This window comes from Arthrobacter sp. 05T410, from assembly GCF_056396505.1.
The window spans coordinates 55,095-112,765 of record NZ_JBFTLP010000009.1; the positions used below are offsets into that span (position 1 = coordinate 55,095).

40 protein-coding genes (1 of these 40 only partly in view) are annotated in these 57,671 nt (G+C 62.9%); 14 read left to right on the plus strand and 26 right to left on the minus strand.

The features are described from left to right. The 4 genes in view from AC1DFR_RS13360 to AC1DFR_RS13375 are tightly spaced (at most 3 nt apart) and all read right to left on the minus strand, a layout consistent with a single transcriptional unit that may run on beyond the window. Positions 1 to 715, minus strand: partial view of an ABC transporter ATP-binding protein gene (locus tag AC1DFR_RS13360; protein WP_476873578.1) — the 5' portion only. It extends 161 nt beyond the left edge of the window; the window shows 715 of its 876 coding nt (coding positions 1–715); it begins with the start codon at positions 713 to 715; its stop codon lies off the left edge, out of view. A 1-nt stretch (position 716) separates the two neighbouring features. Beyond that, complete coding sequence (locus AC1DFR_RS13365) at positions 717 to 1,679, minus strand: ABC transporter permease (protein ID WP_476873579.1); 963 nt, start codon at positions 1,677 to 1,679, stop codon at positions 717 to 719. Continuing rightward, complete coding sequence (locus AC1DFR_RS13370; protein ID WP_459384046.1) at positions 1,676 to 2,611, minus strand: ABC transporter permease; 936 nt, start codon at positions 2,609 to 2,611, stop codon at positions 1,676 to 1,678. Before AC1DFR_RS13370 ends, AC1DFR_RS13365 begins: the two co-directional genes overlap by 4 nt. Positions 2,612 to 2,614: 3 nt before the next feature. Beyond that, a complete protein-coding gene (locus tag AC1DFR_RS13375) occupies positions 2,615 to 4,189 on the minus strand; it encodes an ABC transporter substrate-binding protein (protein ID WP_476873580.1) in 1,575 nt (524 codons plus the stop codon). Positions 4,190 to 4,440: 251 nt separating this feature from the next. On the opposite strand from AC1DFR_RS13375, the gene pdxA reads away from it, so the two are divergent. Then, on the plus strand, positions 4,441 to 6,876 hold the full coding sequence (gene pdxA, locus AC1DFR_RS13380) for a 4-hydroxythreonine-4-phosphate dehydrogenase PdxA (protein ID WP_476873581.1): 2,436 nt from the start codon (positions 4,441 to 4,443) through the stop codon (positions 6,874 to 6,876). 96 nt (positions 6,877 to 6,972) lie between these two features. Here pdxA and AC1DFR_RS13385 read toward each other — a convergent pair whose 3' ends face one another. From AC1DFR_RS13385 to AC1DFR_RS13395, 3 genes are all read right to left on the minus strand, one after another. Continuing rightward, positions 6,973 to 8,217, minus strand: coding sequence for a flavin-containing monooxygenase (locus AC1DFR_RS13385; protein WP_476873582.1), 1,245 nt, complete (start codon positions 8,215 to 8,217; stop codon positions 6,973 to 6,975). A 169-nt stretch (positions 8,218 to 8,386) separates the two neighbouring features. Beyond that, positions 8,387 to 9,466 (minus strand): glycerophosphodiester phosphodiesterase family protein, encoded by a 1,080-nt coding sequence (locus tag AC1DFR_RS13390; protein ID WP_476873583.1) that lies wholly within the window; start codon positions 9,464 to 9,466, stop codon positions 8,387 to 8,389. Between the two features lie 209 nt (positions 9,467 to 9,675). Beyond that, positions 9,676 to 10,158 (minus strand): SRPBCC family protein, encoded by a 483-nt coding sequence (locus AC1DFR_RS13395; protein ID WP_476873584.1) that lies wholly within the window; start codon positions 10,156 to 10,158, stop codon positions 9,676 to 9,678. Positions 10,159 to 10,532: 374 nt separating this feature from the next. On the opposite strand from AC1DFR_RS13395, the gene AC1DFR_RS13400 reads away from it, so the two are divergent. Then, positions 10,533 to 10,913 carry a VOC family protein gene (locus AC1DFR_RS13400; protein WP_476873585.1) on the plus strand — a complete coding sequence of 127 codons (381 nt, stop codon included), beginning with the start codon at positions 10,533 to 10,535 and terminating at the stop codon, positions 10,911 to 10,913. Between the two features lie 195 nt (positions 10,914 to 11,108). On the opposite strand, the gene AC1DFR_RS13405 is transcribed toward AC1DFR_RS13400, so the two are convergent. Then, complete coding sequence (locus tag AC1DFR_RS13405; RefSeq protein WP_476873586.1) at positions 11,109 to 12,002, minus strand: potassium channel family protein; 894 nt, start codon at positions 12,000 to 12,002, stop codon at positions 11,109 to 11,111. Positions 12,003 to 12,191: 189 nt separating this feature from the next. After that, positions 12,192 to 13,574 (minus strand): hypothetical protein, encoded by a 1,383-nt coding sequence (locus tag AC1DFR_RS13410; RefSeq protein ID WP_476873587.1) that lies wholly within the window; start codon positions 13,572 to 13,574, stop codon positions 12,192 to 12,194. Positions 13,575 to 15,718: 2,144 nt separating this feature from the next. On the opposite strand from AC1DFR_RS13410, the gene AC1DFR_RS13415 reads away from it, so the two are divergent. After that, positions 15,719 to 17,452, plus strand: coding sequence for a hypothetical protein (locus AC1DFR_RS13415; protein ID WP_476873588.1), 1,734 nt, complete (start codon positions 15,719 to 15,721; stop codon positions 17,450 to 17,452). Positions 17,453 to 17,804: 352 nt separating this feature from the next. Here the strand turns inward: AC1DFR_RS13415 and AC1DFR_RS13420 are convergent, their stop codons facing one another. The 5 genes from AC1DFR_RS13420 to AC1DFR_RS13440 form a co-directional block, all read right to left on the minus strand. Further along, positions 17,805 to 19,457 (minus strand): alpha-amylase family glycosyl hydrolase, encoded by a 1,653-nt coding sequence (locus AC1DFR_RS13420; RefSeq protein ID WP_476873589.1) that lies wholly within the window; start codon positions 19,455 to 19,457, stop codon positions 17,805 to 17,807. Beyond that, positions 19,454 to 20,386, minus strand: coding sequence for a carbohydrate ABC transporter permease (locus AC1DFR_RS13425; RefSeq protein ID WP_476873590.1), 933 nt, complete (start codon positions 20,384 to 20,386; stop codon positions 19,454 to 19,456). The genes AC1DFR_RS13420 and AC1DFR_RS13425 overlap by 4 nt, the downstream gene beginning before the upstream one ends. Beyond that, positions 20,383 to 21,456 carry a carbohydrate ABC transporter permease gene (locus AC1DFR_RS13430; RefSeq protein ID WP_476873591.1) on the minus strand — a complete coding sequence of 358 codons (1,074 nt, stop codon included), beginning with the start codon at positions 21,454 to 21,456 and terminating at the stop codon, positions 20,383 to 20,385. The genes AC1DFR_RS13425 and AC1DFR_RS13430 overlap by 4 nt, the downstream gene beginning before the upstream one ends. Positions 21,457 to 21,535: 79 nt before the next feature. Continuing rightward, positions 21,536 to 22,855 (minus strand): ABC transporter substrate-binding protein, encoded by a 1,320-nt coding sequence (locus AC1DFR_RS13435; RefSeq protein WP_476873592.1) that lies wholly within the window; start codon positions 22,853 to 22,855, stop codon positions 21,536 to 21,538. A gap of 134 nt (positions 22,856 to 22,989) precedes the next feature. After that, positions 22,990 to 24,024, minus strand: coding sequence for a LacI family DNA-binding transcriptional regulator (locus AC1DFR_RS13440; RefSeq protein WP_476873593.1), 1,035 nt, complete (start codon positions 24,022 to 24,024; stop codon positions 22,990 to 22,992). A gap of 467 nt (positions 24,025 to 24,491) precedes the next feature. On the opposite strand from AC1DFR_RS13440, the gene AC1DFR_RS13445 reads away from it, so the two are divergent. The 3 genes from AC1DFR_RS13445 (at position 24,492) to AC1DFR_RS13455 (ending at position 27,242) form a co-directional block, all read left to right on the plus strand. Then, complete coding sequence (locus AC1DFR_RS13445; protein WP_476873594.1) at positions 24,492 to 25,793, plus strand: hypothetical protein; 1,302 nt, start codon at positions 24,492 to 24,494, stop codon at positions 25,791 to 25,793. Between the two features lie 384 nt (positions 25,794 to 26,177). Further along, positions 26,178 to 26,804, plus strand: a complete 627-nt coding sequence (locus tag AC1DFR_RS13450; protein WP_476873595.1) for a hypothetical protein — start codon at positions 26,178 to 26,180, stop codon at positions 26,802 to 26,804. Between the two features lie 174 nt (positions 26,805 to 26,978). After that, the gene (locus AC1DFR_RS13455) at positions 26,979 to 27,242 is read left to right on the plus strand and encodes a hypothetical protein (protein WP_476873596.1); all 264 of its coding nucleotides are present in this window, start codon (positions 26,979 to 26,981) and stop codon (positions 27,240 to 27,242) included. Between the two features lie 3 nt (positions 27,243 to 27,245). Here AC1DFR_RS13455 and AC1DFR_RS13460 read toward each other — a convergent pair whose 3' ends face one another. The 5 genes from AC1DFR_RS13460 to AC1DFR_RS13480 form a co-directional block, all read right to left on the minus strand. Next, the gene (locus AC1DFR_RS13460) at positions 27,246 to 30,395 is read right to left on the minus strand and encodes a UvrD-helicase domain-containing protein (protein ID WP_476873597.1); all 3,150 of its coding nucleotides are present in this window, start codon (positions 30,393 to 30,395) and stop codon (positions 27,246 to 27,248) included. Then, positions 30,392 to 33,112, minus strand: a complete 2,721-nt coding sequence (locus AC1DFR_RS13465) for a PD-(D/E)XK nuclease family protein (RefSeq protein WP_476873598.1) — start codon at positions 33,110 to 33,112, stop codon at positions 30,392 to 30,394. Before AC1DFR_RS13465 ends, AC1DFR_RS13460 begins: the two co-directional genes overlap by 4 nt. Before the next feature lie 66 nt (positions 33,113 to 33,178). Beyond that, positions 33,179 to 33,769 carry a hypothetical protein gene (locus AC1DFR_RS13470; RefSeq protein ID WP_476873599.1) on the minus strand — a complete coding sequence of 197 codons (591 nt, stop codon included), beginning with the start codon at positions 33,767 to 33,769 and terminating at the stop codon, positions 33,179 to 33,181. An 8-nt stretch (positions 33,770 to 33,777) separates the two neighbouring features. Next, a complete protein-coding gene (locus tag AC1DFR_RS13475) occupies positions 33,778 to 34,335 on the minus strand; it encodes a hypothetical protein (RefSeq protein WP_476873600.1) in 558 nt (185 codons plus the stop codon). 88 nt (positions 34,336 to 34,423) lie between these two features. Next, on the minus strand, positions 34,424 to 36,106 hold the full coding sequence (locus AC1DFR_RS13480) for a nuclease-related domain-containing DEAD/DEAH box helicase (RefSeq protein ID WP_476873601.1): 1,683 nt from the start codon (positions 36,104 to 36,106) through the stop codon (positions 34,424 to 34,426). Positions 36,107 to 36,450: 344 nt separating this feature from the next. On the opposite strand from AC1DFR_RS13480, the gene AC1DFR_RS13485 reads away from it, so the two are divergent. Continuing rightward, a complete protein-coding gene (locus AC1DFR_RS13485; protein WP_476873602.1) occupies positions 36,451 to 37,812 on the plus strand; it encodes a hypothetical protein in 1,362 nt (453 codons plus the stop codon). A 48-nt stretch (positions 37,813 to 37,860) separates the two neighbouring features. Here the strand turns inward: AC1DFR_RS13485 and AC1DFR_RS13490 are convergent, their stop codons facing one another. From AC1DFR_RS13490 to AC1DFR_RS13505, 4 genes are read right to left on the minus strand one after another with little or no spacing between them, the layout of a single operon-like run. Further along, a complete protein-coding gene (locus AC1DFR_RS13490) occupies positions 37,861 to 39,435 on the minus strand; it encodes a TY-Chap domain-containing protein (protein WP_476873603.1) in 1,575 nt (524 codons plus the stop codon). After that, positions 39,436 to 40,437, minus strand: a complete 1,002-nt coding sequence (locus AC1DFR_RS13495) for a sigma factor-like helix-turn-helix DNA-binding protein (protein WP_476873604.1) — start codon at positions 40,435 to 40,437, stop codon at positions 39,436 to 39,438. Between the two features lie 13 nt (positions 40,438 to 40,450). Beyond that, positions 40,451 to 41,998, minus strand: a complete 1,548-nt coding sequence (locus AC1DFR_RS13500) for an ADP-ribosylglycohydrolase family protein (RefSeq protein ID WP_476873605.1) — start codon at positions 41,996 to 41,998, stop codon at positions 40,451 to 40,453. Beyond that, the gene (locus tag AC1DFR_RS13505) at positions 41,995 to 42,957 is read right to left on the minus strand and encodes an ARPP-1 family domain-containing protein (protein WP_476873606.1); all 963 of its coding nucleotides are present in this window, start codon (positions 42,955 to 42,957) and stop codon (positions 41,995 to 41,997) included. The genes AC1DFR_RS13500 and AC1DFR_RS13505 overlap by 4 nt, the downstream gene beginning before the upstream one ends. Before the next feature lie 95 nt (positions 42,958 to 43,052). On the opposite strand from AC1DFR_RS13505, the gene AC1DFR_RS13510 reads away from it, so the two are divergent. After that, positions 43,053 to 43,751, plus strand: coding sequence for an NUDIX hydrolase (locus AC1DFR_RS13510; RefSeq protein ID WP_476873607.1), 699 nt, complete (start codon positions 43,053 to 43,055; stop codon positions 43,749 to 43,751). Positions 43,752 to 43,824: 73 nt separating this feature from the next. Beyond that, positions 43,825 to 44,472: a TY-Chap2 family putative peptide chaperone gene (locus AC1DFR_RS13515; RefSeq protein WP_476873608.1), complete on the plus strand. Its 648-nt coding sequence runs from the start codon at positions 43,825 to 43,827 to the stop codon at positions 44,470 to 44,472. 48 nt (positions 44,473 to 44,520) lie between these two features. Here AC1DFR_RS13515 and AC1DFR_RS13520 read toward each other — a convergent pair whose 3' ends face one another. Then, positions 44,521 to 45,288 (minus strand): SIR2 family NAD-dependent protein deacylase, encoded by a 768-nt coding sequence (locus tag AC1DFR_RS13520; RefSeq protein ID WP_476873609.1) that lies wholly within the window; start codon positions 45,286 to 45,288, stop codon positions 44,521 to 44,523. Between AC1DFR_RS13520 and AC1DFR_RS13525 the strand changes: the two genes are divergently transcribed. From AC1DFR_RS13525 to AC1DFR_RS13545, 5 genes are all read left to right on the plus strand, one after another. After that, positions 45,233 to 45,511 carry a hypothetical protein gene (locus AC1DFR_RS13525; RefSeq protein ID WP_476873631.1) on the plus strand — a complete coding sequence of 93 codons (279 nt, stop codon included), beginning with the start codon at positions 45,233 to 45,235 and terminating at the stop codon, positions 45,509 to 45,511. The genes AC1DFR_RS13520 and AC1DFR_RS13525 overlap by 56 nt on opposite strands. 482 nt (positions 45,512 to 45,993) lie before the next feature. Beyond that, on the plus strand, positions 45,994 to 47,463 hold the full coding sequence (locus AC1DFR_RS13530; RefSeq protein ID WP_476873610.1) for an ATP-binding protein: 1,470 nt from the start codon (positions 45,994 to 45,996) through the stop codon (positions 47,461 to 47,463). 12 nt (positions 47,464 to 47,475) lie between these two features. Next, complete coding sequence (locus tag AC1DFR_RS13535; RefSeq protein ID WP_476873611.1) at positions 47,476 to 50,187, plus strand: Z1 domain-containing protein; 2,712 nt, start codon at positions 47,476 to 47,478, stop codon at positions 50,185 to 50,187. Further along, positions 50,180 to 51,178 (plus strand): PD-(D/E)XK motif protein, encoded by a 999-nt coding sequence (locus AC1DFR_RS13540; RefSeq protein WP_476873612.1) that lies wholly within the window; start codon positions 50,180 to 50,182, stop codon positions 51,176 to 51,178. The genes AC1DFR_RS13535 and AC1DFR_RS13540 overlap by 8 nt, the downstream gene beginning before the upstream one ends. Further along, positions 51,175 to 53,265, plus strand: coding sequence for an AIPR family protein (locus AC1DFR_RS13545; protein WP_476873613.1), 2,091 nt, complete (start codon positions 51,175 to 51,177; stop codon positions 53,263 to 53,265). Before AC1DFR_RS13540 ends, AC1DFR_RS13545 begins: the two co-directional genes overlap by 4 nt. A 1,573-nt stretch (positions 53,266 to 54,838) precedes the next feature. On the opposite strand, the gene dcm is transcribed toward AC1DFR_RS13545, so the two are convergent. Further along, positions 54,839 to 56,098, minus strand: coding sequence for a DNA (cytosine-5-)-methyltransferase (dcm, locus tag AC1DFR_RS13550; protein ID WP_476873614.1), 1,260 nt, complete (start codon positions 56,096 to 56,098; stop codon positions 54,839 to 54,841). A 383-nt stretch (positions 56,099 to 56,481) separates the two neighbouring features. Then, on the minus strand, positions 56,482 to 57,207 hold the full coding sequence (locus tag AC1DFR_RS13555) for a YDG/SRA domain-containing protein (RefSeq protein WP_476873615.1): 726 nt from the start codon (positions 57,205 to 57,207) through the stop codon (positions 56,482 to 56,484). Positions 57,208 to 57,671 lie beyond the last annotated feature (464 nt).

Consider the following 57,671-nt stretch of genomic DNA (forward strand, 5'->3'; position numbering starts at 1 on the left):
CCTTCATGACGTGGATCCGGTCCGAGATCAGCCGGGCCACCCCGAGGTCGTGCGTGATCATCAGGATGCCGATGCCGCGTTGTTCCTGCAGCTCGAGCAGCAGGTCCAGGATGCCGGCCTGCACGGTGACATCCAGCGCGGACGTGGGCTCGTCGGCGACCAGCAGCTGCGGTTCGCTGGCCAGCGCGATGGCGATCAGGACGCGCTGGAGCATGCCGCCGGAGAGCTGGTGCGGGTATTTCTTCAACTGCGCATCCGGGGTGGGGATGTGGACCTGCTCCAGCAGCCGGATGGCGCGGGCACGGACGGCGCCCTTGTCCTTCGAGGCCGCGCCGGCGATCCGGATGGCTTCGAACAGCTGGTTGCCGATGGAGTGCACGGGGCTCAGCGCCGTCATGGGGTCCTGCGGGATCAGCGCGAGCGTCCTGCCGCGGACCTTGTCGATCGCCTTGGAATCGGCGATCACATCCACGCCGTCGATCCGGACCGACCCGGAGATCACGGCGAGGTCGTCCGGCAGGAGCCGGAGGAGGCCCATCGCCGTCGTCGATTTTCCGGAGCCGGACTCACCGATGATCGTGACGGTCTCGCCGCGGTGGATGGTGAAGCTGACGCAATCCACCGCGCGGACAATTCCGGCGTCGGTGATCAGTTCCACCTGGAAGTCGCAGACCTCCAGCAGCGGCTGTTCTGTCACTTTTGAATGGGAGGTCATCTCAGGCACCCTTCTTCTTGCGGCGGGGACGGTCGCGGAGGCCGTCGCCGAACAGGTTCACGCCCACCACCATGAGCACAATCACCAGGCCGGGCAGCGTCACGAGCCACCAGGCGGTGGTGATGTAGTCCTGGCCGTCGGAGATGATGCGGCCCCACGTGGCGAACGGACGCTGCGGGCCGGCGCCCAGGAAGCTCAGGGCGCTTTCCAGCAGCACGGCCTGGGCCAGGAGGAGCAGGACCACCAGCGTGGCCTGCTTGATGACGTTCGGGATGATGTGCTGGATCAGGATCTGCACGCGGTGCAGGCCCAGGATCCGGGCGGCCGAGATGTATGGCTTTTCGCGTTCCACGAGCACCATGGACCGGGTCAGCCGCGCTACCTCGGGCCATTGGGCGATGGCGATCACGAAGGTGATGACGGGGATGGACGCGCCGAACAGCGCCACCACCAGCAGCAGCATCATCAGCAGCGGCAGGGACATCTGCGCCTCAATCAGGCGGGAGACCACGGTGTCCAGACGGCCGCCGAAGTAACCGGCGGCCGCGCCGGCAATGACGCCGAGGACGCCGGAGACCACCACGGCCAGGACGCCGATGGTGAGCGAAACCTGCCCGCCGTGCAGGACCCGGGAAAGCAGGTCGCGGCCCAGTTGGTCGGTGCCGAACAGGTGGCCTTCGGTGAGCGGGGGCAGCAGGCGCTGGGCGAGGTCCTGGTGGTTGGGGTCCGGCAGCGGCAGGAACCCGGCCAGCATGATGGGAATGACCACCAGCAGGGTGCAGACAATGCCGACCCGGATCTTCAGCCGGGAGGAGATCCGGCGGCGGGTGGCCGCGGCCTTGGCGATCAGGTCCTTGGTGACGGCGCTCGGGGAGGGCTTCCGGGCGGGTGTCTCGGTCTGAAGGCCAGAGGGGATTCCAGGTGAACTTCCTGCGGAAGGAGTTGCGGTGTCGCTGAGGCTCATGCTGTGGCCGCCTTTCCAAGACGAACGCGGGGATCAAGCAGGGGGTAGGCGAGGTCGATAATCAGCTGGACTCCAACCGCCAGCAGTGCGGTGACCAGGACGGTGGCCACGATCAGCGGGTAATCGCGGGTTTCGAGGGCACGGACGATCAGGGAGCCGACGCCGGGCCACGCGAACACCACTTCCACCACCACCACACCGTTGAGCATGGCCGCGAAGCGGGTGCCCAAGGCCGTGAAGACCGGGATGGCCGAGTTGCCCATGGCGTAGCGCCAAGTCAGCAGAGAATTCCGGACGCCGCGGGAACGGGCCACGGTCAGGTAGGGGGCGGCGAAGTTCGTGGTCATTTCACGCCGGACCATCCGCGAGATCAGGGCGATCTGCAAGATGGCGATGGTGACGGTCGGCAGGACCAGGCCGCCCCAGGTGGCGAAGCCGGAGGCCGGGAAGATCGGGATCAGGACTGCGAAGAAGGTCAGCAGCATGATGCCGGTCCAGAAGTCCGGCATGGACTGCCCGGCGATGGTCAGGACGTTGACGCCGAATTCCTTCTTGGTGTCCGGGCGGCGGGACATCCAGACGCCCAGCGGGATGGCCACCACCGCGGTGAGCAGGATCGAGGCGGTGGCCAAGGTCAATGTGTACGGCATCCGCTCCAGCACCACCTGGATGGCCGGGGCCTGGAAGGAGTACGAGGTGCCGAGGTCTCCGGTGAAAAGCTGCTGCAGGAAGATCCAGTACTGCTGAATCAGGGGCAGGTCCAGGCCGAACTGCTCCCGGACCTTGGCGAGCTCTTCCGTGGTGGCCAGCGGGCCGGCGTAGGCCACGGCAGGGTCGCCCGGGGCCAGCCGGACCAGGATGAATACGGTGGAGACCGTGAGGAACACGGTCAACAGGCCCTGCCCGAGCCGCTTGAGGATGTACTTCGTCATGATCTAGGCCTCCAGCCGGACGTCAACAAGCGGGTAGGAGTTGGTGGGGGCCAACGACAGGCCGCCCACACGATCCCGGTGGGCCAGCACGGACTTGGGCACGAACGCCCACGCGCACGGCCAGGTATCCCAGATGGCCTTTTGTGCCACTGCGAGCAGCTGCTGCCGGCGCATGGGATCAACCTCGGTCGCTGCGGCCTGGATCTTGGCCTGCACTGCGGGATTTACGTACCCCTGGTAGGTGTCGCGGGTCTTTTCCTTCTCCGCGGTGCCGGCGTACATGCCCTGCATCATGGTGATGGCCAGGCCCGTGGGGCTGCTGAAGCCGTTGCCCAGCAGGTCCCAGTCGCCTTCCTTGCCCTGGCGCCAGGCCAGGATGTTGCCGCCGGGCTCGAACTGCTGGAGCTGGGCCTTGACGCCGATGTTGCCGAACATTTCCACCAAGGCCTCCATCACGGAGGTGTCGGACGCGAATTCGCCGGTTTCCCAGATGATCTTCAGGGTCAGGTCGGTGACGCCGAGCTCCTTGAGCCGGGCCTTGGCCTTCTCCGGATCGTAGATGTAGGTGCCGGTCTTGGCGAAGCCGGTCAGGCTGGACGGGGTGACGCCCTCGGCCTGGCTGACGGAGTTCACCAGCACGTTCTTGACCAGGGCTTCGCCGTCGATGGCCCAGCTGAGGGCCTCGCGGACCCGGACGTCGGCCAGCGGGTGCCCGGCCGGCTTGCGGAAGTTGTAGAAGATCTGGTTCAGCCGGAGGCTGGAGGCTTCTTTAAGTACGACGCCGGGAAGTCCGGCCAGCTGTTCGCGCGAGTCGGGCGTGATGGAGTCGATGACATCCACCTCGCCGCTGCGCAGCGCAATGACGCGGCTGGATTCCTCCGGGAGGAACCTGACCTCGACGTTGTCCACCTTGGGGGCCGGGCCCCAGTAGTTCTCGTTCCGCTTGAGGCTGTAGGTGCCGGCGCCGCGGTTGAACTTGGTCACGACGTACGGGCCGGTTCCCACGCCTTCCTGCAGCTCTTGGGGCTTGTTCTTGGCCGCGGGGCTGATCAGGATCATGCTCATGAGCGAGTCCAGGATGGGAATGGGCTTCTTGGATTCCATCCGGAACGTCCGGTCGTCCACGGGTACAACGGTGGGGAATTCGGGGAAGAAGCCGGCCACGAAGGAGCCTTGGACCTGCTGGTACATCTTCAGGGCCGTGGCGACGTCCTCGATTTTCAGGGGCGTGCCGTCGGAGTATTTGATGCCTTCGCGGAGCCGGACCGTCCATACCGTGGGGGAGGTCATGACGAAGCTTTCGGCCAGGACCAGCACGGGCTTGGTTTCGGGGCCGATGGCGGTGAGTCCCTGGCGTACGGCGCGCTGGACCGTGACGGCGGCGTCGAACTGGTTGAGTTTGTTGTCCAGGCTGACCAGGGACCGGTTGAGCGCCAGGGTCAGGGTGCTGGGGCCCGGCAGGCCGGTGGGGCCGGCACATCCGGCGACGGCGCCTGTGCCCAGGAGAAGTCCGGCCAAGCCGCCGAATTGCAACAGGCGGCGCCGGGAAATCTCACTTCCTTGAGGAAGAACGGTCATCGTTGACCTCTCGGTAGAACGGGGAACGGCTGGGGACCGGATGGCCTGCGCCGTGTTACATGGATCACCTTGCCATGAATGCGCGTTATGCGCAACAGTGATAGCGCGATTCGCGCAGTTGTGTCATGATGAGGACATCGCAAGCTTGATGATGAGCTCGATAACCAGCTTCATTACTGGCCCAGTGGCCAGTTCAAGTGCCAGCTGAATCGCCAATTCAAGTGCCAGCTCAATCCAAGGAAGGAGGGAACATGGCAACAGTGCTCATACAGGCCGATGACTTTTCCGGCGCCGCTGAAGTAGGGGAGTGCTTTGCCCGGCAGGGGTTCGACACGCGGATCCTGCTCGAACCATCTTCCGCGACTTCCGACGTGGTCGTCGTTGACACCCATTCCAGGTCATCCTCCACGGAGGAAGCGGCAGCCGCCGTGGCACGCGTCTTTGGAAGCCGGGAGGCGGCGCGTACACCCGTGCTGTTCAAGAAGATCGATTCGCTGTGGCGCGGCAACGTGGGCGCCGAAGTGGCGGCCCTGACGGACCTCGGCTGCCACGTGCTGGTTGCCGGCGCCCTCCCGCAGCTGCGGCGGACCGTGGTGGACGGACGTCCCTATGCCGACGGCGTGCCGCTGGCCGGCACCGGACTCTGGCACGCGGAATCGGCGTCGCCGCCTTCCCGCGTGGCAGACGTCCTGGCGCAAAGCTCTGCACAGGCGCTGGATCTGGACGCGGTGCGCTCGCCGGACCTGGCCGAACGGCTCCGCCAGTTGTTCTCCGGCGATGACGCAGTGACCGTGGTGGCCGACGGCGAGACTGAGGCAGACCTGGAAGCCGTGGTCGATGCCCTGTCGCGGCTGGAGTATTCCGCCGGCGGCCGGGGGATCGTCCTGGTGGGCACGGGCGGAATCGCTGCCGTGCTCGCGCAGACCTTACGACCCGGAGCGCGCGCTGGGGCGAGCATAGGGATCCCGGTTCCTGCGCGAAACGCGCAGACGTCCGCGGAGGGCTCAGGTGCCTCACAACTCCCAGAAGGCCATGCCGCCCGGCCGGTGCTCGCCGTCGTCGGCTCCGCGTCCGGGGCCGCACGCAGGCAACTGCGGGAGCTGCAGGCCGGGGGATTTGTCCTCGTCGGGCTGAGCCCGGAGGAATTGCGGCAGCCCGGGACAGCCGCGAAGCTACGAACGGTCCGCGAGGCCCTGGGCGCCGGAGAGGCGGTGGCCCTGACCGTCGTCGCCGAGCAAGTGGATCCCCACGAAGCCGGCGCGATCGTCAGGAACCTGGGGCGCTTCGTTTCCAGAGTCTTGGACCCGCAGTCTCCGGACGCGCAATCGCCGGGCCCTGCCGCCGTCGTCGGGCCCGATCTGATCCTGACCGGCGGCGAGACCGCCCGCGAGGTCCTGGAGCGCCTCGGCATCCGTGCGCTGGAACCGCTCGGCGCCGAACAGCACGGTGCCGTGGTCAGTCTTGCCGACGACGGCAGGCTGGTGGGCACCAAGCCCGGCAGCTTCGGCGACGACCTCGCCCTCCTTCAGCTCTACCACTCCATCCAAAGCCGCCGGGCCAGCGAACCGGCCGGCACCGCATCCCAAAAACCACTCGACCCTTCCGCAAAATCTGGAGAAACCATGAATTCAGTCTTGAAAGCCGCCGAGTTGACTGCCACCGATTTGAAGGCAACAGCACAGGACACCCGCCCCGTCATCGCCGTCACCATGGGCGACGGCGCCGGCGTCGGCCCCGAAGTCACGGTGGGCGCGCTGCTGGCCGAAAACGCCTACCGGGACTGCCGCCCCGTCGTCATCGGCGACGTGTACCGGCTGGAACTCGGTGCGAAGGCCCTCGGCGTCCAGGCCGACATCGTGGAGATCCAGGACGTGGCCGAGGCCGTCTTTGAACCGGGCCGCATCAACGTGATTGATCCGAAACTGCTCTCGCACGACCTGCCCTGGGGTGTGGAATCCGCCGAGGCCGGCAACGCCGCGTACCACTACATCCGCATTGCCTGCGAGCTCGGGATGAAGGGCGAGGTGCAGGGGATCTGCACCGCCCCACTGAACAAGGCCGCGCTGCACAAGGCCGGGCACATCTACCCGGGCCACACGGAGCTGCTGGCGCACTTCATGGGGATTGAGGAAGTGTCCATGATGCTCTCCACGCCCAAGGTCAAGGTCATCCATGTCACCACGCACATCGGCCTGATCGACGCGATCAACAAGATCGAACCCGGCCTGGTGGAACGCACCGTCCGCCGCGGGCACAGCGCCATGCAACGCGCCGGCATCGCGAACCCCAAGATTGGCGTGTGCGCGATCAACCCGCACGCGGGGGAGAACGGCCTCTTCGGCTACGGCGAGGAAGCGGAGAAGATCACCCCGGCCATCGAGAAGCTCCAGGCCGATGGCATCGACGCCCGCGGCCCGCTCCCGGCGGACACCGCGTTTTTCCTGGCCGGCCGCGGCGACTTCGACCTGATCGTGGCGATGTACCACGACCAGGGCCACGGCCCTGTGAAGGTCCTGGGCATCGAGGCCGGCGTCAACATCACCGTGGGTCTGCCCGTGATCCGCACCTCCGTGGACCACGGCACGGCCTTCGACATCGCCGGCAAGGGCATCGTGGACGTGCGCAGCATGATCGAGGCCCTGCGCCAGGCCGCGGAGATGTCGCCGAGCCCGGTGCTGCAGGCCTAAGTTTTGTCACAGGCGGGGCGTACACGTTCGAGTTGCGACTGTCGGTCCGCCAGATAGAACTGGTCTTTTCTCGTTTGATGTTGGACTTGGGTGCTGTCAGCGCCCGGCGATGTGCCCGGCAATGTACTCGGCATCGCGTCCCACACCGGCCACGACCGCCGAGCTGTGCCCGGTGAGCCACGGCAGGCCCACGGCGTAGAGGCCCGGGTAGTCGGTGACGCCGCGGCTGTGGCGGGGGTAGTTCCATTCGTCCAGTACGGGGATGTCGAGGATGCCGAAGTCGAGCCGGTATCCGGTGGCCCACAGGACCGACGTCACGCCCTCCGCTGCCAGGTTCAGCCGCGCCGGCTCTGAGGGAACCCAGTCGTCGGCCGGCCGGGGTTCAGCCTCCGGCGCTTCGATCCCGGCAGCGGCAATGTGCGCATCGAGCATCGGTCGGAGGCGCTGGCTGAAGCCGGCCTCAATGGTGGCGAGGCGTTCGGCGAGGTCATCGCTGAAGACGAGGTCGCCGTCGTCGGCTGCGTCCAGGTGGCCGTGCAGCCGGATGCCGCGGCGGCCCAAATCCCGTAGGTGGATGTCATGGCCGCCGTCGGCGCCGGACAACAGCGGGTTGCAGGCAAACCGAGCCGCCGGTGAGGGCAGCCGTTCCACGGAAAGTCCGTTCAGCCCGTGCTCGGGGCCGTGCAGTCCGAGCTGCATCATCCAGTAGAAGGTGTCCCTGCCGCGGTACCGGCGCGGGGCCTCCGGGCAGGTGGACACCGCCAGATGGACCTCGCGGCCGGCCGCCAGCAGCTCCTCGGCGATCTGGCCGCCCGACTGGCCGGTGCCCACAATCAGCACAGCGCCGTCCGGCAGTTGGCCCGGGTTGCGGTACTCGTCGGTGTGAAGTTGCACGATGTGCCCCGGCAACCGTGCGGACAACGCGGGGATTTTCGCTTTCTGGAAGCCGCCGGTGGCCAGCACCACGTTGCGCGCCCGCCAGCTGCCCTGGGTTGTTTCCACGTCGAAGGCATCGCTGTCCGCGGCGGCGATGCGCGTGACGTCCGTGCCGGTGCGGACCGGCGCGCCGATGGCCTCCGCGTAGTGCCGGAAATAGTCCACCACGGCATCGCGCGGCATAAAGGCGTCCGGGTCCGGACCGGAGAAGGGCATGCCCGGCAGCGACAGCGAGAAATTCGGGGTGTTCAGGTAGAACCCATCCCACCGGTCCTGCCAGGCACCGCCCAGGGCGGCGCGCCGTTCCAGTACCTGATGCGCGACGCCGGCCAGGTCGAGCCAGTAGCTCACGGCCAGACCCGCTTGGCCTCCGCCCACAACGAGCGTGTCCACTTCAGCGTCCATTTCCGCCCACCACCTCGATCAGTGAACATGCGCGAGGAGCACGATCCCGGGAGAATCCTGGCCCGCGGAGGCCTCCATGCGAGGAGCTTACGCCGGGTCTGGGTCCAGGCGTAGGGGTTAAGACGACGGCGGGGCGGCCACTTCAGTGGCCGCCCCGTCTATCGAGGTGCTAGCTCATAGCCGGGTAGGCCTTGGGGAGTTTTAGGCCGCGCTCGTCCAGAACGGTGCGCAGGCGCGTGGGGTAGTCGGTGATGATGCCGTCCACGCCGAGGTCCATCAGGCGTGTCATGTCCGCCGTGGTGTTGACGGTCCAAGGGATGACCGGCAGGCCGAGCTCGTGGGCTTCCTTGATCATGCCCGGGGTGACGGAGCTGAAGGTGGGGGAGATGACGTCGTAGCCCTGGGCTGCCGCGGCTTTGGCGAGCGAGCCGCCATAGGTGTCGATGTCGATGCCGCCGAGGTTGGGGCTGGCGCCGGGCTTGCCGACCTCAAGCCAGGCGTCGCCGCTGGACAGGGCGACGAGCGGCAGCTGCGGGGCGATCTTCTTGGTCAGGTTCAGCGAGGACCAGTCGAACGACTGCACGGTGCTGCGCCCGGCCATGCCGGCGGTGTAGATCTCGGTGACCACGGCCTTGGTCAGGGCCACCATGCCCTCGCCGCCGGACTTCCCGTCCTCCACCTTGGTTTCGATGTTGAAGCGAACCTTCTTGGCGTCGGCGTCGCGGACCAGCTGGAAGACGTCCTTGAGCTCGGCGATCCGGTTGCCCTTCACCACGTCCTGCTCCGGGAACCCCTTGAGCTGGGTGAACCCGCAGTCCAGGGTCTTGATCTGCGCGAGCGACAGCTCGGCCACCCGGTCACCGACGTAAGGGTACTGCGCGTCGCCGGGAGTCGCCGGCGCGGTGTCGCGGCACTTGTCCGCCTGGATGGTGTCGTCATGCCAGACGATCACCTTGCCGTCGGTGGTCAGGTGGGTGTCCAGCTCCAGCGTGGTGACGCCGAGCTTCAGCGAGTTGGCGAACGCGGCCAGCGATTCCTCGGTCCATTCGCCGCGGCCGCCGCGGTGCGCCTGCAGGTCAAAGGAGCCGTTGCTCTCGTTGGTCTTGATTGCCGTTGTTGCCTCTGCGGCCTTTGTTGTGGCGGCGTTCGACGACGGTGAGCCGGCTTCGGGGTTTGAAGCGGCGACGGCGGGGCTCGCCAGCGAGGCGATAAGCGCGGCGGCGGCCACGGCAGTCAGGGGTGTGCGCATGGTGATGGTTCCTCCCGGGTGACGTTACCGGCGTCGTGCCGGCGACCCGACCACCCTAGGGAGGTGAGATGGACTGTTGTGTGCGGAGATCTGGACCGGGAGTGAACACGAGGAAACCGGGCAGGGCGACGGGCCTGGAGACGCGAAAAACCCTTCGTGTTTAGGACGGATCATCACCCTGCAGGAACTCCGCGGCGGCTCAGGCTTCCTTAGGTGCCGCCACCCAGGACCGCCTGCAATTTCTCGAACGACTCGGTCCACCCGTTGCGGTGCAGTTCGAGGCGTTCGTCCGTCAGGAACGGTCCCTGCGAAAGCACCAGGCGCGTGCCTTCGCCCGTACCCCCGAGTGAAAGGTCGACGACGGTCTCCCGGTCGTCCGGCGCCGGTTCCTCCCAGCGGAAGGTGTACACCAGTCGCCAAGGAGGATCGATCTCCAGGAACTCGCCGGAGAGGTGGAACTGTTCACCGTCCGGTGGGGTCATGCTGAATCGGTAGCGGCCGCCTTCGGCGAGGTTGACTTCCGCTATAGGGATGATGAAGCCGTGCGGACCCCACCACTTCACCAGCTGGGCCGGTTCCGTCAGCATCCTGAAGACTTCATCCGGGGGAGCAGCGAGCGTGCACTCCAGGTTCAGGACCAGGCCGCCAGTTTCCTCATTCCCCGTTGCCTCATTAACGGACTCCGCATTCATCCTTCAACTCTGGCATCGTGGGGCCACTGCCGGAAGTGGACCGGCGGCCGCCGCCCGTCACGCCGCAAGCGTCAGCAGCTTCCTTTCCGTCACGGCCTGTTGGAACGGCGCATTGCAGCTCCCTGTTCGAAGAGCGCCCCTCAGCCCAATGCCGGTCACCCCTACTTCCGCAAGTCCAAATCGGTCCATAATGACCACATAAGCTTCGGGGGCCCTTCGCGCTGGTGATGGGTGGCGCGGCGTTGAAGAGTCCCAGGTGGCTGCCCCGGCTCGGCGCAAGGGGCGGTCACGGGCTCCGGACAAGTATTCCGGGGACCGAAACCGGGGGGAGCTACGCCATCGCTGCGGTCATCAACGCACTGAAGGGAATCATCATGATCAAGGATTCAAACATCATCGCTGTCCTCCCCGCGAAGGACATCAACAGGGCGAAGGAGTACTACCGGGACAAGCTGGGAATCGAACCCTCCGAGTCCATGGAAGAGGGCAGTGTCATGTACAGCTGCGGGCAGGGAACCCGCTTCCTTGTCTACCAGACAGAGAATGCCGGAACCGCGAAGAACACCCAGATCGGCTGGGAAACGGACAATCTGGAACGCGAGATGGAAGAACTGCGGAGCCGCGGCGTCGTCTTTGAAGACTACGATTTTCCCGGCCTGAAGACGGAGAACGGCGTCGCCACTGCAACCTGGGGGAAGGCAGCCTGGTTCCTGGACAGCGAGGACAACATCTTCAACATCTCGCAGCGCGCGTAGGCCGGAGTCTGGCCCCGATCAAGGACGCATTGCATCGCTGCCTCCGGCTACGAAGCCGGAGAGAACCGGACCCCGCCACCAAAGCGGGATCCGGTTTCAGCGTGGGGCTGGCCGGCCTCGAGTCAGACGTCGCCGCTGGACAGGGCGAAGAGCGCGGTCAGAACGGCCGGGTACGCAGTAGCGGCTATCGGCACGCTAGTTCGGGTGCCGATCCCCCGGCCGCCGGTGCCGGTGGTGCAGCTCGTAGCTGTCGAACACGTCGGAAGATGTGGCTCCGGAATGGCCGAATTTGCCTCGGAGGACCTCCGCGAGTCCGTCCAGCGCCGCGTGGAGCATCCGTCCGGCGAACTGCAGTTCAGGGTTCTCGCTGCGCTGGGCCTGGGATGCCAGCTCCTGGGCGTAAGCCACCGTGGCGGGGAGGGAGCCGCGCTGCTCAATTTCACGGAAGTAGTAGGTTTCGTGGAACGCAAGCAGGTCGATGCTCACCGTGGCCACGTTTCCGGCAATTGCCTCCAACAGCCCGGCAGCGTGACTGGGATCCATGGCCAAGACACCTGCCGGACCTGCAGCCTCCCGGAACAGGGTCAGTTGGTGGGCCAGGGCCCGGCGGCGGTTCAGGGCCGGGAAAGTCTGCAGGATCCAAGTGACCGTTGCTGTCAGCAAGCCGAATCCGGTGACGGCCTCGAGGGCGACAACCAGCCGGAGCAGTGGTTGCGTTGCCACGATATCGCCAAACCCCACGGTGGAAAGAGTGACCAGGGAGATGTAGAGGGCTTCGGCGAAGTCGGCCCGCACTGGAACCCCGGCTCCGTAAACAAAACCGTCCGTCAGATGGGGCAGGTATAGCAGAGCCCAGCCGATGGCCGCCAAGGCCGCCCAGGCGCCAATGACAGCGGCCATCGCCAAGGGTGCTGCGATGAAGGAGCCCCGGCCCCGCAGTTTTCTCGATACAAGCCAGAATCCGCGCATGATCGCCCGCCCCAGAGGACCGGAACCGTGCGGATAAAGCAGCGTACGAAAGACGTCAACGAGCATCAGCAGAACCAGCCCGGCCCCCAGAACCGTCCAGAGCGTGTCCTCGAAGTCCATGCCTCATCTTAGAGGCGGCATTATTTGAGGAGCAGCCACACGGTCCGGGCAACGGGCCCGCAGGTTAGTCCCCGACGGGCGGCCCGGCATCTGGCCGCTTCAATCTATACACGGAAACCCCGCCAGTACCTTTTGGCTGGCGGGGTTTCCTTGCGATCGCGGTGGTCGTAGTCGGGCGAATATGACGCGCTAATTAGCCACGGCGGCAGTCGGAACGGACGTTCGGGAGAACGTTGTGTAGCCCGGCTTGGACCCCGTCACCTTGACGGTGAGGGTCTTCGCTACGTCTGTTGTGGTGGGTTTGTAAGTAGCGGCGTTGGCGCCGGTGATTGCAACGCCGGCTCGGTACCACTGGTAACGGAGCGTGACTGGTACTGGTCCCCAAACGCCGGAGTTAGCGGTGAGGGTGGACCCCACCTTGGCGGTCCCGGTGACGGTGGGCGTGGCCCTGACCAGTGATCCCTTGACCACAGCAGCCGTGGCGGCTGAGGTCCGGGAGAAGGTGGTGAAGCCGGTCTTGGACCCGGTGACCTTGACCGTGAGGACCGTGCCCAGGTCCTCCGCCACGGGAGTGTAGGTGGCGGCGTTGGCACCGATGATTACGGCACCGGAGCGGTACCACTGGTATCGGAGTGTAACTGCGCCCGGTCCCCAAGTTCCGGGGGCGGCCGTGAGGGCGCTCCCGACCATCGGGGTCCCTGTGACCGTAGGAGTGGACCGGGTGAGCGAACCCTTGGCCACGGCCGTCGTCGGGGCGGACGTTTTGGAAAGGGTGCTGTAGCCGGACTTGGACGCCGTCACCATGACACTTAGGGTCGCCGCGACGTCGGAAGCGGTGGGAGTGTACGTGGCGGCGGTGGCCCCCTCGATGGTTACGCCGGCGCGGTACCACTGGAACCGGAAGGATGCCGGCGACGGTGCCCAATTGCCCAGAGTCGTCGTGAGCGGCTGTGCGACCCGGGGCGTGCCGGCGATTGTAGGTACCGGCGCGGTGAAGGAGCCCGGGGCAATTGCTGCGGTGGGTGCCGAATTTTTGGTGACCGTCGAATAGCCCCCCTTGGAGCCGGTGACGCCTACGGTGATGGTGCGTCCGGCGTCGGCCGCGGCCAGGGTGTATGTGCCCACGTTAGCGCCGGCGATGGCAACGCCCGCGCGGTACCACTGGTATCCGAGGGTGACAGGAGAAGGGCTCCAGCTGCCGGTGTTGGCCGTTAGGGTGGAGCCGACTTGGCCGGCGCCGGAGATAGTCGGCGTTGCCCCGACCAGAAGGCCCTTGAACGTCCACGTCCATGAGGAGGAGGTATTCGGGGTCAGCACATAGCCCGTCCGCGCCTTTGCGGTCACCGTCACTTTGCCCGTTCCCGGGTACGTACCGGCAGAGAGGACTTTGCCGTCGATGAGGTAGTCGACGCCGGACTTGGACGGGATCGCGAACGTATCCCCAGTAGTGCCTTCCTTTTCATTGAACGTCACTGCGGCCGGGGTTACTGGGGTCGGAGGGGCTTCATCGGTTACCCTGACAGTTTTCAGCGTCTGGAACCACGGGGATCCGTTGCCCCAGGTGTCAGTCAAAGGGTAGAGTTTCACATCCCATTGCCCGGTCGCAGCCCCCTGCGGAATGGTTATGGTGTGTTTCCAAATACCGTCCTTGATCGTTCCGGAAACCAGGGTCATCGGGCCAAAGCCCTGCCTCTGACCAATGTCCCACGACAACGGGTCCGGGTTGACCCAGCTGGCAATCATGGTAGGCGTATCCACACCCGTCGCATCGACTGCATGGATAGTGATATTGATCGTGGCTGGCCCAATGAAGAGATTTAGGTTGGGCGTTGTAACTGACTGGCTTACAAGCACTGGCCCTGTCATGTCCGATGCTCGTGCCGGAGCTGCGGATATGAGTCCCAGCGTTCCGAACAGAAAGGCAGCGACCATTAGTATCACCAAGGTCCGGGCCCGATCGAAGACGCGCATGAGTTCCCCCAGAGTGTTGCCGCAAAGAGCTGTGTGATGCCTGCAAGAAGGCAGACACGTGAATCATACACATGAACCTTCAACTGTCAGGCCTGCGGCCAGCGGACTTGGCACTTACTGTTCGTTTGGGCGGCGAAGGCCATCAACAATATTGAACCCGGGCTGGTGGAACTGACCGTGCGGCGTGGGCACAGCGCCGTCAACGCGCACGAGAGAGAGAACGGCTGCGGCGATTAGGACCTCATCGTCGCGAAGTTCCACGACCAGGGCCAAGGCCCTAAATGAACTCATCCACGGTGCCGGTGCACTCAGGAGGGTCCAACTGCCTTTTCGCTATCCCGTTGCCCGCGCTGCCCACCGTCTTCCGTCAGGGACGGGGCTGTCCGGCGGGTCGTCAGCCGGCGGTCGTTGCCGCGGTTCTCGCCATGGCATAGTTCTCTCAGCTGAACGTTGAATGTTGAAGTTGTTTCACTAAATCTGGGGGTCATATGTCCAAGTCCTGCTGTGCTGCAACCTGCTCACGGTGGACGCGGCGTCTGGCCGCAGCCATCGCGGCCACCATGGCGTTTGCTTCTGCCGGCGTCATGCCTGCGGACGCTGCCGTCCAGGACACCGAAGGCCCTCTGATTCTCAATACGTGGATTTCGCCCGATCATGTTGACGTTATTGATGGGCCTCAGCAGGTCACCGTCCGGCTCGAAGTTGAGGACCAAGGTTCCGGGCTGGCAATTGGATCCCCCTCGTTGGAGCCTGCGTCGGCCAACCGGGGAGGGGCAGATCCTGTCTCCGGTCAATCGATGACTTTGGTTTCGGGTGACCGATTCAAGGGGATCTACGAAACTACCTTCACTTTTTCGGAGGGAATCTACCCCGGCGATTGGGTCTTCTGGCCACGCATCGTCGATAGTGCGGGCAACCGATATCAACCAGATGACGCTTTCAACAGCATCGGGACCTACCTGAACGTTGTCTCTGTTGCAGACAACACTCCACCAACGGTGAAGTCCTCACTGAATAGAACGATCGTGGACATAACTGATGGACCGGGGAGAGCGACCGTTACTGTGAATGCGGAGGATCCGGGAGTGGGCATTCCAGCCGACGCCACAATAAGGATCGGGGATCTCTACAACGGCCCGGCTTTCCCAAATGCGTCCATCCACCCCAACTTGGGAATCTTTGTTGGGAACTTCGAGTACCCAAAGTACAGCCCTGATAACGATTGGCGAGGCACCAAGACGTATTGGATCCGTGAACTCGCCGATGCAAATGGAAACAGCTCCGGTCTCTCCTACGGCGGCACTTATATGGTGGCAACCCGCCCGCTGCGAGGGAAGCGACCCGACCTGCGTTCAAGCGAAGGAACCCTCACGGCTGTCTGGGCGGCGCACTACGACATGCTCGGGGTCTTGGAATATGAAGCCGAGATCTCCGGATCCGCTGGCGTGCGCACAATCCGTACGTCCACCACGGAAGCATCACTAAACGATCTTCCCGCCGGCACCTACACAGTTCGTGTGCGGGCACGGAATCAGCTCGGCTGGGGCGAATGGACCACTCCTTCGGATCCTTTGATCCACACACTAGTTACGCTGACCGGCAGCACGCCGGCGATTTCCGGCGCGCCCATGGTCGGCCGGACGCTCAGCGCTACAACCGGGATCTGGACCACGGGCAGCACTTTTACATATCAGTGGTTAGCCGACGGCATTGCGGTGTCTGGTGCTACAGGAGCCACATTAGTCTTGGCTCCCGACCATGTGGGCGAAACGATGACGGTCCAGATCACCGGATCCAAGCCTGGCTACACGATCTTGTCTAAGAAATCCGCCGCAACGGCAGCTGTGACGGCAGGCCCATTCAGCGCCGCTCCAACTCCAAAGATCACGGGCACAGCCATGGTCGGTTCCATTCTCACAGCGAATCCCGGCACTTGGTCCCCGACCCCGGCGACGCTTCAATACCAGTGGTATCGTGACGGCGTACCCATCGCCGGAGCCACCACGGCGACGCGTACGCTCACGGCCACCGACGCCGGCGCCCCTCTCACCGTAAAGGTCACCGGTACCAAGCCCGGCTACACCACAGCCGCCATGACCTCCACCCCAACAGCGGCAGTGGCCAAGGCTTCCTTGATTACGGCTGCCCCGACGATCACCGGCACTGCCAGGGTCGGATCCACACTCACCGCTAACCCCGGCTCGTGGACACCAACCCCGGGTGCACTCACATACCAGTGGTATCGCTCCGGGATGCCCGTCACCGGGGCGAGAGCAGCGACGCGCTTGCTCACCGCTGACGATGCAGGGTCCACCCTTACTGTCCAGGTCACCGGGTCAAGGCCCGGATACACCACCGCCGTCATGAGCTCCGTCCCAACCGGGCCGGTGGCCAAGGCGTCCCTGGTTACGGCCCTTCCCACGATCATTGGGACCGCCAAGGTTGGGTCCACACTCACGGCCAACCCCGGAACCTGGGCCCCAGCCCCGGTGACTCTCAAGTATCAGTGGTACCGCTCGGGTGTAGCCATCATCGGAGCTACCACAGCGACGCGCATGCTTGCCCTAAACGACGCCGGCGCAACTCTCACCGTACAAGTCACTGGGACCAAGAATGGCTACACCACCGCCTCCGTGACTTCCGCCCCAACGGCGGGAGTGCCCGCGGCCTCACTTGCCGTGGCCGTTCCGACAATCGTGGGCACCGCGAAAGTTGGCTCGACCCTCACGGCGCTCACCGGACTCTGGGGCCCAGCACCCGTGGCACTGACGTACCAGTGGTACGCAGGCGGCGTCGTTATCCCCGGAGCAAACCTCTCCACCTACGAAGCCACCGCCGCATACGTCGGCAAGACCGTCACCGTCACCGTCACCGGCACCAAAGCGGGGTACTTCACCTCGACCAAGGTCTCCGCCGCGACCGCTGCAGTGGCGAAGGGCTCGCTGGTTTCGGCAACCCCGACGGTCACCGGCTACGCCAGGGTGGGATCCACGCTGACGGCGAGCACAGGCACTTGGGAACCCGCAACTGTCACCCTTCATTACCAGTGGTACCGGTCCGGAGTGGCCATCGTGGGCGCGAATACAGCCGCCTACAAGCCCACCGTTGCCGACCTCACGAAGGTCCTGACGGTCAAGGTCACAGGATCACAGACCGGATACACCAGTCGCTCCAAAACCTCAACCGCTACGGCAACGGTGACTATGGGTCTGGTGGGACCTGATCCAATCATTTCCGGTGGCTCGGCTTTCTTTTCCACCCTCACCGTGTACCCCGGTGCTTGGTCTCCGGATACGGTGACGCTCCGCTACCAGTGGTACCGTGACGGCGTGCCCGTCATCGGGGCAACTGCCGCGACTTTCACCCCTGACTGGGACGATCTCTGGTACGAGCGACTCATCACCGTCCGGGTCTCCGCATCCAAAACCGGTTACACCACAGTTAAAAAGACGTCGCTCCCTTATCGAACTTGGATCTGATAACGCCGGGACTGTATCCAAGGGCTAGCCCAGCTTGCGCCGATTCGACTGCTGGCCAATGATTGCGACGAACCAAGTCTCGGCGGGTTGCCCCTTCGGGGACCTGCCGCGGTTCGACTCTGGCCCCCGGGAGACCTAGTGCACGGGCAAAAAAGTGAGCGGCTCACACTGAAACTCCGTGGGGCCTACCCAAGCCGTATCCGAGCCAACGGCCGACTTATATCGCGTTTTATGTCGGCGAGCGCGGCTGCCCCTTGTCGGTGCCGACAAAGGGCAGCGCATTCATTACTGTCAGCGCAAACGCATTCCCAGAGGTCCCGAAGGCTCGACGCCTCAGAAAGTGACGGCAGCCTCAGTCGCGCAGCACCCACACCGCGTTGTTCGGCTGCAGCCAGCCGTCTTCGGCCAGCGGTTCGCCGCTAAGCAGCACCGTCCCGGCGGGGAGTTTGGCCGGCTCGGTTCCCATCGCGACAGCGACGTGGAAGTGCTCGTTGCGTTCGCAGATGAGGAGGTTTCCGGCCTCGACCCGCCACTTGCCGCCGTCGTCCACGGTGAAGATCTCGTTCTTCCACAACTGTCGCCGCAGCTCCAGCGCCGCCATGGTCAGGTTCAGGGTGGACTGCGGATCCTGCTGCTGCCGTTCGACGGCGTGGCGGCCCCAGCCCGCGGGCTGCGGGAGCCAGGGCGCTGCCACTGGTTTGGGCGCCGGCTCGGTTATGGGCTCACCCAGCGCAAACCCATGGTTCAGCCCGGCGTCCTCGGTCCACGGCAGCGGGACGCGGGCGCCGTCGCGGCAGACACCGCCGCGTGCCCACATCGGATCCACCCGTGCCTCCACCGGGACGTCGACCTCGGGCAGGCCCAGCTCCTGGCCCTGGTAGATGTACGCGGCGCCGGGCAGTCCCAACAAAGCCACTAGAGCAGCTCGCGCCCGGACGCTGCCCAGCTCGCCGCCGCCGAAGCGCGTGACGGAGCGGACGATGTCGTGGTTTTCCAGTGCCCACGTCGGGGCGGCGCCGTGGAGCTGCCGGGCGGCTTCGAGCTCGTTGCCGACGGCGGCCCACGCCTCCGCATCCCAGCCAAGCTTCACGAACGCGAACGCGAAGGCCTGCTGCATCTCATCGGCCCGTGTGTAGCGGGCCGCGCGGGCGGGCTCTAGATTGACCTCACCCACCAGGAGCCGATGCGGCTCATACTTCTCGGCGAGCGTGCGCCAGCGGCGGTAGACCTCGTGGACGTCCTCCTGGTCCGAGACCTGCGGGTTGGACCGCAGCCCGTCCACCACCCCGCCCGTGGAGGGCGAGTCCGGCAGCCCGTCGGCCTTGAACAGCGCATGCGCGACGTCGATCCGCAGCCCGTCCACGCCCTTGTCGAACCAGAAGCGCAGCACGCCGTCGAAGTAATCGCCGACGGCGGGATTGCGCCAGTTCCAGTCCGGCTGGCCGGCCGAGAACAGGTGCAGATACCAGTCCTTATCCGTCACCGAATCCGGATTGGCGCGGCTCCAGGCCCGGCCGCCGAAGACGCTCTGCCAGTTGTTCGGCGGGACGTCGTCGCCGGAGCCTTCAACGAAGTGGAACATGTCCCGCTCCGGCGAGCCCGGGCCGGCCGCGAGGGCCGCTTGGAACAGCTGGTGCTCCGAGGAGCAGTGGTTGGGGACGACGTCGAGCAGGATCCGCAGGCCCAGCGCGTGCGCCTTGGAAAGCAGTGACTCGAACTGTTCCATGGTGCCGAACAGCGGGTCCACGCCGCAGTAGTCGGTCACGTCGTAGCCCTGGTCCACCTGCGGGGAGGGCTGGAACGGGGTCATCCAGATGCCATCGACGCCGAGCGCGGCGATGTACGGCAGCCGGGCAATGAGGCCGGCGAGGTCGCCCACGCCGTCTCCGTCGCCGTCGGCGAACGAGCGCGGGTAGACCTCATAAATGACGACGGACTGCCACCAGTCGGGGGCGGGCGTGAGGGCGGTTTCCTCGACGGGGCCCACGTGCGGAACAGCGCTCATTTGCTCGCGCCCGCGGTGAGGCCTTCGACGATCCGTCGCTGGAAGATCAGCACCATAATGACCAACGGTACGGTCACGATCACGCCGGCGGCCATCTGCTCGCCGAAGGGCGCCTGGAATTCGGTGGCGCCGGTGAACTTGGAGATCGCCACCGTGGCGGTCTGAATCTTGGGGTCGTTGATCATGGACAGCGCGATGATGAATTCGTTCCAGCTGTGGATGAAGGTCAGGATCGCGGTGGTGAAGACGCCCGGCGCGGCGAGCGGCAGCAGAACCCGGCGGAACGCCTGCCACTTGGTGCAGCCGTCGATCATCGCGGCTTCCTCGAGGTCGAACGGCAGGGCCTTCATGAATGTGGTGAGGTTCCAGACCGCCAGCGGGATCGCGAAGGACAGGCTGGGCACGATCATCGCCTGGTACGTGTTGATCCAGCCGAGGTCCGTGAAGAGGCGCAGCAGCGGCACCACCACGGAGATGCCGGGGAACATCGACGTCGCGATGATCACGCCCAGGAGCACCGACTTGAAGCGGAAGTTCAGCCGGGAGATCGCGTAGGCGGCGAACACGCCGAGCAGCAGCGCGAACACCGTGGTGGTGCCGGCCACGATCAGGGAGTTCAGCAGGGCCTGGCCGAACATGGTGGAGCCGTCGAACACCTTGGCGTAGTTCTCCAGCGAGAACGGCGCCGGCAGCAGGGTGTTGTCGAAAATGTCGGCGGTGCGGCGCAGGCTGGAGACCAGCATCCAGTAGAACGGCGCCAGGCAGTAGGCGAAGATCAGCGCCAGGCCCAGGTACACGCTGTAGGAGCGCCACGTGCGCTTGGGTTTTTCGGGGCGGCCGACGGCGGCGCTTGCGTCGGGCGCGACGGCGCCAGCGGCCCCCGTGGCACCGGAGTCGGTGGCGGCGTTGCGGAGGTCAGAGATGGTCATCGGGTGGCCTCGGCCTTCTTCTGTTCGGAGATTGCCTGGTCAGTGTTCGTCTGGGTGCGGGTTGCCTTGGTGCGGGACTTCTTCGAGATCAGTTTCAGTTCCTTGGCGCCGGTGACGTCGGCGCCGAGCACCTTGACGAAGACGATCGCGACGACGGCGACGTACAGGAAGAGCATGATCGCGAACGCGGAGGCTGAGCCATAACGGAGCTGGTTGGACTCGTCCCAGGCCAGCATGGAGAGGGTTTCCACGGATTCCTTGCCCGGACCGATCAGCACGAAGGGCAGGTCGAACATCCGCAGCGCGTCAAGCATCCGGAACAGCACGGCCACCAGGAGTGTGGGCTTGACCAGCGGGAGGGTGATGGAGCCGAGCTGGCGCCACCAGCCGGCGCCGTCGATCTTGGCCGCTTCGTAAACTTCGCCGGGGATGACCTGCATGCCGGCGAGGACCAGCAGCCCGATGAACGGGGCGGTCTTCCAGACTTCGGCGATGATGATGGCCGCGCGGGAGGCGTTGCCCTCGGCGGTCCAGAGGATTTCGCTGCCGAGCAGGGTGTTGGCGATGCCGTCGGACTGGAAGATCCAGCGCCACAGCAGGCCGGAGACGGCGGTGGGGACGGCCCAGGGGACCAGGATGCTGGCGCGCAGGAAGGACCGGCCGCGGAAGGCGCGGTTCATGGCCAGGGCCAGGCAGAGGCCAAGGACGGTCTCGAGGAACACGGTGGTGATGGTGAAGAAGGTGGTGTTGCCGAGCGCGTTGAGGAAGCGCCGGCCGGTTTCGCCGACGAAGAGGTCAGCGTAGTTGGCCAGGCCCACGAAGGATTCGACGTCGGCGACGAAGCCGTCCGCGTCCAGCCCGGATTCGGCGCGGTAGAGGGACTGGTGCACCGCGGCCAGCAGCGGGTACACGATCACCAGGGCCAGGACCAGGATGGTGGGGGAGAGCAGCAGCGCGGCCATGCGGCCTTCGCCGGGCGTGCGGTTGCCGCGGTTGCCGCGTGTGCGCGGGCTGGCTGGTTGGGGCGTGCCGGTCTGCGCGCCGGCGGGCGGGGCGGTCGTCGTCGTCATTCTGGGAACCTCACTGGGGTTGCAGCTGCCGGGCCGGCCGGGGTGAACCGGCCGGCCAAGCTGTTGCTATGGGGCGGAATTACTTGGCGGAGAGCTCGGTGAGCTTGGCCTGCATGTCGTTCAGGGCCGTGTCCGTGTCCTTCTTGCCGGTGATGGCCGCGTACGCCTCTTCCTGGATGGCCTTGGTGGTGGCGCCGTACTGGACCACCTTGGGGCGGGGCTGGGCGTTGTTCAGGGAGGTCAGCAGGGTGGGGAAGAACGGGCGCTTGGCGACGACGGCGGGGTCCGCGTAGAGCGAGGCGTACGCGGGGGCGCGGGAGGACAGCGCCAGGCGCTTCTTGGCCTGCTCCTCGCTGGTGAAGAACTTGATGAACTCCAGGGCGGTGGCCTTGTTGGCGGTGAACGGGGAGATGGCGAGGCTGCGGCCGCCGAGGGTGGAGACGCCGGGGCCGTTGGTGCCGGGGATGGAGGTGATGCCAAACTTGCCGGCCACCTTGCTGGAGCCGTCCGTGGCGCTGAGGGAGGCGTGCAGGAAGGGCCAGTTGCGCAGGAAGACGAGCTTGCCGTCCTGGAACGCGCGGCGGCCCTGCTCTTCGAGGTAGGTGATGGCGTCGGAGGGGAAGAGGCCGTCCTTGAAGCCGTCCACCAGAAGGTTCAGGCCCTTCTTGGCCTCGGGGGTGTTGACGGTGGGCTTGCCGTCGGCGTCCACCACGGTGCCGCCGGCGGAGGCCACGGCCTCGGAGAAGTTGACCGTGAGGGCCTCGTTCTTGTCGAACTGGCCGGCGTAGCAGGACATGCCCGCGGCCTGGGGGAGGGCCAGGATGGCCTTGCAGGCGGTTTTCATTTCGTCCCAGGTCTTGGGCGGGGCGGCGATGCCTGCGGCCTTGAGCAGGTCCGAGCGGAAGTAGAACAGCGCGCCGTCGGTGTAGTACGGGGCGCCGACCAGGGTGTCCCGGTACGTCGCGGCGTTGACGGTGGCGGGGATCATCTTGTCGGTGGGGATCGCGTCCGCGGGCAGCGGCAGGATCCACTTGTTGGCGGCGAATTCGGAGGTCCAGACGACGTCCAGGTTCAGCACGCTGAAGGTGTCCGACTTGATCTGGGCGTTCTGGATGAGCTGCTGGCGCTGCTGGTCCGCGGAGTCCGGCAGCTCGATGAACGTGACCTTCTCCTCCGGATGGGCGGCGTTCCATTCCTCGATGCTCTTGTTCGCGGCACCGGAGGCGTCGCGGTTGGAGACGTAGTTGATGGGCCCCTTGCCCTCGAAGGACGCGGCGGCCTTCGGGGCGCTCTTGGCTTCCGTGGCGGTCCCGCCGCAGCCCGTGATGGCGACGGCGGCGACGGTCAGGGATGCGGTGGTGGCGAGAAGAGTCTGCCAGGTGCGGCGGCGCTGCCTCATGTGTTGCTCCTTGTTTTCTTGGTGGTGCGAGTCGGGTGGTGCGGGTGGTTTGGTGCATGCGGAATCGCGGCGGGTTGCCTGGTGGCACAGGGGAGTGCCGGCTGCCGCCGTGGGTGGTGGGTTTGGGGTCTTGGCTAGCTGACCAGGACCGGTTCGCCGGCGTGTCCGCCGGGCGGAGCTGGTTTGGCGGGGACTGGATTCGGGGGCGCGGTGGAGCCGCGCTCGATCAGCCGGTGCGGCATGATCTTCGGCCCCAGGTCGCGGGAGCGGAGCAGCTTCTTCACGGCCATCCGTCCCATGTCCTCGAGCGGCTGGGCCATGGTGCTCAGCGGCGGGTTCACGTGCAGGGACGTGGAGGTGTTGTCGAAGCCCAGGACGGAGACGTCTTCCGGCACCCGGAGGCCGCGCCGCTGCAGTTCATTGACGACGGCGGCGCCCATCTCATCGCTCATCGCGAAGATGGCGGTGAGGCCGGGCTCCTGCTGCAGCAGTTCGTCCGCGCCGGCGGCGCCGCTTTCGTAGAAGAAACTGCCGGTGGCGGTGACCGGCGTGCAGCTGGCCTCGGTCATGGCGCGGAGGTAGCCGCGCTTCCGGGGCTGGGCGACGTAGACCGACGCCGGATCCCCGGTCAGCAGGCCGATCCGCCGGTGGCCGAGCCGCAACAGATGACGGGTCGCGTCGTAGGCTGCCTGCTCGTCGTCGATGGCCACACTGGGGGAGCCCGACTTGTCGCTGATGGCGACGGAGATGATGGGGACGTTGGGCCCCAGCAGTTGCCTGGTCTCCGGCGTGATCACCGCGGAGATGAGGATGACGCCGGCTGCCCGGTAGGTGCGCAGGGTCCGGAGATAGCCGGCGATGTAGGCGGATTTGGCTCCGGTGCGGCCGAGCATCACGGCGTAGCCGCGTTCCTGCGCTTCCTCCTCCACGCCCTGCATGACCTGAGAGGCCAGGGCGTCCGAAACCATGGGGGCGAGGAGCCCGATCACGGAGGTCTGCCGGGTCTTGAGGCCCCGGGCGAGGTAGTCCGTTTCGTAGCTGAGGCTCTTGACCGCAGTCTCGACGCGTTCCCGGGTCTCGTCGGAGTAGCCCACCAGCCCATTGACAACTCGGGAAACGGTGGCCGGAGAGACGCCGGCGTGCTTGGCGACATCGCGGATGGTGACCACTGTTCCTCCTCCCTGAGGGTGTCCTTGTTGTCTGCTGCCCGCGTTACGTAATCGGTTTCGGAAAACGGTTTACGTAAACGGTTTCGTTCCTTGCAGGATCAACAGTAGGGGGTGGGTGCGGGATCGCGTTGCGTTTCGTAAACGGTGCCGGCCGCCAGCACGACGGCGGCACCCAAGTTCGTTGCCGGCGTCTTACTGCAAGCGCGGGGCGGAGGGCTTCATGGCCCCGATTCACCGGCCGCCTGAAGCTCCCGCCCACTTTCCGACACGACCACAATCGCGTTTGCCCCGGCCAACAGGGTTTTGTCAGGTAGGAGTCACTTGGTCGAGGAGTTTGACCGCGCCGCGAACTGCCAAGCCAGGATCCATGAATACAATCACCAGAGATCCAAGGCGGCACTGGCGGATTCTCACCTTTCAGCCGCGTTCACACCTCTAGGTGAGGTGCAACCACAGAGGAGTATGCGATGACCAACATCGAGAGCATCACGTTGGAAGCGGAGCTCGTCGGCGAGGACGCCACGCGTGACATTGCGAAGGCGGTAAGTGCTCGTCATTCGATCGCTCGTAAGTACGTCATGCGGCTCCGGCGGCGGCATCCGGACGCAACGCCCGCCGAGGTGATCCAGATGCTGGAACGTCACTACGGAACCTCGATCACCACTGCTGGTGCCCTCATCAGCGCCGGAGCTATCGCGGCTGATATTGGTATCGCGATGATTCCTGGAGTCGGGGCGGCAGCAGCTGGCATGAAGAGTGCGGGCCAACAGGCTGCCAAGAAGACTGGCAAGGAAGCCGTCAAACTTGCCGCAAAGAGTGCTGCGAAACAGGCCGCAAAGAACATGGCGCTGGGTACTGCGAAGAACGGTGCACAGCGAGCCGCTGCTCTCCTTCCCGCAGGCGATGAGCAGTTGCAGTTCGAGATCACCGCGGTTTTCGCGCTCGCTATTGCCGATATTCACGGAATGGACCTCGACAAAGACCAGGCCCTCGCCCTTGTCTACGGACTCTCGAACGAACGCGTTAGCCAGAAGCAGATCGCAACGATGGCGACGGACATATCGAGCGCGTCGTCTGAAGGCGTTGTCGGCGTTGGCAATAAGATCGCTGCTGGACGCACGGACTGGTCGCACTGGGCGAACACGCTCGCGGACACCCTCCCTGGAGGCGCCGCGCAGAGTTTGGTTCGGACCATGGAGACGGGTCAGCTGGACGTCGTGCGAGAAAATTTGAGTGGAAAGCAGCAGGCAACGATTGAATACGGCGTTGGAGCCTTGGCGGGAGGAGTGACGCGCTTCGTGTTCGGTCGCGAAGTCGTCATGGCAGCCCGGGCAGCGTTCGCCGATGCCCCGGATATGTTCCCCGAACATCTTGCGGTCAATGCGAAGGATTACCTGAACTCCGAAGACAGCGAGTTCGAACAGAACCGAGCACTCGCCGCAATGGAAGACGCCGCGAAGTTGACTGGTAACTGGATTGCTGGCACTGCCAACACAGTCGGAGGCGGCGTCGCAACGGGCGCCGTGGCAGTGGGCGCCGGCGTGGCAACCGCGGCAGACACGGTATCGCGCGCGTTCCGGAGTGTAGACATCGACGGGGACGGAATCCCGGATGAGCCCCAGGCCCTCACAGCGGTCAAGGGCGTCGGTGACGCCATCGCCGGTACGGCAGGCACCTTCGGCGGGAGCGTGGCAGGTTTGTTCAAACGGAAGAAGCGCGTCGAACAGGCGTCGGGCGGGTCTGAGACCGGCAGTGAGGAAGCGGTCTAGAACTAACCCGGAGGTTGCGCGGCTGCGGAACGCGGTGGAGTTGAGAGCCCTTCCGTCCAGTAAGCGGTGCAGTCCAGAATCACTGAACTGTGTCGGGCTCCTTAGACATGCAGGGAACTATCCGGCTGGTTCATCGTGGAGAAGCCCTATCCCATCGGACGGCTTAGCCGCGTCACGGTGTGGAGGGCACACGCGCATAAGCTCGCACCCGCAACTTCTAAAACCGGTGGGCGCGCCATTATCGGCTGGCCCTTGCATACATATATGGTTCGAGGGGACTTGACACGGCGATCTGTCGTGGCCGTTCAACCCCGCAGAATTCTGAGGGTATCGACGTCGAACGAAACTGGAGACTGAATCGTCGTGAACTTTTTCAAAGCAGTCATGAAATTCTTCAAAGCACGCGTTCTGCTTTGGCCCGTCATGCTGCTCATCGTGCTGCTGGTTGGGGGAGCGGCCGCCGCATTCGCATCCGGTGGTCTCAACGCCCTCGCCCTCAAGTCCCTGTTGAGCAGCAGCTCCAGCGAACGTGATTCCCAGGTGGTTCAGGCCGTCACGCGCGTGCAAGAGGTCGCCCTGCTTAGTCTTCACATCGAGGGTGTCACGAGGCATGAAAGTAACGGAGAGATTCTCGGCGTTGCTATACCCGCGAGTGAGAAAACCACGCTCATTCAGTACAAGTTCGACGCAAAATTAGGCGTGGACGGGTCACAGGTGAAGATCGAACCCACCGGCCCAAAATCGTTTCGGGTGACCATCCCTCAATTTATTGGCATCGGCTTTGACGAGCCCAAATTCGAGGACGCCCTCGAGAGCTCCAACCCGCTTGGCATGCTGGCGGCCCCAGCCGTTCAAACTCGCATGATGAACAACGTTCTCAGCGACCAAAACAAGCAGAAGTACGTCACCCAAAACGCAGCAGCGCTGAAAGAGCAGGCCAAGGTGTTCTACACCGGAATCATCGCAAGCGTCGATCCCGAAATCACCGTCGACTTTGAGTTCGCAGAGTAAATACCTGCAACGCCAAGTCCTCGCGCATTGACCCGCGGTGAGGATGGCTACTATGTCCGGAACGGTGACTATTGCGCCGGAGTAACCCGGCGAACCGGCTGAATGAGAAACCCACCAGCCTCGCCACTGCGTAACGTGCCCCTTTCTGTCGGAGCGGCGACTTACATTGCTTCCATGAATCCCGACGAAACGATCTCCGGCCCGAAATCGAAGACGAAGCGCGCAGTCTCGCGGAAGTGCCCTGTGTGCGGCAGCGAGGCCTGGCGAATTGCCTACGGCATGATCATGCCGTCTGCCCGCGAAGAGATGCCGAAGACGGAGTTCGCGGGCTGCGTGATCATGCAAGAAGAGCGCATCTACCCCGCTACAGGCAAGGTCGAATTCGGCATACCCAAATGGGCGTGCCAGAACCCGGAGTGCCGTCACCGCTGGTGGTGAGGTTCAGGCGATCCTGAACATCTTCCCCAGCGCCGGCATGTGGATTAGCGTTTCGACGACGGGCCGGCCGGTGATGGACTCGATCGCCTGGGCATACCCTCGCATCTGGCCGATGTATTTGTCCTTGATGTGCCCGATGGGATCTTTGCCCGGATACGACTTGTGGTCCACCAGCACGTACCCGGCGGAGGTCTCTAGCAGCAGGTCGATCCACCCCTCCATGAGCTGATTGTCAGCGTTCCGCCAGGCAACCGACTGCTCGGTCGTGACCTTCGCGCCAGGGTAGTGCCGGGCGAAGAACGCGAGCATCCGTTCACCGGCTTCCACCACGACACCCGGCTCGACGGCGGCGGAGGCGCCCCAGCGGTCCAGGAGCCGCTGCGCGGCTCTGAGCCGGACGGAGACATCCATCTCGCCGAGAGGCAGAGCAAAGTATCCGTGAATGGCGGAACCCACTTGGTCCCAGTTGGAGGCGCCGTGGGGGATCAGCTGCGGGCCCAGGACGGCTGCCTCGGTGACGTCGGCGGCAAAGCCGAAGCTCTCCAAAGAGCTGGCGGTTACCCGGGCAGGTTTATGCGAAACCTGCCCGACGACGGTCAGACCGTCCTCGTACTCCACCTTGGCGTCGTCACCGGCATCGGCCGGTCCATCCGCGGGCTCGTAGCTAAACGCATCCACGCGGAGAGTCTGTTCGTCGCCGCGACCTTGAACAGTCAAGGTGCCTCCGTTGCCCTCTCCCTCAGTCCACTCCACAATCGTGCCGGTCCCGAGCGAGTTCAGCGAAGCCGGGGCCGGTTTGGCGGCCGCCAGGCAGGTCACGCTGACGGAGCGTGTGAGGCCCACGTACAGCACCCGCGCCGAGTCGGCCTGGCGCCGTGCCAGAACCCGCTGCGCGACCGCCGAGGAGTCCGCAACTCCCGACAGGGGCTTGAATCCCTTGGCGCCGAACGGCCAAGTCCAGAAGCGGATCCAGCGTCCGGTGAGGGGATCGCGGACGTCAATCTCGTCGACGCCTTCAACCGCCACGCCCCACGGCTTCGCCACGACGTCGGTGTCGAGGCTGGCCAGCACGACGGCGGGCCATTCCAGGCCCTTGGCCTTGTGGTAGGTCAGGACGTTCACGACGTCGTCACCGAAGTTCTCGCTGCCGGTGCTGTCGGCGTCTGCGAGGAACTTGAGCGACCCACTCAGCGTCACAGGCTTGCTGAGGGCGGCACAAGCTTCGTAGTACTGCTCCAGCAGGGAGCGCAGCGCGTCCAGATTCTTGAGCCGGGTTCCTGGGTTGCTCCACGTTTTGATGAGCCGGGCCATCCCGAGGCGGGATGTGACCTCTTCCATGATCTCGGTCGGCGTGCAGAGCTTGGCCAAGTCGCGGAGCTCAACCAAGCCGGACACCAGCGGGTCGCCTGCCCAGCGCTGGAGCTCTAATGTCGGCTCCTCGGCGTCGAACAGGGCCGGGACCCAGCGACCGAACTGGGGATGGTCAGGATGCAGGTGCGCCAGCTCAGCCAGGGCCACGGTGTCGTCGTCGGACGCGACGAAGGCCATCCCGGCGCGGACCAGCTGGATTTCCCGTGCGGCGAACAACGAGGAGGTGTTGGTGGTTGCCTTGACTCCGAGCGCGGCCAGCTCCGCGGCAATGGCCGCCACGGCGTCGTTTGACCGGGCGAGGACGGCGACGTCGGACCCCTTAAAGCCTCTTCGCTCGATGAGATCCACGACGCCGGCGGCGACCGCCCGCCGCTGCTCCGGCGCGGTTTTCGCGGCCAGTGTCCATGCCTCCCGGGCTCCCCCCACGGCGTTCTTGGGATGGGATTCATCACGGCGGGCCTTGGGGACCGTCAGACGAACTTCGTCCTCGGCGAGCTCCGGGAACATGGCGAGGCTGATCGCGTTGGAGAGGTCAATGACGGCTTCCTTGGACCGCCAGGAATCATGAAGCTGGGTCTTGCTCTCAACCCGGGCGGCCACGGCCTTCATCAGCTCCGGGTCGGTGCCGCGGAATTCGTAGATGGCCTGCTTGGAGTCGCCCACCCAGACCACCTTGTCCACCAGCTCAGCGAACCTGGTGAATAGCTGGAGTTGCAGCGGGCTCGTGTCCTGGAACTCATCGACCACCATGAACTTGATGCGTCCGGAGATGGAGTCGCGGAACCCTTGGTTGTGTTCTAACAGGTCCAGCACCAGCGTTTCCTGGTCGACATAGTCGATGAGCCCGTACTGCCGCTTGAAGTCCGCGAACCGGTCCAGGCTGGCAGCGGCGCAGGCAAACACCAATTCGGTGAATTCCCGCAGCTCGGTCTGGAAAGACGGGTTGGAGGTCAGACCGACGTCGACCGCTGAAATGTAGCTCTCCAGCTGCCGTTTGGCGTTTGCGTTGGAGACGCCGGCCGCCTCGATCCAGAAACGCCAAGGAGCTTCCTCCGGCGACGCATGGGTCAGGACCGGCTCCAGCAGGGCGATCGAGGCCAAGAGGTTCTTCGGTGGAGTCTTGCCGGACTCGGCGATCTCAGCGGCCAGCCCGCGAAGGCTCATCAGCCCCTGGAGGAGCTGGTTGGACCACGTTGCGCGGTCGTCAAGGCCGGCCGGACCCAAAACCTGCTGCAGTCCCTGCCATGACGCCGCGGCGGAGTGCGTCAGCGCCGAGGGGGCAATCCTGTTGCTGCGGGCGGCATCCGTGATGTCCCGGACGACCTTGCGCCAGTCGGTGTCGGTGCCCCGGATGTCGGCTTCGCCGTCGTGTCCCAGCCGGCGGGCGAGAGGCTGGATTCGCGGAGTGAAATCTGCGAACACGGCATCCGTGGCGAGCTGGAAGATCCGGAGCTGTTCGTCTTCGGCGATGACCTGCAGGGCCGGCGACAGCCCGGCGTCGACAGCGTATTCCTGGAGCAGCCGGCTGCAGACGCTGTTGACGGTGCCCACCATGCTGATGGACATTTGGCGGGCCGCATCGGGGCGCTCCTGGCCGAAGAGTTCGGCTTGGACCCGGTCGATTAGTTCGGCGGCGGCCTTCTTGGTGAAGGTGGTGGCCAGGATCTGGCTGGGCTTCGTGCCGCTGTTGATGGCCCGGGCAATTTCGCCCATCAGGCTGTAGGTCTTGCCGGTGCCGGCGCTGGCCGTGATCATGCTGACGTTGTTCAGTGCGTGGTTCATGACAGGTCCCCCTTGAGGCCGCAGAGTGCGGAGAAGTCGCAGAAGTTGCAGGGCGGCTTCTGGTAAAGCCGGCCGTCTGCCGTTGCCGTGTCCCGCTGCTCATCGGACGAGCCCAGTTCCTGACGTCCGGCCGCCAGGACGCGGCCGCCGACCACTTCCGAGATGGAGAATTCGGCGGCGCGGACCGATCGCCGCCACGTGCTCCGGCTGGACGCGGGGCTGGCCAGGGCCGGGCCGAAGAGGGTGCTGGTCGAGGCGAACTCGCCCTGCTTGAGCATGTAGTAGGACATCGCGGCGTCGTCGGCGACGGTGGACATGGGGTCCGGCCCGTCGTCCAGGGCCCAGTGGTAGAGGGCAAGCTGCATGGCGTCCCCCTGGGTGATTTCTTCGCGGCGGTACTTCGAACGGTTGGTCCACTTGAGGTCGATCACGACGGGTTCGGCGTGCTGGTCCGCGGCCAGGACATCGATGTAGCCGGAGACCGTGACTTCAAGCTGCGTCCCGTTGACGTTGAACAGGGCCGGCTTGCTGAACTCGTGCTCAGTGGCGCGGATGTAGACCCCTTGCGTCTGCAGGGTCTGGAAAAGCTTGATGACCGAGTTCTCGATAATGGGCCGGAGGCCGGCGAGTTTGCTGCCGCGGCCGGGCAGGAGCAGCTCCGAGGCGTAGTGCGGCACCAGTTGGTCCAGTTTGGCCTGGACTTCCGCCGGCTCGGGCACGGCGCGGTTCGCGGCGTAGAGCTCGCCGAAGAGTTCTTCGACGACCCGGTGGACCAGGGCGCCGATCATGGTGTTCCCGGTGGGCACGGACTGCGCGTCGCCTACCTTCAGCCGGCCCTTCTTCTCCAAGACCCACTTCATCGAGCAGCCAATCAACGTGCTGAGCTGCGAGTAGGAGAGCTTGTCCGGCATGAATTCCGGACGGGGACCCAGCTCATGGAATGCGGGCACCGGCCTGGTTTGAGCGGGCTGCACCGGTGTCAACGCGGCGGTTCGGCCCGCGAGGCGCCAGACACCGTCGCGCACCAGCTCGGCGGGGGTGGTGCTGAAGGCCGAAATGGCGTGTTCCACCGCCTTCTTGTTCTCCTCCGGGGTTCCGGGCAGAGGCGAAGGGAGGGTGCTGAAGGCCAGCGAGGACAGCACCGGGTGGGCCTTCGTTGGTTCCCCGCTGATCTCCGCGGCGCGCACCAGCAGCAGCCGCCGGCAGTGCCCCGCGGCGTTCACTGCCACCGAGAGTTCCAGCTCTGCCAGGGCAGCAGGATCCGGCAGGACGACGCCGGTGCCGAGCAGGGCCTGGCGTTCGGCGTCGTTCCAGTGGTGGGCCCGGACCTGGCCGTCATCCTGGCACCCCCACCAGACGAGCGTGTCGACGTCGTCGCACAGTTCACCGAGGCTGTGCAGCGTAACCCACGGCGCCGCCTCGCCGCCGGCCAGGGGACTGGCACTGGCGGGAATGACGGATTCCAGGATTCGTGCGATCGTCTTGCGGGTTACCGGTTCCGGACCGTCGATCAGGGCCGTAAATTCATTGAGCTGACGGAGCACGGATTCGAGCTGCGGGTAGAGCTGCACGCGGCGGCTGAGCTGGGTGCGCAGCCACTGTGCGCGTTCGACGACGGCGCTGCCAGTGACAGTTCCGTCGTCGGTCAGCAGCCCGGTTCCAAGAAGCTGCTCCAGCTCTGCCGCTACGACGGGGCCGAGGGTCTCGTCGTCGCTGATCTTCTGGAGGGCGCTCAGCCATTCATCGCCGCCGGTGCCGGGCTGGGCGGCGAGGGCGCGGAGGAGATGCCGGGCGGCTCTGCGCCTGACGGGGCTGACGGGGAGGTTGAGGAACTCGCCAAGCAGTTGGACGTCCACCGGTCCCCAGATGACGGTGAAGAAGAGTGGAATGATCTGGTCCATGGCACGCCACCGGGAACGGCTGCTGACACCGATTCGTGGCAGTCCGCGGCGCTGCAGCTCCTGGTCCAGCAGCGCGGTGCTCGTGGAGGCGACGACGGCGGAGCGATCCTTTCCGTGGTTGCCTGCGGTGGTCCCGGCGGACGCGAGCCAACGGGCCGTGTGCTCCGCTGCTTCCCATTCGGTCCTGGCGATAAGAGCGGTCACTTCGCCCACGGGCTCCGTCGGGACGGACGGTTCCAGGACCGTCACGCCGCGGCGCTCCAGGGCACCGATGAGGCGGTTCCAGATTGCGGGGAATGAGTCGCGGGGGTGCTGTAGTTCAAGCTGCGAAATTCCGAGCGGCCAGCGGGCTGTGGCTTCGCTCTCGAGCTCATGGATGAGTTCAAGCGGGTAGTCGGCGAACGCCCGGTCGAGGGGGAGCTTGCTCTGCTCCAGTGAAGCGAGGGCCTTCAGCTTGGGGGTGGACCCGTCAGGGGCGAGGCCCGACCATCCGTTGACGACAAGTTCGTCGCGCAGGTTCAACAAGTCGATGGCCGTGGACCACGGATCGACGGAGAACGATCCGTGGAACCAAGCTTCCGCGTGGTCCTGCTCCGCGAGCCGGGCCATGAACTGCCTGATCCGTGTGGAGTGCCGGGCATCGGGTCCGGTGAGTCCGAGACGGGTCTGCAGGAGCTGGGCCAACCCCAACGGACCAAGCCTGACCGTGCCGAGCGCGGAGTCACGGTAGGTCCATGGAGCGCGGTCCAGATACAGGCCAAACAAAACGTTCACATAATCCCCCGGGACGTGTTGGAGCGACAGTTCCTCGATCATATGGGCGGGGTCGGACAATCAAGGTGGCGACGCGTGGGGTGCGGCGGAGCAGCGGCATCAGTCTTGTCAGTCGGCGTCGAGGATGGCCTGAAGCAGCCGGTCAAAACTGACGGTTCCGTAGTCGGGCGGGGTGATGGCGATAATCACCTGGGTAGCGGTCACCACGGGAGTGTCCTTCGACGGGGAACTCTTCGTTGTCGTCCGGACCGCTGGCGCTTGCTTTGGACGGATCGCTGGCATATCGCCAAGCCGGACCGTCCGCAGTTCCAAACCAGGCACGCCGTGGACAAGCAGCGGAATACGACGCTCGTTCTCGATGAATTTCCTGAAGTCCGGTAGCGACAGTTGGTCGTTCGGGTTGCCGGTCAGTTCGACGATGGTGTCGTTGACGCGCTGGCTGATCCCGGCGAGGAATTTCTTCTCGTTGGACGCTTTTGACCAGACCGCCAGTGTCGTCAACCCGATGGCGAAAACGACGATGAAAAGTGTCGCGACTCCGGGGTCCCGGAGACCGGCAATGAAGATCATGAGCACCAGACAAACGAAGAACCCGATGACACCCAGCCCCAGACAGGAGTAGATGGCCTCCTGGGCCGGCCGCCCGCTCCATTGCAGCGACGTAAACGAAAGGAGCAGTTTTTGCTCCGGTTTAGGCATTGCGACTTTCATTGTCCCTTCACTTCCAAAAGTGCTTCGGCGAGGACGATCGCTTCCCTGGCCTTCTTGAGATCGTCCAACAGTCCGGCGTCAGAAAGGGCACCGACAGAGCCTTGTGGTGTGCCCGATAACTCCATCACGGCCCGGCTCAGGTTTGCTTTCTCCTGCGCAACGACCCGGGACGTGGTCAGCTTGAGCTTGCACTTCCGAAGCTCCAATAGTGACTTGCTTAGCTCGTCCGAGCGTTCCCGCATCAGAGACAACTGTTGTTCGATCCGATCCGTTCGGTTGCGAAACATAGGCGTCATCCTGAGGGCAACATCAAGAAGCTCTTTGAGGGAACTCGTTTCGGAACACTCAGCGCGTTTTTCGAGCAGTCCGCCAAGGGTTGCCCGCCTCTCTTCCCATGCCGTGAGACCGACGCGGTTCTGATCAGCCAATAGGACAAGGACCTCGAGAGATGTGCTGAGGGAGTCAAGGCGGTCCGTAAGCTGAAGCGCGGCTGCATCAAGCTGCGCGATGAACTCGGCGTAGTTGTCGGTGAGCTGCTGTGCTCCCTCTTTCATGAATCCCCCAATAGTTGTGATGGTTCCTGCTCAAGCGTGCGTCGCCGCACCGACATTTGTGAGTCGTGAGAGAGCTCCAGCAAGCACGTCAAAGTCCGACAGCAGCGGGCTGCCACGCCTCTGCGCGGATGAGCGCCGCTTTCAAGTCCCGGCCGCCAGCACTCTCCAATAATCCGGAATCCCCGACCACCACCAGCAGACTGCGGGCGCGAGACAGTCCCACGTACAGTTGCTCGGCAGCACGCTCCATGTCCTTGAACCCGTTGACGCACAGCACCACGGCCGAGCGCTCCAGGCCCTTGAACCCCAAGACGTGGCCGTAAAAGACGTCGTTGTTCGCGTGGAAATCGAGCCAGTATTCGGCGATGGACCCGGCGTCGAACCGTTCCTGGTGGACCGGATGCCGCGACTTGGTGGTCAGGAGGGCTATCTGGTTTGGGCTCCAGCCTTCGTCCATGAGCGCCTCGACGCACTCGTCAGCGGCATCAAGGGCGTCCTCGGTGTTGCACACTACGCGCCGTACGGGCAGCCCGGTGCCGCCCCGGGGCGTGAAGTGCTCGCCCGCGAAGGAACGGAATGTCTCGGCGATCTTCCGGGTGTTGCGGAGGTTTTCATCGATATGGATCGGCGCCAGATCCGCCGTCGGATGCTTGCCGTCGGCGCCGGTCCCGCTCCACCTTTGGTAGACATCCTGCCGGTCATCCATGAACGCATACACCTCGCCGGCGTCCGGATTTTTGGTGCAGGCCAGCAGCGACTCCCACCACAGCGGCGCAAAGTCTTGCGCTTCATCGACGACGACGGCGTCCAGCCGCTCGTGCTGTTCCAGGCGGCCCGCCAGCTCCTTGAGGAGGCGCGGCATCTCCTCCTCGAAGTAGTCCGTCCCAACCCCGTCCGGGACACCAAGGGCCCGGACGTACTCGTGAAACTCCCCGGTGAAGACCGGCTTGGCCTGCCGCCAGCCGGAGACCTGCTGCTGCAGATACTGGCTCAGCCCCTTGTTGTAGCAGAAGAGGCCGACCCGCTTGCCTTCCTTGCAGAGGAGCCGCGCCTTCTCCAGGGCGAGCCAGGTCTTGCCGCTGCCAGCACCCCCGGTGAAGCGGACGCGGGGCAGGGAACGGGTTGCGCGCAACAGCACGGATTGCCGCACGGTGAGGTGATCCTGGGCGTCTTCGGCCTCGTGCGGGTCGGGGACCTGCGCGGACCCGGCGTCGAGATCGCCGCTTAGCTTCCGGACGATCCGTTCCAGGAAGGCCGGGGTCAGGGTGGTGGCCCCGCTGCCTTCACGCTCGATGGCGTGGCGCACCTTGTCTTTCAGCGATTCAGTGTCCGCCTGGTCCAGTATCAGCGAGCGGGGACACCCTGCCATGGCCCACCCCTGCGACACGTCCGTATAGGGGAGGCTGACCAGATACGCGAAGCGGCTGCTGAGCCGGGATCCGAGCTGGTCCTCCAGCCAGTTTTTGAACGCATGCATCGACGCCTGTGATTGGACCACCGGGCTCTGAATGTTGTGCCGGCCCGCCTTGTCGGACTGATACCACTGCCCGCTCTCGACGCCGACCTTTCCGCCCTTGACCTCGATGGCAGCCATCCCGACGCCGGGCCAGAGCACCAGAATGTCGATCTCGTGTTCTGCCCGCCCGTCCCTGAGTTGAACGGAGTGTGCGAGGACGACTTCGTCTGGGAGGCTCTTCTTGAGGGCCTCCCAAACCGCTTCCTCGGCCACGTGGCCGTCGTCAAATTCGGGTTCTTCCGGAATGCATCTCATTGCTGGCCCCCAAAACTAATGAACCGGCTGGCCGGTGTTCGCTGATCCAACGTTAGCCGGGCGCAGCTTGATCTCTATGGCGACACGAACGGTGCGGCTCACGCTAGTGTTCAGTCGTGGACGGTGAAACCGGACAGCTCGAAGACTGTCTCAGCGGTAACCGATTTGTGCCGGAGGGACCGGATTGGACAGTCGAGCGTGGGTGAACAGGCCGGTCGATGCGGGCCGGGTTCAAAGTCGCTGCGGCAGCGACAGCGTGGAGCTGCCCCGGTCTCCCGGGCAATGTCGGTGCCGGGCCATACACTGTCCAGCAGTCGATAACAGTTGAGAACGGAGACAGGCCCATGGATGAACGCCGAATCGTCCTTGGAGCGCTGCCTGATGGCCGTCGCGTCTACCTAGGCGGTTCGGGCGGCTCTTGGCCAGCGAGCGGAGCCATGTTGTTGATAAGCGGAGATGCGACAGGTGGGGGAGGACGGACCTACCTCGACGGCATCATCAAACAGCTCTGCCTCACCAGCGGGACGCATGTCATCGACCTCGTCGGAGGTGACTACAGCTGGATGCTGGAAGGGCTGAGGACACTTTCCAGGTCCATGGGCGAAGGCTGTATGAAGATTGGAGAAGTTGGTGTTGGTATGCACGACGATCCGAGGGGTACCACTGTCATCGTCAATGGTGCCGAGTTGCTCTACGCAGATGCCCATGAATACTCAAGCCTCCTGGCCGGCAAACTCGACGCGCTGATGGCTTCCCAGCTCCGAGGAGGCGTGTCCTTGGTGCTGGCAGGTCGCGATGTAGAAGTCTCTAGGCTTCTCGTGAATGGCTTCGATGGTGCCCATCGCATCCAGCTTGGCAGGTATGACCACGAGCAAGCGCCCGAGTACCTGCGGGGCGTGGCGGCGGACGTCGTCGTTCCTAGCGGCTTGGCCGCTTATGAGGAGCCGTTCGGGTCTTCCTCAGTATTGTTCAACCCTCTGCCGGTGTCGGACGACGATCCGCCGGGTCGGGACGACGTAATAGAGCTGCCCATTGGCACCACGGGGGCCGTCTTCTCTACCGCTTCGGCGCGGAACCTGATGGTCCATGGTGGCACGTGCCAGGAACGGCAGTCCCTTGTGGCATCCATGGCCCGAACAGCTCGAAAATCGGGTCATGACTGCTGGGCTGCTACTGCTGCGGCGGATTCTCCTGCGAGCGCGGACTGGCGTCATCACCGACAAGGCATGGCAACCGGTGCCGTACAAGCGCTTGAGTTGCTGCGGCATATCTCCCACGAGCTGCTTCCCCGGATCGATGCTTGTCGAGCCATGGGCATCGATGATTACCGGAATCCCGGGTTACCAAGCGCGTTGCGGCGGCCGGTCGTGCTCTTCATAGACGATCTCGATGGACTGACACGGTGGGAGGAAAACGAAGACGTGACGCTGTCAGATGCTCGCGCGGCCATCAAGACTCTCGTAGGGTTTCTCGCGCAGACCGCGGGACTAACGGGCCTTACCTTGGTGGTCGGCAGCGAATCGGGGGGTACCAGGCCAGCCGCCGGAGACGGCCAATTGCAGGCCCACTCCGCGCAGTTGTTACTCGCCCCGTCCACCCCCGAAATGCGAGAAGCCATCTTCGGGCATGACCTGCCGCCGGGGACGACCCCCTCCGATTCGGTCATCTACCGTGCTACCCCGGGAACCCCGGCCGTTGCGCTGTAGGCGCGGGACGGCAACGCCATTACCAGCCTCCATGCGGGTTACATGCGATTAGCTCGCATTACGCAACGTCTGGACAGCGCCGGCAACTGCGTCGTCCAACGTGACTCCGCCGTCAGGGCCGGGACCGATAGGAAAATCTCCGGTGCTCCATCGCAACCTGCTTGCGTCCCGGCAGCCCCGCCCATGCCTCAGACCGCGAACAATCTGGTGACCGGCATCGGCCAGCGGCACACTCACCTTCAGCCAGTTCGGCACCTCGCCGTCCGGGGCCAACCAGCCATTGTTCGCAAAGTAGCGCCTGTTGATAGGCCACTCGCCCGCGGGGAGGTACTCCTCAGAAACGATCTCGCACCACACGCCGTCGGCACTCGGGGTGGCTTGCGCATATGGTCTGGTGGAGATCTCTTCGGCACCGTCGTACTCAATGCGCAGAAAGCTGTTCCAGGGCATCTCGGCCAAGAGGTCACCAATAAGTTCTCCTGCCCGCCGCCATTCCTCAGCCTCGCGTTGGGATTTCGCTTCGTTGATGGCCAAGCTCTCGTCCTCGAAGCCGAAAGGAAATCCCCAGTAAGGTTCAAGGTCGTCGTCTTCGGGTTCCTCTTCGCCGCCGAAGATGGCCTCAAGCGCTTGTTCCCAGCTTCCGTAACGCCGGTGTAGCTCGAGGGCGGAAGGGCGGTCTCGGCCCAGGGTAGATTCCGCCAACGCCCATCGGTCATAGATCTCGACGTCCATCGGATACTCAAGGTCGAGGCATTCTTCGGTGAAATCATCCAGAGCTTGCCAATGGTCAGTTTCGCTGTGCCGGCCATCGGCTGCAAGCAATTTCAGTCCGACGGCCTTGAGGGCTTCTTCCCAGTAGCCCTGTCCATAGCGCTGCCGGAGTGTCGTCGCCGCAACTGGCCACGGCTCAGCCTCAGCTTTGGCGATGTGGCCCAGCTCTTGCTCTACAGTGCGGGCAGTAGTGTCGTAGTCCGAGTACGTGAGTGTGGTGATCTTGCGGGTCCGGATCGCGCGCGCTGTTGTTTCGATGACCGCCAAGATCTCCGCCAACTGGCGGTAGGGAACCTGGGGGTGCAGCAGTTGCCTTAGCTCTACAACAGAGTCCAGGGACATTTTTCCGAGTGCCAGTTGATAGTCGGGCTCAATACCGGCGTGCACCCCGGCTATATAGAGCAAGCTCAGCTTGTCGCTAAGCCGCTTGGGTGTCTGGAGGATTGTGGGGTCGTCCTCGGGAATCCCTGGGATAAGCAGAAGCTCGGCGGCCGCATTGACGTCGATCTCATACCCGAGGGCCTGAAGGACAGTAGGAATATCAGAGCGGCTAACGCCCGAGCGGTCCAGTCTGCTGATCATTTCCACGTTGTCCCAGATGGACCCCATGGTGGTTTGACCCCGCCGCCTGACAGACCGGAGACGCTCAAGCTCGTCGTCCGCCACCGTCTTATCAATCAGCGCCTCACAGATATCGGGGACGCCGCCATCGAAATCATTGGCGATTGCCCGCAGAGGATCACCCCTGCGATATGCCTCGATCAATGCTTCTGGGCGGGTCCAATAATCCGGCGGCATCCAGATTCCCACAGTGATCGGTTGTTCCCCCATAGCGTCCCCCAAGTTCGTCATCTACTCCTGCACTGAACGGACGGCATCCAGCCAGGTGCCGTAAAGGTTCCGCACGGAAGCGCCGGAGGGTCTGTTTCGCCCCGCGGCTATCTCGAGTTTGACCCAGACGTCGTATTTTTCAATCGTGGGCTTCAGGGCTTCGTTGCTCATCTCCCCGCAGAATTCACGAACAGCAGCTGCATAGTCTTCTCGGCTGAATTTCAGCAGCCCCTTGCTGCGACCGTGGGACGAAGTGCCGATTCCCATGGTCTCCAAGGCATCGTTCCAGCCGTGAAACCTCTTCATAACGGTCTGGTGGGTGGGCGGCCAAGGCGTCGCACCTTGCTTGGACACCAGGCCCATAGCGCCGACGAGTTCTTCGCGGAGCGCATCGTAGCGCTTACGGGTGATGCTGGCCCCGGGGTTCTCCGTGACGTGCTTCTGGGCGGCGCCGATAATGCCAAGAATGGTTGCGATGTCACTGTTGTTGACCTCCGTTGAGGACAGTACGGCTTGAAGTTCGGTCAAGACCTCCAGGTCCAGATGGACCGCCGCGTATGCAAAATCGGGGGTCAAGCTCAGGTCGGAACCGAGCAAGTACCAGATGCCGGCCGCAATAACTTCTTTGGAGAAAATGTCCTCAGCTTGGTACTTGTCGAAGACGATGCCTGACTCCCGGAGAACGTCCTCGGCGAGATCAACGTCGACCGCCGGGTAAAGCGCCTGCAGCTTCAGCACCGCGTCCGGCCGGGTGACGCCGCGCTTGGCCATCTGGCGCGCCAAGTCGCCGTATTCCGTCAGAAACGCGTCGTGGGCGGCCCTTCGGGCCGCTTCGCGCGCAACGATGCGGTTCTTTCGGGATTCCTCGGCGCTCGTGCCACCGACCTTGGCAATGATCTGCCGGACCCGCTCGCGGGTGATGCCGAAGGTCTGGCCGATGGCATCCAGGGTCTCGCCGTCCGAGTAGCGCTCCACCATGGCGGCATCGCGCTGCTCCCGACTGAGTTCAGGAGTTGTAGTCATGGTCACATTCCTATCAGTAGCGTCGGACATTTTTGGGCACCCTGGTCGTGGCTCCATCAACATGGGTTACTCCGGGTGTTTTGGCATCCCTCAGCAACCTCAGGAATAACCCATTCGGACTAGCCCCGGGCAGCACCCGCCTCAGGTCCTCCAGCGCCTCCAGCGGCGTAATCCTCGCAGCCTGTGCCCCGTACAGCGCTGCCACGGTCGGCGTCCGGGACTCCGCCCGCACACAGTGCAGCAGCACCGTCTTGCCCTCCGCGCGGAAGCGCTCGACGGCGGCCGCCGCGTCCCCCAGCACAAACGCGGCGTGAGCGTTGTCCTCCTCAATAGGGGAGTCCACAACCCAGAACATGGCGTGGTGTTCCGGAGCAATAGCTGGCACATCCAAAGTCCCCAGCCGGCACAGCGAGACGACGGCATCGATCCCCAACTCAGTCACTCGCCCGAGCGCACCCACCCCGCCCAGCCAGACGCCGTCATCGTGCGGGTGCCGCACCAGAGCATCGGTGCGGCTCCACATGCCGTAGTCCTGGTGCTCAACGCGGGGCCATGAACCCAAACGACGGCCCTCACCGCGGCCCAGCTCCATACCAAGCATCATGAGGTCGCGGGCGCGGAGTCCTGGCCAGCCGTGCAGGCGGCGGCGCCACTCGAAGGGCACCGCCGTGTAGCCGTAGGCGGCACCGAGCAACCCGCCGGCGATGGCGGCGACGGTGTCGGTGTCCCGGCCGCCGCGGACAGCTTCCTCCAGCGCCGCCCGCAGGTGCACCGGGCCGGAGGATGTCAGGCCGGCGAAGTGGATGGCGCTCCAGGCGCCCTGGAACGCCTCGACCACCCAGCCGTTGCGGGTGAAATCCCGCGGCCGGGACCGCTCCGCCGTTTCGATCCGCTCCAGCCACTGAGCCGCCCGGTCGGGGGACAGCAGCGGCAGCCCTGCCCGGACGTCGAGCCTCCCCGTCAGGACCGCCTCCCGGATGGTCACGCACCAGAGGCCGCAGGCTTCCTGCGCGTCGGTATCGGCGTGGGTCAGGGCGCTGAGCACCCCGGCAGCAGCCATCAAGGAGGCCGGGTCACGGTCGAGGTACGCCAACGCCAGCGGTGCGGTGCGCATCAGCGAACCGTTGCCGGCGCTGCGGCCGGTGCGGGCGTGGAAGTCCGCGGCCGCGGCGCTGAAATCGGCCGCGTTGACCTTACTCCGGCCGGCAGCCGCGGCGAGCCGGCGGGCGGCAGCGATGACGGAGCTGGTCTGGGCGCCCACGTCCTTGGCTTCGGCGGCCCAGGCCGTCCAGGCGCGGACAATCATGGTGAGCGCCGCGGGGGAGGAGGACCCGGCATCGGACGCTGCCTCCAGCAAGGCTTGGGCGATCGGGATGGCCATGGACGTGTCGTCGGTCCACTCGGCCGGCGCGAACCCGAAGGGGCCGCCGCCCTTCATGGTGACTTCGGCGCCGTCCGGCAGCGGCGCGCCGAACTCGTACCCGGCTCCGAGGGCGTCGCCGGCGGCCAGGGCGACGAGGACGCCGGCCGCGCGGTCATTCTGCAAGGGGGTCAGTTTCATGCCATCTCCATCAGAGGGTGTTTGGTGTTCCAGCCGGTCAGGTGGGCCAGCTGGGGGCGGCGCTTGGGAAGCTCGACGGCGATGCCGGCGGCGGAAACGGTTCCGGCGGCGCGGGAAACGTTGCGGCTCCGGAGGGCGCCATGGTTCCGGACCTCGACGGCCACGGCGCTGCCGTCGAACGTTCCGAAGTCCATCGCCTGCACGTGCGCGGCGAAGTCGCGGGCACTCTGGCCTGGCATGGGGCCGGACGCCAGTGCCTGGGGTGTGAGGAGTTCCAAGTCCAGCAGCGCGGAATCGATCAGCTGGCGGTAGTGGCGGCGGAAGAGGGTGTTGGTGCCGAAGACCTCCAGGAGCAGCGGCTGCTGGCCGAGTCCGATCACGACGCCGCGCTGGCCTTCCAGCGCGGCCGGTGCGTCCGCAGCGGCGAAGCGGTTGTGCACGTCCTCCTTGAACCGGTCCATGTGGTCGAGCAGGGAACTGGTCACCGAGGCGCCGCGGGCGGCGTCGAAGCGGCTGACGCGGTCCCAGATGCGGCCCTGCCGATTGGTCCCGCGCAGGCTGGTGGGACCACCGTTGGCCAGCTCGGACCAAACGTTCAGAGGGGCGCGCCGTGCCTGCCGGCGGTGGCTGGCTTCCCCGGCTTCCCAGCGGCCGGCTTCCACGCAGAAGGTGTCGATGTCGCGGGTTTCGCCGGGACCCAGTACGACGTCGCGGGCGCAGGTCCGGTGCTGCTGCCCGCCTTCGAGCAGCTCGCCTTCCAGCAGCAAGGCGGGGCTCGACCCGTTGTTAGTGACAGTGAGCCGGGCGACCTGGGCGCCGCTGGCAAGTTCGGTCACGGCGACGTCGGCGTGGGTCCCGGTGCTGATGCCCAAGTTGCCGGAGCCGGAGGTCCAGACGGGGAAGATGCTCAGCGGGCCGAGCCTGCTGCCGGCGCCGACGTGGAGCTGTGGAACCTTCATGGTGAACCTCCAGTTAGATTTAATGCATTTCTGCGCTAATTGATTTCAGTATGCACGGCTTGCATATTTAGCGCAAGACTGCGTTAAATAATCGTGTGAAGGATTCCAAGAACAGCCCTGCCGCGTCCCTGCTCGACTACCCGCGCCCCTCGGTGGCGGTGGATACGGCGGTGCTGACCGTGGCGGAGGGCAGCGTGTACGTGCTGCTGGTGCGGCGCGAGGAGGATCATCAGCACGGAAAGTGGGCGCTGCCGGGCACGTTCCTGCGTGAACGCGAGACCCTCGCGGACGCGGTGCTGCGCTGCCTGCGCGAGAAGGCCGGCATCTCCGGGCGGGTGCCGCGCCAGCTGCAGGTCTTCGACGAGCTCGGGCGCGACGACCGCGGCTGGGTGCTGTCGGTGGCGCACGTGGACGTGGTGCCGGTGGCGGCGTTGGAGGCGGCGCTAATGTCCGACGGCGTCCGGCTGGCCTCGGTGGCGGGTGAGCCGGAGCTGATCGCGGGACTGCCCTACGGCCACGCGGCCATTGTGGCGAAGGCTGTGGAGTGGCTGCGGGCTGCCTACACGGAGGCCCCGGATCCCGGCGAGCTGCTGGATGAGCCGTTCACGCTGCGCGATCTGCGGGAGCTGCACGAGGCGGTGGCGGGCGCGACTTTGATGCGCGACACGTTCCGGCGTTTCATGGAGCCGAAGCTGGCCGGAACGGGGCAAATGTCGGACGGGACGCGGGGGAGGCCGTCGAGGTTGTGGGTGCGGCACGGGAGTGGCGACCTCCCCGAGAGGCGCTCGCGCTAAGTCCGGGCTACGGCATGAAGAATGATCTCAACGACTACGGAACCAGGGCACCTGCTGTCCTTAAAGGAGCGCCATGATCTACGCACAGCAGAGGACACTTCTGTATCGCCACATCAATGCGTTGTCATGGCGGGTGGCAAGTGAACTGAGTCGGCGGGACCCCGGTCTATACATTGCCCTGACAGGTGATGGTGGTTCTGCGAGTCAAGCTGACTCGTTGATGATGGCTAATGCCAGCGGACCCGACTATCAGGCGCGCAGGCGAGGTTCGGGTTTCACGGCTGGTTCCGGTGGGGACTTCCAAATTTCGTGGGAGCAGGCCTTAAATATGCCGAGTGCCAGGGCGATTGCCATTGCACTCGAGACTTCTCAAGGTGTTTACCGTCCTGAGAAGTCGCCGACGACCACTCCGAGGGCTCTCGGCTATCGCTTGATGGCGACGATGTTGGAGCTGACCCTCGGGGACCGTTCGGACTGGTCGACTCGAGAACTTAGGGGTGGGCCGTTGGAATCAAAGTCGTCCGCCACACTCGATCGGCTGCAGCCGTGGGAAGACACCCGCTGGGCCCTTACTCGCGATGGCGAGACTGTCGCGCAGCTGGATAATTTTGGTTGGCTGGAGATTGACGACCGGCTGATCAACCTTCATTCCAGGTATCGGGAGCTCAACGGCCGGTTGTATCCGCTGATGCTGGAGATATTCGGCAGCACGCTGCCGTAACGGGGCGGTTTACGCTGGCGTCCACGTTCGGGAGGAGCCAAGCCAACCCTACGACAGGTCGCCCAGACCCAGCTCTCGGAGGGCCTTGTCGAGCACGCCCCACACTTCGGCTGTTCCGGCTGATCGCTTTTGGCCGGCGAGGGCAAGGAGCTGCCGCCGCAAGTCGAGTTCGTCGTCGGCGAGCCCTTGGTTGTAAGCGGGGGCCAGCAGATACGAGTGGTTGTCTGTGGCGTAGGCGGCCATCATGTCCAGGAAGATCTCGAGCTCCCGTCCGGCCTTCACGAGGGCTGTGTGCACGTCAGCCGGGCCGGCGTCCGGCGCCGGGGCGCCGGACATGGGGAGGATGTCCAGTTTCCCCGCCCAGACCAGTTTTTGCAGCGGTTCATGGAAGAGCGAGAGTACCGTGCCCATTTGGTGGTTCTTGGAGGCGTTGTTCGGCAGCGCGCGCCTGACGTCGTGGACGATCTCATGGAAATGGTCGTCAGCAAGCCCGAACCCGACGAACAGCAAGTGATGGGTCAGCAGGTGCGCCTTGACCAGCGCGGACAGCGCGTCGCGGTTGCTGTTATAGCCAAGGTAGTCGTCACGGGTCAGCACGATGCTCTCAGGCTGGCTCACCGACCCGTGGAGTTTCAGCAGCCAGTCATTGCCGACGGCGGGAATGTTCTCCGGCACGACAGTCCGTGGCCGCTGGGCGTCGCTGCAGGCAGTTTCGAAAAGCCGGTCATAGTTCAGCGTGATCGCCCCCGTGGAGGGGAGAGTGGCGAGGAGTGCCGGCGTCCGCCACCGCCTGACCGAACGCCTCCGGGGAGCCATGCTGGTCGGCGTAGAGCTGCTCGAGAACCCCGGCCTGGTCGAGCAGGCCCAGCCCGTGGAAGGCGTCTGCCTCGGCTTCCATAAGGTGGACGCCGGTCCTCAACTTGTCGAGAAGCTGGCCCCAGCTCGGAGCTCCGGCGCTGACGCTGACGCCTGCGCCGAGAAAGGGCACCAGGTGTCCGGCCCCTGCAATCTGACCAAGGGACTTGGCTTTCTCCTTTAGGTGGTCGCCGAGGGAAGGCCAGGACCCGCCGTCGCCTTCCTCCCGCCTCAGCTTCTGGGCCAGTGAGAACGCTGCTCTGTCCCTCAGTACCAGGACGAGGTCCACTCCGTAGCGGGCCGCGAGTTCGGTGGCGGCGTCCAGGATCGCGCGCAGTCTTCAAGCGTCCGGCTCTAATCGGTGTGTGGAGCCGGTTGCTCAACGGGCTTTCGTACGGGGCCATGCGGACACATCTAGGCGACAGGGGCGGGAATGGTGGCGCGAGGCCTTGGCAGCGGACATGCTGGATTAGCTTTGACAGCTCGAGAGTTACGCCGGGCGACCGCCGTGTTTCGAAAAGCACCGATCTCCCGAGACACGCGAACGCGCCGCCTGGTATCGCCCATAGTGCCGGATACACTGGCAGCGGCCGCTGGGCTAATAGCAGACAATGACAAGACTTTGGGAACCAGTGTCGGTTCCCCGCATTTGGGGAGAACTTTATATTGGCTAAGTCGCGGATTGTCGTGCCGGACGCACATCTCATGGAGTCGATGAGAGCTGTTGGCTATTCGTTGGAGACAGCCATTGCCGATGTCGTCGACAACTCTATTGCCGCCGACGCCCGATCGGTGCAGATCTTGTATCAAGCGCAACCAGACAGCGCATACGTCGCCATACTGGACGATGGCTGGGGGATGGACGATGAGGCGATCGTGTCGGCCATGCAGCTGGCATCCACGAGCGCCGTTGACGAGCGCCTCGCGACTGATCTCGGCCGATTTGGACTGGGTCTAAAAACGGCATCTTTGTCCCAGTGTAGGTGCCTGACAGTAATCTCGAAAAAGAATGGCGTGGTCAGCGGGGCACGTTGGGACATGGATCACCTGGCCCGCGTTAGGAAGTGGGAGCTGCTGATTCTCAGTGACCGAGAAGTTTCCTCGGTGCCGGGCATCCACTTGCTTCGCAACCTCGACGCCGGCACATTGGTTGTCTGGACGAAGCTAAACGACGCCGATCTTGAGAGCGACGTCTTTGCAGAGATATGGGACCAGAGAATGGTGGATGCTAAAGACCACCTCGCACTGGTTTTCCATCGCTTCCTCGCAGGTGAGCACGGTAAAAAATTGGCCATACTATTAAACGGCACTGGCATTAAGCCGGCTGATCCTTTTTTGGTCCGAAACAGCGCGACTCAGGCCGGCTCAGAAGAGCAACTCGCGATCGGGAACACACACATAACGATAAAGCCCTACACATTGCCCTACCTGAACAAAATGACTCCGGCGGACAAAAAAGCGGCTCAGGTAAATGGTAGCCTGCGAGACAGCCAAGGATTCTACGTATATAGGGGTATGCGTCTAGTCATAGGAGGAAGTTGGTTCCGCGTGGCACCTCGGACGGAACTCGGAAAGCTGGCGCGTGTGCGTGTAGACATTCCAAACACATTAGACCATTTGTGGGCGTTGGATATCAAGAAATCCATGGCTGTTCCGCCACCGGCAGTGAAAAATGTTCTCCGGAAAGTCATTGATCGACTAGTGCAGCCGAGTCAGCGAGCTTTTAAGCATAAGGGGACCAAGGAAAAGGGCCCGAAAGACACTCTTGCGACTTGGGAAGCCATCCAAGACAGAAACTCATTTTTCTACAAAATCAACCGTAACCACCCGGTGCTGCGTGTGCTATCTACAACTCTATCCGATAATGAGTTGCACACCCTAGAGAGTTTTATTCGCAACATTGAATCGTCTTTTCCGATTCAGGACGCGTACGTGCGTTTGGCGGGAGATCAGTTGGCCGCCAGTCCGCAGCCAACCGAGTCGGAGATCCTCGATGAGCTCAGGGACTTCTGGATTAAATATGAGGAGAACGGACTGGATGCGGACGAGTTCCGAACCTCGTTCAAGGCCGTTGCGCGCTATTCGTCTGTCGAGAACATCAACGCTCTGCTTGAAGATGTAGTTGGAGGAGTATAAATCGTGAACTTAATGACTGAGTCCTGGGAAACAGCAGCGTCAGAGCTGGAGAGCGCTGTATTGGCTGTATTGGTCGGAAAACAGAAACTGACCGAAGCAGCTGTAGACGACAAAATTGGCAAATATGCATCTATTCATGCAGAGGACCTCACCCCAAAGCAGGTCCTTGTGGTCCGGGACCGCATCCACGCCAAGCTCGGCGTCACCATGGACGACGGAACTGTGCTCCGAGACGATCAATATGAGCTTTGGCTGGAAGACGCTCGGAAGACGACGAACTTTAAACGTGCCGCCACGTATCGGCAATACCTCGTTGCCGACGAGGGTTTCTCGCCCACAGTTGTCACTGCAATGGATCATCTAACCGACGAGCTCCTTGAACTCGTCGGCAACCCTGCAAAAACGGGTGCATGGGCACGACGAGGCCTCGTTTTGGGTGACGTTCAGTCTGGAAAGACGGCCACCTACCTAGGCCTATTCAACAAGGCAATCGATGCGGGCTACCGACTAATTATCGTACTTGCCGGTCATACTGAACATCTGCGGAAACAGACCCAGAAGCGTGTAGACGAAGGCGTAATTGGACGCAGGACACCGACGAAGCCCAAAAAAAGTGGGGGTTCCAATGTGCCAGGAGAGATGTATGTTGGCATCGGTAAGCACGACGTCGACCTTGCAAAAAAGGTCCAAAGGCTAACCAGCGAGTGGGCTGATTTCAGTGCGGCTTCGCAGCAGGGTTTTTCTTTGCATCTGGAGGGGATGGACAATATTCCCTTCATATTCGTTGTAAAGAAAAACAAATCTATTCTTGAAAACCTGCATGGTTGGTTGGCTGATCAAGCAAAAGAGAATGGCAAGCTGGATTTTCCAATGCTGTTACTTGACGACGAGTCGGATTATGCGTCAGTAAACACGCGCGATGAAGAAAGTCCGACTGCGATAAACGAGCTCATACGACGCCTCCTAGAGGTATTTCACCGCAGCTCCTACCTCGGTTTTTCAGCGACGCCATTTGCAAATATTTTCATTGACAGTGATGTAGAGAGTGACATTTATCCTCGCGACTACATATATAGTTTGGAAGCGCCGTCGAATTATGTTGGTGCCGAACGCGTGTTCTCACCATCGGAAGAAATCGGACTCAGCCCAACCGTTCACCTTTACGACAGTGAGGAGTATTTTCCTGCCGGTCACAAGGTAGGTCACCAGGTGACGGATCTGCCGCCGAGCCTGAAAGAGGCCTTGAGGGTATATCTTGCCGCCAACGCGATTAGGGATCTCCGGGGGCAGTCGGACAAGAAGCGCTCGATGCTGATCAACGTTTCAAGGTATGTAGCGGTACAAGACCAAGTTCATCAGCTTGTTGCAGGTGAACTGCTTAAGCTTAAGAACGCTGTGGCCCTGCACGCCAAGACTTATGCAGCCGGACATCCAAACGAAGAGCTTGACTCGATCAGAGACGCGTATGAAAAGTTCTATGGCGACTGTGGGTACGAGTGGGATGAGGTCCTGGGCCAGCTTCCTGCTGCAGTGGCCGGCATCGTAGATCGAGTCGTGAACTCAAAGGTTGACAAGAAACTCGTCGAGTCCGAATCGAAGTTGGCCAATCCCGACAGGCAGGTAGTTGTGGGAGGGGACGTCCTCAGCCGCGGTTTGACCCTTGAAGGACTGACCGTGAGTTATTTCTACCGTCACACCGCTGCAACCGATACTTTGCTGCAGATGGCTCGTTGGTTTGGCTACCGACCTGGCTACGAAGACCTTTGTCGTATCTGGATAACTCCCGAGGCGGCCGACAATTTCGCGTTCATAGATCGCTCCATCAAAGAACTGCGGATGGACCTCGTGGCCATGAGGGACCAAGGCTTGACACCAAGGGATTTCGGTCTGGCAGTGCGTAAACACCCAGGCTCAATGCTCATTACGGCGCGAAATAAGATGAAGTCCGCTACGTCGGTTTCGAGTTTTAGCATTTCGTACAAAGGGAGAGCTCCAGAGACGACAAAGCTTGCGCCCAGCGCCGCCAAGGGGAATTTCAAAGCACTGGAAACTTTGGTAACCAGTCTGGTCACGGGCTACGGAGACGCAGTTCCGGGAAACGTAGGTGGGGGCTCCTCGTTGGTGTGGCGCGAAGTAGACCGAGGGACGGTCGCGGACCTGCTGACTGGCTACAAGGCACACCTTACGGACTTTTCCTTCGGCCCGGCACTTGCCGACCATGTCCGGCATAAGTCTCAGTACGATACCTGGGATGTCTGTATCCGCCGCGGTAGTGGCGCGGAAAAGGACGTTTCCGGCTTAGGCGTGAAGCTGATAGAAACAACCTTGGAGGCCCAACCAGGGCTGATTGCAGTGAGCGGATCTAGGAGGCGTCTGGCAGGGTCTCAGGACTTGAAGTCGCTCATTGACAGAGACTCCGCTGAAGACGCGGAGAAATCCTATTTATCCCAGAACCCGACCAAGAAGTCAGCCCCCGAAGTGGTTTACCTTGATCACTTGGATCGGCCAGCACTCATCGTCTATCCCTTGGGCCTGTCAAAGTTTAAATCTGAAGATTCAGCCGTCGAGACCCCTAAACACCCATTGGTTGGATTAAAGATCGCCTACCCCGGTGGGGTTATCGATCCCGAAGACACTTCCGAAGATGTTGAGTACATGATCACGAAGGTGAAGCTCAAGGAGTTGCTTGGCGACGACGACTTGGAGGACCAGGACAGTGAGTGACTTGATTCTTCCTGGAACCATAGAGTCGCTCTGGCAAGAGCTCATTTCTGAATCGGAGCCTAAGCATAAACTCATGCTGCCGGAATGCGCCCTAAGACTGTATTACGGGCGTTCTCAGCGTGGGCTGCCGCAGTTCTTCATCCGCTGCAAGAAGCGCCCCCCAGTGCCAGAGGTTTCCTCAAGCATTGATGCCAGCGTGGCGAAGCGTCAGGACAATGAATGGGCCCTTCGCTTCGAGCTTGTTGATGACAAATTCACCCACACCTTCATGAGCTTGGCATGGAATCTCGCTCAGAGCAGCAGTTCCGCTGCATCGGAGGAGGAGGGGCTGAGTATTTTCATGGCGGAACTGGCGGCCTGGAAACGGCTACTGACATTCCAGGCCTCGGATCGTCTGAGCGTGGGAGAGATCAGAGGAGTCTACGCCGAACTGTGGTTTGGACTTGAGATCCTCGCGCAGTCACAGCCATTGGGCGTGGTGTTGGACTCTTGGGGAGGGCCTTTCGGCGCCCCCCAAGACTACGGGTCGCCCCTTCCGGTCTCGTACGAAGTGAAATCCGTGTACCCGGAGGCGAAGAGCGTGAGGATTTCATCTGCTGAGCAGCTGGACTGCGAGGGACCCCTCGAGCTCGTCGTCGTGCGCCTGGTAGACATGCCAGCCGAGCTGCCGAGCGGTGAGTCGCTTCCGGACATAGTCGGGCGGTACGTTGAGGCGTTGGGAACGGACAGTCAGCGCCAGGAACGTCTATCAGAACTGCTCCGAAGGTCGTTGCGGGTCGATATCGATGACGACTATTACCAACAGTTTCGCTTCAGGACACAAGGCCTCCGAAGGTTTGAGGTAAATGAAGATTTCCCCGTCATCAAACGCTCCGACCTCGCGCTGTCAATTGGCAAAGTGGATTATTCACTAACTCTCGCCGGTTTGTCATCCTTTGAGCTTGAGGAACCTGCCGTGACCCTGAATGTCGAAATGGAAGCGACGTCTTGAAGATCAACGATTTCTACCAGCGGATGATGTCCGATGTCCAGGCGCGTGCGGATGCCGAAGGAGATTTGCCCTCTCGAGCTTTCATGTCACTTATGGCAGACAAGCTAGCTGAGCTTGACGAGGTGGAGAATTTGCAAGTCCTGCACTATGAGGGGACTGGGCTTAGGAAGCGATCACTTCAAGTGGACGGGTACGATCTTTATGACATCGAAGATTCGGGGGCGGACCGGCAAATAGCACTCGCGGTGATGGACTGGCATCCGGGCGGCGAAGTGAGCACACTGACCACCACAGACGCGCGCAAGAAGCTCAACGCGCTTCAGGCATTTTTGACCGACGCCGTCGAACAGCAATTGGAGACCCGTCTCGAGGACAGTGCTGAGGAGTACCAGTTAGCTAGAGAGCTTCGGCAGCGCGGGGCGGGCGTCAGCCGCTATCGCCTTTATCTGATTTCGAATGCTGCAGCCAGCGCCTCGATGAAGGATCTCTCTGGAGGCGACATCAAGGGGGTTCCAGTGGATTTCCACGTCTGGGACCTTGCCAGGTTCCTTCAGGTCGAGGAATCTGCTTCCGGGCGTGCTGAAGTCGAAATTGACCTTTCAGATTGGCTTGAAGAAGGGCTGCCCGCTCTGCGAATTGTAGCTGAGGATGCCGAATTCGAGACTTACCTTGCAGCCATCCCGGGCGATGTATTGGCAGATTTGTATGGACAGTACGGCAGCCGGCTTTTGGAAGGCAATGTTCGAAGTTTCCTGTCAAATAAAGTACTCGTCAACAGAGGGATCCGGACAACTATTCAGTCGGAACCAAGTATGTTTCTCGCGTACAATAACGGCTTGACAGCAACAGCAACGACGGTTGACATATTGTCTTCAGGGTCCCATACGGTAATCAGAAAAATTCGGAATCTGCAGATTGTCAATGGTGGCCAGACTACGGCCTCTCTTTATAATGCCAGAAGGGATCTGTCCCCCAAGCCGAACCTTACCGATATTTCGGTCCAACTGAAGCTTATCGTTGTGCACCCGGAGGTTTCCGGGGAACTGGTCCCGAAGATATCTAAGTATGCCAACACTCAAAACCGAGTGAATCCGGCGGATTTCTTTTCTAACTCGCCTTTCCACCGACGACTCGAGGCTATATCTCGGCGGCTGCTGGCGCCCTCCATAGCCGGTAAAGCCTTCCAAACCCACTGGTTCTATGAGCGAACCAGGGGCCAGTATCTCAACGAGAAAAACAGGGGAACAAGCAGCCAGTCGAGAACATTTGAAGCCAGGAATCCCAAGAGCCAAGTTATCAGCAAGACCGATCTTGCCAAGTACGAGCTGTCTTGGGCCCAGGAGCCTCACGTGGTGAGTAGGGGCGCACAGAAGAACTTCTCTGCGTTTGCCGCCAGCGTCGCCGGTAAATGGGACAAGGATGAGACTCAATTCAACGACCAATATTTTAAGCATGCTGTCGCCCGGGCCATCTTGTTTACTAGTGTACGGGCTGCCGTAATTCAGTCCTCGTGGTACGCCCCAGGATACCTACCCAACATTGTGTCGTACGCTGTGGCCAAGCTGGCCTACGAAGTTCAGACGCAGGGGCAGGGGCGGGTGCTAGATTTTGAACGCATCTGGCTCGATCAGGCCGTCCCTGCTCCCGTCTTGGCGTACGCGGTCGAGCTGGCACAGTCGGCTCGTACAGTACTAACCGCTGAGGATCGGCCAGTTACAAACGTGACCGAATGGGCCAAGAAGGAAAGTTGCTGGGCGGACATAAAGGGGGTGAAAGTTCCTGTGTCTGCAGCATTCTCCAACTCCCTAGTTGATCCGCAGAGAATCATCGATAAGGCCAAGACCGCCCGAATGAACCAAAAGATCGATTCTTCCATAAGCGCTCAAATTGACGCTATGAACGTAGGCGCAGAGACTTGGCTTCGCGTTGCCGAGTTTGGCAAAGAACACCGGATACTTTCCCCGAACGAGCTCAGCCTAACGGCAAAGTTCTCAAATGGAGCCTACGCTGTGCCATCAGAAGCTCAAGCTGCCAGGCTGATGTCGTTCCTGGAGCGCGTTGAGGAAAATGGATTTCGACGGCAATAGTCGCCGGATGTTGGGTGCGCGTCGAACGTCGAGAGGCCTCCACAGCGGAGCCGTCTAGTACTTCCGCCTCGGGGTCTTTTGTCCTGCTCCGGTGCTGGCGACGGTGGCTTGTAGGCGGACTAAAGTCGTCAGTGACGCGGGGCCGCTGGACCGGTCCAGCGGCCCCGCTCCGTATTTTCGAGAGCGCCACAATGCTGGCTTCCAACCCGATCTGCCGCGCGGGTTGTTCGGTAGGTCATGCCGGGTCTGCTCCTCGGGCCACATCAAGATCGATCGACTCAATCGAACGCTTCCCGCGGCATGCGACCTACCCGCAGGCATCTCGCATGGACACCGAGTATCCACCTCGGAATCAGAGTCAACGGCGGCATTGATCGGGCGGCTGAGTGCTAGGCAGATGCACGTACGAGCGCGTCGAGATCCGGGCCCCAAATATCGGAAGTTGTGGCCTGACTTGCTCGGCCCATTCGTGCGCTTGCGAGCTTCGTGGTTGCACACAAGCCCATCAATTTTTCGACGGAATCCGCGCTTGGGAAAGACTGAGTTAGAATCCAGTCCGGGCGAACCGCAGAGTCTTCAAGGTAGTTTTCGGGATACTCCTGCCCGCACACTAAGATCAGCGTCTCTTTCTTAGTATTTGACTTCCCTATCGCTACAAAGGCGGCCGCTTCGAAGCGCATATGAATCCTCAAGCTGCCCGGATCCAAGCGATGGCCCAAGGCGTCAAGAACATGGCCTACGAATGCCTGCCCGAGATGCCGCTCGGACGCTTGCAGGTGTGCGGCCGATATTTGAACTGCAGACCGCAATCGCTGCTGATGTAGCGCTGTCGTTCTGCTGCCTTGGAGTCGGAGAACTTCTATCTCTTGGTGAACGTGACGCTCGAGAATCATGCGCCGGGCGAGCGCACCATCAATGGAGTCTGTTGGCCAGGCCTCCCTCTGAATCGATCGAACGGCGGCAGCGATAGCCCTCTGGCTGGGACGCTCGCCGTTGCTTACGAGTTCAGCACACGCTGCGGCCACCAAGGCCGATCTCTCGATTTCGTATCCTATATGCTCCTCATCCCCTGCGCTGGGGAGGAAGCTCAGGGCATTACTGAGAATCTCACTTTCCAAGACATTCTCGCCCTGAAATACATGGAGTGTATTGCTGGGAGCAGCGTTTGATTGTGAAAGAGAGTTGAGGAGTGAGCTCCAACGTGGGGATCCGTGCTTGACAATGTGGACGTTGGCTAGATTGTCCTTTCCGAACACTATTAAAAAGAGGTCCCCTGGCCCTGCCCATCTTGTCGCTGAGTTCGAGGGATAGTAGAGGCGCAATTCCGTTCGCGACGGATGATTTTCCCGGGCATCGTAAAACGTGAAAGTTGAAGATGCTGTGAGCGGCCTGGGATGCTCCGGACGCCAATAATGGTACGTCGCAGGACGCGTATCTTTCCCGATTGGCCGGCCCAGAATTGTCTGTAGCCCACCGGCATGAAACTCATGTTGTCGCGATCGAGACGGGTCAACCTCGACCGGCGACAGCCGCTTCCAGGCCAGCCCAACGGGCCGCGTCCCTGATGACGACATTAGGCTGATGCCTGACGGGCGTAAGTCCGAGCCTCCAGGACTTCAGCAATGTGGGGCTTCATCGCCCGTGCTGCTTCCGCAAAGACAGGGACTACAACCGAATTTCCAAATTGCTTATAGGCCTGAGTGTCGCTCACCGGGATGACGAACGAGTCCGGAAAGCCCATGAGCCGAGCGCACTCACGAGGGGTCAGGCGCCTGGGAGCGAGTCCTTCCTGGACTACAAGAATCTCGGAACCGTCTTTGTAATACCGCGCAGAGAGAGTTCGTGCGACGCTGTCGCCGTTCACGATCCCGTATCCGAATCCATTACCCGCGAGCTTGTGCTTGGCCGCATACTTCTGCAGATAATCCCACAGCCCTGGTGTAAGCGTGTATTTTGCTCGCACCCGTGATAGGCCATGATCGAAGTATCTGCCCCCATCTGAGAGAACATAGGGTTCACTTCCGTCAGAAGCGTGCAGTATGTCCCGTAGCCTGTGTGTTTTTTCGGGAAGGTGTAATTCGTCCCAAGAGAACGTAGTCGGTTCGGCGAAGCCTGCTATTAGGATTCGCTCCCGATGCTGGGGAGTGAAGTGAGCTCCATCGATGACTTTTGTATGCACTTCATATCCGAGCTCGTTCTGCAAAGTTTCGATTATGACTTTGAACGTGTTGCCGCCATCGTGCGACTTCAAGTTTTTGACGTTCTCCAGGAGAAAAGAAGCAGGACGGCGTTGCTGAAGTATTCGCTTAATTTCGAAAAACAACGTCCCCTGAGTTGGGTCGGAAAACCCATGGGGACGGTTTAGAGAGTTCTTCTTGCTGACGCCGGCAATGGAAAACGGCTGGCACGGGAAGCCGGCCAGGAGGACGTCATGGTCGGGTATTTCGTGGGTTAGATCGGTTATGTCTCCGATGAAGCTGTGGTCGACGCCATGATTTGCCACGTATGTTTTTTGTGAGAACTTATTCCATTCCGACGTGAGCACGCAGCGTCCGCCCGCTGCCTCGAATGCAGTGCGAATCCCGCCGATGCCGGCGAAGAGGTCTATGAACCTGAAATCTGCTTGGGGAACGACCCGCCTGCGGTCGTGGAAGCCACTGACGAGCGTATCTAGCGCTTGGGTGGCCGTTGCATCGGAGGGTCCGCCCTCCACGCTCCAGCGAGCAATCGTGTTGCTGTCGACTTCGAGGTAATCCGCCAATTCCTTCCGAGACAGGAACGAGAGCGCGATGTCGAGGGGGCTAGGTGAAACTGGATTTGCAGGGAATCCCATATAAGTACTTGGCCTATGGTCCGGGGCTGGGCATGAAGCCCCGCCGTCTAAAGATGATTCTAGTTTCGCTGGGGTCTCGTCCAACTCCATGCGCTGTCCCATGCACGGGGCGGCCACCTCGGGCTCAATACTGCCAGGAGAAGCCATGCAGGGCAAGGACCTTGAAGCAATCCGATCCGCAATAGTCTACTACCGCGAGCCCGAAGTATCGGAGCGTGTTCGACACAAGGGGGCCTTGCGTTCCCTTGCCGGTCGGTGCTGGTCGTAGTGGTCAACCAATCGTAGTAACCGACCGCCCGAACATGGTCCGAGGTAGAGGTACGGGCGCAGCCTTGCTAAGGCCAGCGAGCGGTTTTACAGCAGGGCGCGCTGGCCGTGATCGCTTATGCATTCCTTAGGTGGGCGTTGTAGCAAGATGTACACAGCACTCTCTGCGCTTCCCCAGTCCCGGTCGGCACGGCACGTAGCAGTGTTCCTGCAGCGATGTTCTGCGGGGCCGAGCACAGCTCGCATCTCCAAGCGGCGCGTTCGAGCTGAGCGAACCGCTGCCGTGTGGATTGAGTGGCATTTGCATAGGTGAGCCTGGGAAATTTGCTGAAGTTCCGATGATTAACTGGGGAAGGGCGTCCATTTCCATCCAGTTCCGGCTCGAAGGCATAGCCAAGGTCAGAAACTACTGCGTCCAACTGATACATACAGACGTCGTATTTGCCTGTCTCATCTAGCCAATACCTCGTGACTCGATAGAGGCCGTCATATCGGTAGACCTTGGCACCTTTTTTGGGTCCCCAACCCCGAATGAGTCGGATTGCCATTCCACTGGCCAACGACGCGGCCAATCCCGCGTTAGGTCCTTCAAAACGCTGATGATCAATTTGCAGTCCCGTGTCCCTGTCTAACCCGCCTTGTCCGGCGTACCGGAGGGTGACTCCATGGTCCTTGTCGCCGCTATAGACTCCAGCGGCGACCAGCGAGCGCGTGATGTGTTCATCCCCATCAATGCCGTTGACAATATGTCGATGCAGTCCCGCCGCCTTGACGTCCTTCCTATTGTGGAAGATTGTTCCCACGGGGACGCTCGCGACATGCCCCAGCTCTACTTCGGTCATATCTGAATCGTGTCACATCAATCTATGGCCATCCTTGACGCTCATGTTGAGCAGACCGTGTCGATGCCGTTGCTTTCGTTGAGGCAAGAATTGACCAACCCGTGGCTTATAGCTTAGAGCTCGTATGGTCATGGATCACCCGTAGTGGTGACACCGTTCGCCCGCGTTTGACAGGTGCCGAGGCTGGACTCTCGGCAGTGAATCATGCGTCCTAGACTTTGCCGGCGCGCGACCTCACGTCGCACTTTGAACTGACAGGGCGCCGGCACATGTTCCGTTTATCCGCGCTGCGAGCATATCGATCGAGGCCACGAGCTCCTTCGGACCGAGCTCGAGGTTGATCGCGTGGCAGAGAATGCGGACATCGACTGATGGGTGTCAGCAGGGCGACTTGGTCCAAGCTACTTCCGGAACAACAGATGGCTGCAAAATCCAAGTTGCGAGTAGTGGACCTGACCGTACTG

Bases quoted from the DNA above. Each gene is read 5' to 3' on its own strand.
- AC1DFR_RS13450 (WP_476873595.1), top strand. From the start codon at position 26,178: ATGAAATTCTTCAAAGCACGCGTTCTGCTTTGGCCCGTCATGCTGCTC.
- AC1DFR_RS13515 (WP_476873608.1), top strand. From the start codon at position 43,825: ATGATCTACGCACAGCAGAGGACACTTCTGTATCGCCACATCAATGCG.
- AC1DFR_RS13470 (WP_476873599.1), bottom strand. From the start codon at position 33,769: ATGCCTAAACCGGAGCAAAAACTGCTCCTTTCGTTTACGTCGCTGCAA.
- AC1DFR_RS13460 (WP_476873597.1), bottom strand. From the start codon at position 30,395: ATGAACCACGCACTGAACAACGTCAGCATGATCACGGCCAGCGCCGGC.
- AC1DFR_RS13465 (WP_476873598.1), bottom strand. From the start codon at position 33,112: ATGATCGAGGAACTGTCGCTCCAACACGTCCCGGGGGATTATGTGAAC.
- AC1DFR_RS13475 (WP_476873600.1), bottom strand. From the start codon at position 34,335: ATGAAAGAGGGAGCACAGCAGCTCACCGACAACTACGCCGAGTTCATC.
- AC1DFR_RS13365 (WP_476873579.1), bottom strand. From the start codon at position 1,679: ATGAGCCTCAGCGACACCGCAACTCCTTCCGCAGGAAGTTCACCTGGA.
- AC1DFR_RS13455 (WP_476873596.1), top strand. From the start codon at position 26,979: ATGAATCCCGACGAAACGATCTCCGGCCCGAAATCGAAGACGAAGCGC.
- AC1DFR_RS13425 (WP_476873590.1), bottom strand. From the start codon at position 20,386: ATGACCATCTCTGACCTCCGCAACGCCGCCACCGACTCCGGTGCCACG.
- AC1DFR_RS13400 (WP_476873585.1), top strand. From the start codon at position 10,533: ATGATCAAGGATTCAAACATCATCGCTGTCCTCCCCGCGAAGGACATC.
- AC1DFR_RS13375 (WP_476873580.1), bottom strand. From the start codon at position 4,189: ATGACCGTTCTTCCTCAAGGAAGTGAGATTTCCCGGCGCCGCCTGTTG.
- AC1DFR_RS13420 (WP_476873589.1), bottom strand. From the start codon at position 19,457: ATGAGCGCTGTTCCGCACGTGGGCCCCGTCGAGGAAACCGCCCTCACG.
- pdxA (WP_476873581.1), top strand. From the start codon at position 4,441: ATGGCAACAGTGCTCATACAGGCCGATGACTTTTCCGGCGCCGCTGAA.
- AC1DFR_RS13385 (WP_476873582.1), bottom strand. From the start codon at position 8,217: ATGGACGCTGAAGTGGACACGCTCGTTGTGGGCGGAGGCCAAGCGGGT.
- AC1DFR_RS13395 (WP_476873584.1), bottom strand. From the start codon at position 10,158: ATGAATGCGGAGTCCGTTAATGAGGCAACGGGGAATGAGGAAACTGGC.
- AC1DFR_RS13480 (WP_476873601.1), bottom strand. From the start codon at position 36,106: ATGAGATGCATTCCGGAAGAACCCGAATTTGACGACGGCCACGTGGCC.
- AC1DFR_RS13445 (WP_476873594.1), top strand. From the start codon at position 24,492: ATGACCAACATCGAGAGCATCACGTTGGAAGCGGAGCTCGTCGGCGAG.
- dcm (WP_476873614.1), bottom strand. From the start codon at position 56,098: ATGGGATTCCCTGCAAATCCAGTTTCACCTAGCCCCCTCGACATCGCG.
- AC1DFR_RS13485 (WP_476873602.1), top strand. From the start codon at position 36,451: ATGGATGAACGCCGAATCGTCCTTGGAGCGCTGCCTGATGGCCGTCGC.
- AC1DFR_RS13405 (WP_476873586.1), bottom strand. From the start codon at position 12,002: ATGGACTTCGAGGACACGCTCTGGACGGTTCTGGGGGCCGGGCTGGTT.
- AC1DFR_RS13495 (WP_476873604.1), bottom strand. From the start codon at position 40,437: ATGACTACAACTCCTGAACTCAGTCGGGAGCAGCGCGATGCCGCCATG.
- AC1DFR_RS13390 (WP_476873583.1), bottom strand. From the start codon at position 9,466: ATGCGCACACCCCTGACTGCCGTGGCCGCCGCCGCGCTTATCGCCTCG.
- AC1DFR_RS13430 (WP_476873591.1), bottom strand. From the start codon at position 21,456: ATGACGACGACGACCGCCCCGCCCGCCGGCGCGCAGACCGGCACGCCC.
- AC1DFR_RS13505 (WP_476873606.1), bottom strand. From the start codon at position 42,957: ATGAAGGTTCCACAGCTCCACGTCGGCGCCGGCAGCAGGCTCGGCCCG.
- AC1DFR_RS13500 (WP_476873605.1), bottom strand. From the start codon at position 41,998: ATGAAACTGACCCCCTTGCAGAATGACCGCGCGGCCGGCGTCCTCGTC.
- AC1DFR_RS13520 (WP_476873609.1), bottom strand. From the start codon at position 45,288: ATGGCTCCCCGGAGGCGTTCGGTCAGGCGGTGGCGGACGCCGGCACTC.
- AC1DFR_RS13370 (WP_459384046.1), bottom strand. From the start codon at position 2,611: ATGACGAAGTACATCCTCAAGCGGCTCGGGCAGGGCCTGTTGACCGTG.
- AC1DFR_RS13535 (WP_476873611.1), top strand. From the start codon at position 47,476: ATGACTGAGTCCTGGGAAACAGCAGCGTCAGAGCTGGAGAGCGCTGTA.
- AC1DFR_RS13555 (WP_476873615.1), bottom strand. From the start codon at position 57,207: ATGACCGAAGTAGAGCTGGGGCATGTCGCGAGCGTCCCCGTGGGAACA.
- AC1DFR_RS13435 (WP_476873592.1), bottom strand. From the start codon at position 22,855: ATGAGGCAGCGCCGCCGCACCTGGCAGACTCTTCTCGCCACCACCGCA.
- AC1DFR_RS13490 (WP_476873603.1), bottom strand. From the start codon at position 39,435: ATGACGAACTTGGGGGACGCTATGGGGGAACAACCGATCACTGTGGGA.